The sequence below is a fragment of the Kiloniellales bacterium genome, from assembly GCA_030066685.1.
Lineage (GTDB): Bacteria > Pseudomonadota > Alphaproteobacteria > Kiloniellales > JAKSBE01 > JAKSBE01.
In genome coordinates, this window is sequence record JASJBF010000036.1 from 1 (window position 1) to 56,500 (window position 56,500).

54 protein-coding genes and 1 pseudogene are annotated in these 56,500 nt (G+C 65.6%); 21 read left to right on the forward strand and 34 right to left on the reverse strand.

The features are described from left to right. Positions 1-47: 47 nt before the first annotated feature. From QNJ30_20590 to QNJ30_20625, 8 genes and pseudogenes are all read right to left on the reverse strand, one after another. Positions 48-296, reverse strand: a pseudogene (locus tag QNJ30_20590) (IS5/IS1182 family transposase). 133 nt (positions 297-429) lie between these two features. Next, positions 430-942, reverse strand: a complete 513-nt coding sequence (locus QNJ30_20595; GenBank protein MDJ0945873.1) for an integrase — start codon at positions 940-942, stop codon at positions 430-432. A 358-nt stretch (positions 943-1,300) separates the two neighbouring features. After that, the gene (locus QNJ30_20600; protein MDJ0945874.1) at positions 1,301-1,960 is read right to left on the reverse strand and encodes a DUF2459 domain-containing protein; all 660 of its coding nucleotides are present in this window, start codon (positions 1,958-1,960) and stop codon (positions 1,301-1,303) included. Between the two features lie 617 nt (positions 1,961-2,577). Then, entirely contained in the window at positions 2,578-3,300 is a 723-nt protein-coding gene (locus QNJ30_20605) for a hypothetical protein (GenBank protein MDJ0945875.1), read from the reverse strand. 159 nt (positions 3,301-3,459) lie between these two features. After that, a complete protein-coding gene (locus tag QNJ30_20610; GenBank protein ID MDJ0945876.1) occupies positions 3,460-3,810 on the reverse strand; it encodes a DJ-1/PfpI family protein in 351 nt (116 codons plus the stop codon). A 208-nt stretch (positions 3,811-4,018) separates the two neighbouring features. Further along, positions 4,019-4,657, reverse strand: a complete 639-nt coding sequence (locus tag QNJ30_20615; protein MDJ0945877.1) for a hypothetical protein — start codon at positions 4,655-4,657, stop codon at positions 4,019-4,021. 444 nt (positions 4,658-5,101) lie between these two features. Further along, complete coding sequence (locus QNJ30_20620; GenBank protein MDJ0945878.1) at positions 5,102-8,593, reverse strand: BadF/BadG/BcrA/BcrD ATPase family protein; 3,492 nt, start codon at positions 8,591-8,593, stop codon at positions 5,102-5,104. Between the two features lie 73 nt (positions 8,594-8,666). After that, positions 8,667-10,373 (reverse strand): hypothetical protein, encoded by a 1,707-nt coding sequence (locus QNJ30_20625; GenBank protein ID MDJ0945879.1) that lies wholly within the window; start codon positions 10,371-10,373, stop codon positions 8,667-8,669. An 895-nt stretch (positions 10,374-11,268) separates the two neighbouring features. On the opposite strand from QNJ30_20625, the gene QNJ30_20630 reads away from it, so the two are divergent. After that, positions 11,269-11,799 (forward strand): hypothetical protein, encoded by a 531-nt coding sequence (locus tag QNJ30_20630; GenBank protein MDJ0945880.1) that lies wholly within the window; start codon positions 11,269-11,271, stop codon positions 11,797-11,799. Positions 11,800-12,131: 332 nt separating this feature from the next. Here the strand turns inward: QNJ30_20630 and QNJ30_20635 are convergent, their stop codons facing one another. Further along, complete coding sequence (locus QNJ30_20635) at positions 12,132-12,335, reverse strand: hypothetical protein (GenBank protein ID MDJ0945881.1); 204 nt, start codon at positions 12,333-12,335, stop codon at positions 12,132-12,134. A gap of 3 nt (positions 12,336-12,338) precedes the next feature. Continuing rightward, on the reverse strand, positions 12,339-12,539 hold the full coding sequence (locus QNJ30_20640) for a hypothetical protein (GenBank protein MDJ0945882.1): 201 nt from the start codon (positions 12,537-12,539) through the stop codon (positions 12,339-12,341). Positions 12,540-12,736: 197 nt separating this feature from the next. Here QNJ30_20640 and QNJ30_20645 point away from each other — a divergent pair, with 197 nt between their 5' ends. The 3 genes from QNJ30_20645 to QNJ30_20655 all read left to right on the forward strand — a co-directional run bounded on the left by QNJ30_20645 (position 12,737) and on the right by QNJ30_20655 (position 16,418). Beyond that, positions 12,737-14,281 carry a long-chain-fatty-acid--CoA ligase gene (locus QNJ30_20645; GenBank protein ID MDJ0945883.1) on the forward strand — a complete coding sequence of 515 codons (1,545 nt, stop codon included), beginning with the start codon at positions 12,737-12,739 and terminating at the stop codon, positions 14,279-14,281. Positions 14,282-14,291: 10 nt separating this feature from the next. Continuing rightward, complete coding sequence (locus QNJ30_20650) at positions 14,292-15,983, forward strand: hypothetical protein (GenBank protein ID MDJ0945884.1); 1,692 nt, start codon at positions 14,292-14,294, stop codon at positions 15,981-15,983. Between the two features lie 105 nt (positions 15,984-16,088). Beyond that, positions 16,089-16,418: a hypothetical protein gene (locus tag QNJ30_20655; GenBank protein MDJ0945885.1), complete on the forward strand. Its 330-nt coding sequence runs from the start codon at positions 16,089-16,091 to the stop codon at positions 16,416-16,418. A gap of 681 nt (positions 16,419-17,099) precedes the next feature. On the opposite strand, the gene QNJ30_20660 is transcribed toward QNJ30_20655, so the two are convergent. The 6 genes from QNJ30_20660 to QNJ30_20685 form a co-directional block, all read right to left on the reverse strand. Continuing rightward, on the reverse strand, positions 17,100-17,483 hold the full coding sequence (locus tag QNJ30_20660) for a hypothetical protein (protein ID MDJ0945886.1): 384 nt from the start codon (positions 17,481-17,483) through the stop codon (positions 17,100-17,102). A gap of 22 nt (positions 17,484-17,505) precedes the next feature. Then, positions 17,506-17,946 (reverse strand): hypothetical protein, encoded by a 441-nt coding sequence (locus QNJ30_20665; GenBank protein ID MDJ0945887.1) that lies wholly within the window; start codon positions 17,944-17,946, stop codon positions 17,506-17,508. Between the two features lie 8 nt (positions 17,947-17,954). Then, complete coding sequence (locus tag QNJ30_20670) at positions 17,955-18,407, reverse strand: hypothetical protein (protein ID MDJ0945888.1); 453 nt, start codon at positions 18,405-18,407, stop codon at positions 17,955-17,957. Positions 18,408-18,426: 19 nt separating this feature from the next. Further along, the gene (locus tag QNJ30_20675; protein ID MDJ0945889.1) at positions 18,427-18,618 is read right to left on the reverse strand and encodes an AlpA family phage regulatory protein; all 192 of its coding nucleotides are present in this window, start codon (positions 18,616-18,618) and stop codon (positions 18,427-18,429) included. Positions 18,619-18,800: 182 nt separating this feature from the next. Continuing rightward, positions 18,801-19,187, reverse strand: a complete 387-nt coding sequence (locus QNJ30_20680) for a hypothetical protein (GenBank protein ID MDJ0945890.1) — start codon at positions 19,185-19,187, stop codon at positions 18,801-18,803. Continuing rightward, positions 19,171-19,617 carry an Arm DNA-binding domain-containing protein gene (locus QNJ30_20685; protein ID MDJ0945891.1) on the reverse strand — a complete coding sequence of 149 codons (447 nt, stop codon included), beginning with the start codon at positions 19,615-19,617 and terminating at the stop codon, positions 19,171-19,173. The genes QNJ30_20680 and QNJ30_20685 overlap by 17 nt, the downstream gene beginning before the upstream one ends. A gap of 485 nt (positions 19,618-20,102) precedes the next feature. Here QNJ30_20685 and QNJ30_20690 point away from each other — a divergent pair, with 485 nt between their 5' ends. Continuing rightward, on the forward strand, positions 20,103-20,633 hold the full coding sequence (locus QNJ30_20690; GenBank protein MDJ0945892.1) for a hypothetical protein: 531 nt from the start codon (positions 20,103-20,105) through the stop codon (positions 20,631-20,633). A 266-nt stretch (positions 20,634-20,899) separates the two neighbouring features. Here the strand turns inward: QNJ30_20690 and QNJ30_20695 are convergent, their stop codons facing one another. Then, entirely contained in the window at positions 20,900-21,997 is a 1,098-nt protein-coding gene (locus QNJ30_20695; protein MDJ0945893.1) for an Ldh family oxidoreductase, read from the reverse strand. 495 nt (positions 21,998-22,492) lie between these two features. Between QNJ30_20695 and QNJ30_20700 the strand changes: the two genes are divergently transcribed. From QNJ30_20700 to QNJ30_20710, 3 genes are all read left to right on the forward strand, one after another. Next, on the forward strand, positions 22,493-22,726 hold the full coding sequence (locus tag QNJ30_20700) for a hypothetical protein (GenBank protein MDJ0945894.1): 234 nt from the start codon (positions 22,493-22,495) through the stop codon (positions 22,724-22,726). 282 nt (positions 22,727-23,008) lie between these two features. After that, positions 23,009-23,470 carry a hypothetical protein gene (locus tag QNJ30_20705; GenBank protein MDJ0945895.1) on the forward strand — a complete coding sequence of 154 codons (462 nt, stop codon included), beginning with the start codon at positions 23,009-23,011 and terminating at the stop codon, positions 23,468-23,470. Positions 23,471-23,502: 32 nt separating this feature from the next. Beyond that, positions 23,503-24,072, forward strand: coding sequence for an SCO family protein (locus QNJ30_20710; protein ID MDJ0945896.1), 570 nt, complete (start codon positions 23,503-23,505; stop codon positions 24,070-24,072). Here QNJ30_20710 and QNJ30_20715 read toward each other — a convergent pair. Together QNJ30_20715 and QNJ30_20720 are read right to left on the reverse strand one after the other, a co-directional pair. Beyond that, positions 24,069-24,230 (reverse strand): hypothetical protein, encoded by a 162-nt coding sequence (locus QNJ30_20715; protein ID MDJ0945897.1) that lies wholly within the window; start codon positions 24,228-24,230, stop codon positions 24,069-24,071. The genes QNJ30_20710 and QNJ30_20715 overlap by 4 nt on opposite strands. 80 nt (positions 24,231-24,310) lie before the next feature. Further along, a complete protein-coding gene (locus QNJ30_20720; protein ID MDJ0945898.1) occupies positions 24,311-25,321 on the reverse strand; it encodes a 2-dehydropantoate 2-reductase in 1,011 nt (336 codons plus the stop codon). 173 nt (positions 25,322-25,494) lie between these two features. On the opposite strand from QNJ30_20720, the gene QNJ30_20725 reads away from it, so the two are divergent. Beyond that, positions 25,495-27,105, forward strand: a complete 1,611-nt coding sequence (locus QNJ30_20725; protein ID MDJ0945899.1) for a 5-guanidino-2-oxopentanoate decarboxylase — start codon at positions 25,495-25,497, stop codon at positions 27,103-27,105. 16 nt (positions 27,106-27,121) lie between these two features. On the opposite strand, the gene QNJ30_20730 is transcribed toward QNJ30_20725, so the two are convergent. The 4 genes from QNJ30_20730 to QNJ30_20745 form a co-directional block, all read right to left on the reverse strand. Continuing rightward, positions 27,122-28,696, reverse strand: a complete 1,575-nt coding sequence (locus tag QNJ30_20730; protein ID MDJ0945900.1) for a phosphate ABC transporter substrate-binding/OmpA family protein — start codon at positions 28,694-28,696, stop codon at positions 27,122-27,124. A gap of 79 nt (positions 28,697-28,775) precedes the next feature. Beyond that, entirely contained in the window at positions 28,776-29,600 is an 825-nt protein-coding gene (locus QNJ30_20735; protein MDJ0945901.1) for a hypothetical protein, read from the reverse strand. 540 nt (positions 29,601-30,140) lie between these two features. Then, a complete protein-coding gene (locus tag QNJ30_20740) occupies positions 30,141-30,536 on the reverse strand; it encodes a cupin domain-containing protein (GenBank protein ID MDJ0945902.1) in 396 nt (131 codons plus the stop codon). Continuing rightward, positions 30,529-31,710, reverse strand: coding sequence for an aminotransferase class V-fold PLP-dependent enzyme (locus tag QNJ30_20745; protein MDJ0945903.1), 1,182 nt, complete (start codon positions 31,708-31,710; stop codon positions 30,529-30,531). The genes QNJ30_20740 and QNJ30_20745 overlap by 8 nt, the downstream gene beginning before the upstream one ends. 288 nt (positions 31,711-31,998) lie before the next feature. Here QNJ30_20745 and QNJ30_20750 point away from each other — a divergent pair, with 288 nt between their 5' ends. Genes QNJ30_20750 through QNJ30_20760 form a run of 3 tightly spaced genes read left to right on the forward strand, consistent with a single transcriptional unit; the run spans position 31,999 to position 35,034 of the window. Continuing rightward, positions 31,999-33,009 (forward strand): cytochrome-c peroxidase, encoded by a 1,011-nt coding sequence (locus tag QNJ30_20750; protein MDJ0945904.1) that lies wholly within the window; start codon positions 31,999-32,001, stop codon positions 33,007-33,009. After that, positions 33,002-33,913, forward strand: coding sequence for a hypothetical protein (locus QNJ30_20755; GenBank protein ID MDJ0945905.1), 912 nt, complete (start codon positions 33,002-33,004; stop codon positions 33,911-33,913). Before QNJ30_20750 ends, QNJ30_20755 begins: the two co-directional genes overlap by 8 nt. 38 nt (positions 33,914-33,951) lie before the next feature. Next, on the forward strand, positions 33,952-35,034 hold the full coding sequence (locus QNJ30_20760; protein MDJ0945906.1) for an SUMF1/EgtB/PvdO family nonheme iron enzyme: 1,083 nt from the start codon (positions 33,952-33,954) through the stop codon (positions 35,032-35,034). 3 nt (positions 35,035-35,037) lie between these two features. Here QNJ30_20760 and QNJ30_20765 read toward each other — a convergent pair whose 3' ends face one another. The 3 genes from QNJ30_20765 to QNJ30_20775 form a co-directional block, all read right to left on the reverse strand. Further along, the gene (locus tag QNJ30_20765; protein MDJ0945907.1) at positions 35,038-35,691 is read right to left on the reverse strand and encodes an aspartate/glutamate racemase family protein; all 654 of its coding nucleotides are present in this window, start codon (positions 35,689-35,691) and stop codon (positions 35,038-35,040) included. Beyond that, positions 35,688-36,638, reverse strand: coding sequence for a dihydrodipicolinate synthase family protein (locus QNJ30_20770; GenBank protein MDJ0945908.1), 951 nt, complete (start codon positions 36,636-36,638; stop codon positions 35,688-35,690). The genes QNJ30_20765 and QNJ30_20770 overlap by 4 nt, the downstream gene beginning before the upstream one ends. A 93-nt stretch (positions 36,639-36,731) precedes the next feature. Next, entirely contained in the window at positions 36,732-37,799 is a 1,068-nt protein-coding gene (locus QNJ30_20775; protein ID MDJ0945909.1) for a cell wall hydrolase, read from the reverse strand. A gap of 206 nt (positions 37,800-38,005) precedes the next feature. On the opposite strand from QNJ30_20775, the gene QNJ30_20780 reads away from it, so the two are divergent. Beyond that, a complete protein-coding gene (locus QNJ30_20780; protein ID MDJ0945910.1) occupies positions 38,006-38,602 on the forward strand; it encodes a hypothetical protein in 597 nt (198 codons plus the stop codon). A gap of 109 nt (positions 38,603-38,711) precedes the next feature. Next, on the forward strand, positions 38,712-39,200 hold the full coding sequence (locus tag QNJ30_20785; protein ID MDJ0945911.1) for an LEA type 2 family protein: 489 nt from the start codon (positions 38,712-38,714) through the stop codon (positions 39,198-39,200). A gap of 42 nt (positions 39,201-39,242) precedes the next feature. On the opposite strand, the gene QNJ30_20790 is transcribed toward QNJ30_20785, so the two are convergent. Then, entirely contained in the window at positions 39,243-39,809 is a 567-nt protein-coding gene (locus QNJ30_20790) for a peptidoglycan-binding domain-containing protein (GenBank protein ID MDJ0945912.1), read from the reverse strand. Positions 39,810-40,240: 431 nt separating this feature from the next. Here QNJ30_20790 and QNJ30_20795 point away from each other — a divergent pair, with 431 nt between their 5' ends. Continuing rightward, on the forward strand, positions 40,241-40,582 hold the full coding sequence (locus QNJ30_20795; protein MDJ0945913.1) for a PilZ domain-containing protein: 342 nt from the start codon (positions 40,241-40,243) through the stop codon (positions 40,580-40,582). Between the two features lie 33 nt (positions 40,583-40,615). Here the strand turns inward: QNJ30_20795 and QNJ30_20800 are convergent, their stop codons facing one another. The 5 genes from QNJ30_20800 to QNJ30_20820 all read right to left on the reverse strand — a co-directional run bounded on the left by QNJ30_20800 (position 40,616) and on the right by QNJ30_20820 (position 48,139). Beyond that, complete coding sequence (locus QNJ30_20800) at positions 40,616-42,754, reverse strand: ABC transporter ATP-binding protein (protein ID MDJ0945914.1); 2,139 nt, start codon at positions 42,752-42,754, stop codon at positions 40,616-40,618. 10 nt (positions 42,755-42,764) lie between these two features. Then, the gene (locus QNJ30_20805) at positions 42,765-43,733 is read right to left on the reverse strand and encodes an ABC transporter permease (GenBank protein ID MDJ0945915.1); all 969 of its coding nucleotides are present in this window, start codon (positions 43,731-43,733) and stop codon (positions 42,765-42,767) included. An 11-nt stretch (positions 43,734-43,744) separates the two neighbouring features. Continuing rightward, entirely contained in the window at positions 43,745-44,677 is a 933-nt protein-coding gene (locus QNJ30_20810) for an ABC transporter permease (protein ID MDJ0945916.1), read from the reverse strand. 120 nt (positions 44,678-44,797) lie between these two features. After that, positions 44,798-46,507 (reverse strand): ABC transporter substrate-binding protein, encoded by a 1,710-nt coding sequence (locus tag QNJ30_20815; GenBank protein MDJ0945917.1) that lies wholly within the window; start codon positions 46,505-46,507, stop codon positions 44,798-44,800. A 384-nt stretch (positions 46,508-46,891) separates the two neighbouring features. Further along, on the reverse strand, positions 46,892-48,139 hold the full coding sequence (locus QNJ30_20820) for a bifunctional alpha/beta hydrolase/OsmC family protein (GenBank protein ID MDJ0945918.1): 1,248 nt from the start codon (positions 48,137-48,139) through the stop codon (positions 46,892-46,894). Positions 48,140-48,311: 172 nt separating this feature from the next. Between QNJ30_20820 and QNJ30_20825 the strand changes: the two genes are divergently transcribed. The 6 genes from QNJ30_20825 (at position 48,312) to QNJ30_20850 (ending at position 53,862) form a co-directional block, all read left to right on the forward strand. Then, entirely contained in the window at positions 48,312-48,914 is a 603-nt protein-coding gene (locus QNJ30_20825) for an NUDIX domain-containing protein (protein ID MDJ0945919.1), read from the forward strand. Positions 48,915-48,989: 75 nt separating this feature from the next. Further along, positions 48,990-49,910 carry a tetratricopeptide repeat protein gene (locus QNJ30_20830; GenBank protein MDJ0945920.1) on the forward strand — a complete coding sequence of 307 codons (921 nt, stop codon included), beginning with the start codon at positions 48,990-48,992 and terminating at the stop codon, positions 49,908-49,910. A gap of 85 nt (positions 49,911-49,995) precedes the next feature. Continuing rightward, positions 49,996-51,009: a cysteine synthase A gene (locus QNJ30_20835; protein MDJ0945921.1), complete on the forward strand. Its 1,014-nt coding sequence runs from the start codon at positions 49,996-49,998 to the stop codon at positions 51,007-51,009. A gap of 38 nt (positions 51,010-51,047) precedes the next feature. Beyond that, positions 51,048-51,755: an alanyl-tRNA editing protein gene (locus QNJ30_20840; GenBank protein ID MDJ0945922.1), complete on the forward strand. Its 708-nt coding sequence runs from the start codon at positions 51,048-51,050 to the stop codon at positions 51,753-51,755. A 183-nt stretch (positions 51,756-51,938) separates the two neighbouring features. After that, complete coding sequence (gene sseA, locus QNJ30_20845; GenBank protein ID MDJ0945923.1) at positions 51,939-52,808, forward strand: 3-mercaptopyruvate sulfurtransferase; 870 nt, start codon at positions 51,939-51,941, stop codon at positions 52,806-52,808. A gap of 31 nt (positions 52,809-52,839) precedes the next feature. Next, a complete protein-coding gene (locus QNJ30_20850) occupies positions 52,840-53,862 on the forward strand; it encodes a GNAT family N-acetyltransferase (protein MDJ0945924.1) in 1,023 nt (340 codons plus the stop codon). Here the strand turns inward: QNJ30_20850 and QNJ30_20855 are convergent. Together QNJ30_20855 and QNJ30_20860 are read right to left on the reverse strand one after the other, a co-directional pair. Continuing rightward, the gene (locus QNJ30_20855) at positions 53,859-55,139 is read right to left on the reverse strand and encodes a hypothetical protein (protein MDJ0945925.1); all 1,281 of its coding nucleotides are present in this window, start codon (positions 55,137-55,139) and stop codon (positions 53,859-53,861) included. The two genes, QNJ30_20850 and QNJ30_20855, sit on opposite strands and share 4 nt — an antisense overlap. Positions 55,140-55,262: 123 nt before the next feature. Then, positions 55,263-56,204 carry a transporter gene (locus QNJ30_20860; protein ID MDJ0945926.1) on the reverse strand — a complete coding sequence of 314 codons (942 nt, stop codon included), beginning with the start codon at positions 56,202-56,204 and terminating at the stop codon, positions 55,263-55,265. Positions 56,205-56,500: the final 296 nt, after the last annotated feature.

Sequence of the window (56,500 nt, forward strand, 5' to 3'; positions counted from 1 at the left end):
GAAGTACTGGAAATACGGGTCGGCGCATACGCGCGGGGCTACGCCCCCCAGCGCTCGCACACCGCCTCGTCGGACAGGTGGTAGATGTGCTTGAGCAGCAACAGGCCGACTATGAAGCGAGTCTCGGTCCCCGGCCGGCCGGTGTCGCTGAAGCGATCGGCCACCTGCTCGTCGATCCAGTCCCAGTCGATCCAATCGGCCAGCTGCACCAGCTCGTGGGCCATGTCGATGATCTGGTCGAGCCGGGCCCGGAACAGATCGCCGGTCTCCTCGGTCTCAGGCCGTCTGGGTCGCATCGATGCCCTCCTCGATGCGCCCAGGGAATCATGGATCGACCCCGGACGGAATCCCCAAACCGCGGAAAAATCGCAAGGTTTCGAAGGACAAATCCTCGAAATCCTGCAAAATTGATTACTTCAACCGCCTCGATTATCCAAAGACGTCAACAGCTTGGGCTTTGTTCACAGGGAACGAATGCGTGCCGAAGCGTGACGGATCCAGGCCAACACTGGCGGTCCATTGCGATACCAAGCGCGCATATTGACGGGTGGTGAGGCTCCCTCTACGGGCGGTGAAGAGGAACTGGCCGGGCTTCTTGCAGGCGGCCTCTAGGTACGCATCGATCGCATGGCGCGTTTGCTCCGTGATTTCGAACTTCACGGGACGGCCTGTCTTCTTTTGCCGGACCGTGGCCCGATCGAGCGCACAGCCGTGGGGCGCGACATCGTCGACCCTCAAGCGCACAAGATCACACCCGCGCAGCTTGCTGTCGATCGCCAGATTGAAGAGAGCCAAGTCCCGAGTTCGCCTGTCTAGCTGTAAGCGGGTCCGAATCGCCCAGACATGCTTTGGCTGAAGCGGTGGCTTCGGGCCGATCAGCTTTGTCTTGTACGAGGCGCTCCGATGGCCTGCGAAGACGCCAACATCTCGATGGCTTTGCATAGTTGTTCTCCTCGATATCTCTTGGATCAAAGGAGATCGATCGTCATGCAAATCAGCTCACCGGCTCATATCAAGCCGCAGCTGGACAGAGACGTCCGGTTTCAGGGCTATTGCTGAGGTCGCCAAAGCCCTGTCGGTACAGGGAACAATAGCCAGGAGGCGACATATGTCGCCTCCGCACGACCGTCCCCGATGTGTTGTCGCCCCGCTCGCTGGGTGGCCGGCGTCGCGACACCTAGCGGCTCAGCCGGCCACGCTCGACCCTGCGCCAAGGCGGACCATGAATTAGCATTCCACCCGGGCCATTCGGTGGCAGCCCGTTAGTGAAGTGGCTGCGTCGGAAGGCGTCAACCGACGGTTAGCCGCCTGACAGCCGACCCACGCCAACTGCCGCGCGCAGACGCGTCATCAGATCATCGGCGGTGATGACGCCGGAAGGCGATAGGTTCACGCCGCCCGCTCGCAACATGCGTGCGGTCCACGTGTTGCAGGTGTTGAACAGGTGGAACGTGCCATGCGCGTCGTAGAAGTGGCTGCCCAAGAAAAGGCCGCGTGAGACGGGTTCCGCGCGACCGCTTTCAGGGCGGACGAATTCGCCGGCGATGGCGCCGACCATCCGCCGCAAGCCGCCTTGCGTCATTGCCAGCACCTCGACATCTGCGTATGTCGGCTCCGGCGCGCTCGCGCGACCAGCCACGTGCATGACCGCAGGCGTCGCCCAGAACGCGGCATCGACCGTCATGCCAAGTGTTGGCTCCTTGGCAGGATAATATTCGCGGTCGCCCCAGCCGAATTCGAGAAACGCCGCATCGGGGAAGTCGTCGGCTTCCGGCAACAACCCGGTCGCGATCACCTCGGCGCGGGGGATGACAATCGCGGTGTGCCAGCCGTTGCTGACGACTTGGACGGCGTGGATGCGCGGACCGGCATCCGCCGGGGGCAAGGGGGGTACCGCGGCACAGGTTGCGAGGCAGCCGGCACAGACAAGCCAAACCAAAGCGCCCATCATCCGTCCCATGGGGCAGGCTAGCACCGGTTCACACGTAAGATGAAGCAACCGGTAGGCGACGGTCCGCGTATCTCGAAGTCGTGCCGCAGGCAGATTGGGGGGCTGCGTGGAGGCTTTGCGGAAGTTGCCCAAGAGGCGGATCGAACCGGAGCGACGAAAGTGGCGCACCTTGAGCGCGCATTCCAGGGATCCCCAATGAGTTTGAGAGCCGACCAGCTAACCCCGAATGACTTGAACGTGAAAAATTCTTGCAAGTATTCCGCGGTTCTAATCGCCCGGATCGAGGGGCACGAAGGTCGGCTCCGGGTCAGAGTCGGTCTTGGCGGGCCTTGCCGGGCGGCTTCAGCTGTCCGAGGCAGAGCGGACCTCAAGACCAAGAAAGCGGACCTTGCTGCCGAAGGTCCGACCCCGCGGTCTGACTGGACGTCGAACTGTCGTGACCAGGACGCGCAAGAGTAGCCACAACCGGGCTCTAGACAGTTCGTCCAGGAGTGCCGTGGCCTCGATTAGGTCAGGTGGTTCAAATCTCTCTGCAAACCAGCCATAGATCGGGGCAAGTTAATCATGAGCCTGCCCGCACGGACCGGCCCACTGCGGGCCCAGGCCCCGATTATTGTCGGTGGTAGTCACTCGGTTCGTAATGCCTGCGCCTTTAGAACGCTATACTGTCCGCGCAGATTGGTGTACAGCACCTGGCAGACAACCTCCTGGCGAACACCGGTAGCGGATTTTTCGAGCACGGTTAGATCTTGCTCACCGGGGCCCATCACGGGAGCAATAAGCCTCCCGCCAATGCCAAGCTGCTCAAGTGGCGGCGGGGGTACCTCGGTACAAGCAGCCGTGATGGCGATCCGGTCGTAGGGCTGTCGCTCGGGATAGCCTAAGCTGCCGTCGGCCAGTACCAGCACGACATCCCTGTAGCCGGTATTTTCGAGGTTTGCCTTGGCGTATTTGAAGGTCAAAGGATCGATTTCCATTGCGACCACTAGGCCCTGGTCACCCACCACCTCGCGCGCGACCGCCGTACCATAGCCAGAGCCCAGACCCACCTCGAGAAACCTGTGACCCTGACCCAGACCCAGCGGTTCATAAAGGAGTGGATAGCTATGCGGACAGGAAATGGTCGCCGTGACGCCCGGCAGCGGCAAGGGGACCTCTAGGTAGGCATAGTCCCGGTAGGGCTCCGGAATAAAATCCTCTCTCGGCACCTTCAACAGGGCCTGTCTGATGCGTTCGGATTTGAGCAGGCCTTCTGCGATCAGCGAGGCGACCTTCTTCCGGCGCTCTCGGGCAAAGGCTTCCTTGCTTTTGCTCGGCTTCTTAGATGGAGGGATGCGCCAGCCGTACATGGTTTTCCCTGGATCTCAACGAACAGGCCGATCATCCTGATGATTGCCTTCATGAGAACGGGGATATCGGCCGGCCGGCACGAACTGATGAGGTTGCCGATCAGCACCACCACGCGGGCGTGGTAGATCACTCCCGCCACCTCCAAGTCCTGACTCATGTCACGGTGGCAGGTGGCGCTCTGTCCCGCCAAGTAGGCCGGTGGCTATCAACACCTCAAGCCCATGGCAGATCGCCGCCACGGGCTTGTCGGTCTGAAGAAAATACCGGGCGATGGCCACCGCTTTGGGGTTCTTCCCCAGGCTGGCCGGCGCCTTGCCAGCGGGCAAAAGCAGCAGGTCATAGTCCTCCGGACGAACGCCGTCGAGGGTCAGCCCGGCGTCGACCTCGTGGCCGTGCTTGCCGCTGATCAGTCCCTTCTGCGGCGTGCCTAAGTCAACCTCCACTCCCTTTGTCCACAACTGGTGCAGCGGCTCGGCGAGTTCGCTGTCTTCAAGATAATCGGCGCTGATACTCAGCGCTCACGTATCCCGCTTCCGGTATCGCTCTCTTGGATCCTCCAGGTTCAAGAAATGCAGGCGACGAGCGTTGATGCAAGAGCGATAGCAGTCGAGACACTAGGATTTGCTGAGAGGGTCATCACCTGACATTTGGCGCCATGGCCGCCCAGCGGCACGTCACCATGACGCTGGAATGGTAGAGTCGTGCCGGTCAACCCATCTAGCGACCGCGGACGACCCAGCGCAGGAAAAGGTGGGCGGGCAGGCAAATTACGATCGGCACCAGAATCATTTCCAGCGCGAGATAGAGCAATGGATGTAGGAACGTCTGCGGCGCCTTCCCCGGCCCGAAGACGAAATTGATATTGTCCGGGGGCTCGGTGGCCAGGTAGGTGATTGGCAGAACCACCCACACAAGAAGAGTTTGCGCCAACAAGGCCCGCGAATCGTAGCCAAGACGGCGAAGCAAGAAGATGACGACGATGGGCAGCATCACGTGAAACAGCGAGAGTCCGCGCAGGTAGAGAGGCAATTCGGCGTCAAACATATAGCTCGTCGTCCCGAGCAGTCGGAAGCCGGCGAGGTTGACGAAAAAGTCTAGGCTCCAAGCCAGTTCGAATGGCAAGACTCCGATAGCCATCATGCTGTTCAGCAAGCGGTTCTCGAAACAGACGGCCAGGAAAACAATGAAGAGGGCGATATCGGAGGCCCAAAGGAAATTGCTTGGGCCATAGTGTTGCCAGTAGACCGGAACGAGGATGCACAGAAACAGACCATAAGTGATCTTGATCCAGAGCGGGATCCGACCGCGCCTAATCGGCATCCCTCCAGGTTCATGGTGTCCCGACACAGCCGCCATAGATTTGCATCGCCATGGGAAGTTGCAACCACATCATGGAGTGTCCCTTCTTCGCTTCGATCTCCTCTGGCCGAGCCCGCGGCAAAGCGCCCAATTCAACGACAGCGGGGTCCGGTCTCATTTCTGGAGCCAATCCGTTCTTTAGGATACCTGATCGGGCAGGACGAAATGAACCCAGGATGCCCGTGACGCATCCATCTTCTCCGCCGCAGTTGCGGCAACAGATGGACGGGCCGGTCGATGTGAGGGAATGCCTTGACGATCAAGATCTCCCTGTTCGGCAATCCGTTTTGGAGCGACAGGCTTTCGGCGCCTTCAAAGCGTCATGGATGAGGACCGGCTTGAGAGCAAGGAGCCGGCTGTCTTTGCCCTGATGAAACTGGGGACGAGGGCGTATGGGTCCCCGACCGCCAACCGGCTGAGCTGGTGAGACCGGCTCATGATCTAGGCGGGTGCTAGCACGCAGCCCCACACCGACTCGATCTTTTCTCCAAACACTTGTTCACGATAGCGGTCCAAGAAGTAGGCAATGGTTTCAACGCGGATCTTGATCGAACCGACCGGTTTGTTCTCGTCGATGTCCTTGAAGCAGAAATAGGGCGTGCCGGAACGCTCGATGATTTCCTCGATGACGGTATAGGCAGGGGCATCGTGTCCACACTTGAAGCTCGACAGTTCCAAAGCCACGAGGTTGGGGTGGCGAGCGGTGAACTTGGCTGCCCAGAGTTTCCGCGAGGTGTGCTCCGAGTAGCTGTTCTTCCATACGTCGTCGATCGACAGTGGCGATGACATGAACCCGGCGCGGACCTCCTCACCAAACAGCCGATCGAGAATGTCTGGGTCGCGTGGCAAGGCATCCTGCCAAAAGACCGGATAGCCTCGCTTCTGAAATTCCCCCAGGATTTCGTGATTGACGCCGGGGTCGTTGTGGTACGGCCGGCCCAACACCACGATACCGATACGGTTTTCCCGTTCGAGTGCGTCCAGGGCGTCGCGCGACCGCCGCCGCAATGCGGCTTCGTGGTCTTCCAACGCCCTTAACCCTTCACGTACGGCATGGAGCGATTCCTCGAAGGACAGTCCCAGCTCAGCCTTCCAGTCCTCGTACATTTGCCGCGCGCACAGCTGCGGCTCATCCAGATTGAGGAACGTCTTCTTGAAGACGATGCCGTTCCGTTCGAACAGGTCGCCTTCCTTGATGAAGGCGGCGTGGGTCGCTTCGGCGGTTGCAACCGCTGTCGGACAGGCCTTCGCGGCCTGGACATCGTCGAGAAAGGTGGGAAACGAATCTACCATTGGGAAGAAGACATGGGTCAGCGGCTTCTTCTTGTGTTGACGGTGAAGCAGGTCGTGGACATGCGGGATGCCCAGCTTGCTTGGGAAACAGGGGTCGATACTGCCGCGCTTTGCGCCGCTTTTGTAGAGCGCCTGATCGGTGTAGTCGGAGAAGACAATGTTCCGGGGCGGGACGCCGAGGGCGGCGAAGTAAGCCATAAAGAACGGCGCTTGAGCGTAGAGATTGAGAACACGCGGGAACCCAATGCGCAGCGTCTTGCGCCGCGCTACCAACGCGCCGCGCCGGGAGATCGCGGCTCGACGGAACGCCTGGAGCGGGCCGATCACGGGCGGCGGACCGGCGACCTTGTGGACTTCGGGCTGCCAGAACGCCGATCTGGCGCCCAGGGCCACGAAATTCGGGTTCTGCTCTGCCACCTCGTCGAGCGCCGCCTTGATGCGTCGCATGGCATCGAGGTCCTCGACCATGCCCTTCTCGCAGCTAGCTACAATCAGGCGCCGGTGACCGGGATGTAACGGGACCTTGGACTCGAAACTCGCCTCCGACACTCCGCCATCGGTGCCTATGTGCACATCGATGAAGCTGCGGAGGCAGTTGTTCTTGCAGAAATTGCAGCGGGTGGCCTCGCTCTGGGTGGTTCTGTAGACAATCTGCGCAACACGGTCGATCCCGATGAAGCGTGTCTTTCGACCGTGTTCGCTCCACACGCGATGGGCCTCCAACGCGCAGCCGATGGCGCCAGATTCACCGCAGTGCCGATGTACGACGATCTCTGGCTCGGTGCCGGTGCCGTGGAAGCGCGAGCGGACGAAGTCCACTTGCGCCTTGACCGCCGCCAGATTGTGCTGGGTACCGCCCTGAAGCACGAAGCGGCGGCCTAGGCGTGCAAGGTTCGGCAGCTGGGCAACGTAGAGCCAGATGTTCTTCGGCAGGACCGCTGCCAGCCCGGCCATGATCTCGTTAGGCTGCCAGCCCCGCCGCTGGAAGTCGACGATGTCGGACTGCATGAACACGGCGCAGCCATAGCCGAACTCTGGCATCGCGTCGGCGGAAAAGGCGATGTCCGCGTACTCGCGGACGTCGAACCCGAAAGCTTCGGCCGTGGCCTGCAGGAAGTACCCGTTGCCGGCGGAGCACTGGGTATTGAGCTTGAAATCCTTCACTCGCCCATCTTTGAGGACGATCAGTTTGATATCCTGCCCGCCGACATCCACGATGACGTCGGTGCCCGGATAAGAGTGCAAACAGGCCTCGGTGTGGGCGACCGTTTCCACCAGCGCCACGTCCGCCTTGAGCACGTCCTTGAGCACGTCCTTGGCATAGCCGGTCGTGCCGACGCCCAACACCTCTAGGTGCGCCCCCCGCTCTCGCACTTGGCGGGCGAGATCAGCGATGATCTCCATCGTGTCTTCTATCGGATTGCCCTTCGAAAGCCGGTAGGCCTTGGCAAGCACGCGCCGGGCGGGATCGAGCAAGACACCCTTTGTGGATGTGGAGCCGCCGTCAATGCCGAGAAACGCCTTGACCGTGACCCCCGACTGGAAGCGTACCGGCCGCCACGGCTCCGGCCGATATTGCTCCTTGAACGCGGCCAGCTCCCTCGCGCTGCTTACAAGCCTGTCCGATCCGGCGCAGCGCAAGTCCGTGACCGAACTGCTCTCGAGATGCGCGCGCAAACCCGCGTGCCCCAGATAGAGTCCCGCGAGCGGATCATCCTCCAATTCCGCCCTGCCGAACTCGACAGCGCCGATGGCGGCAAAGTACAGGGCATTGCTCGGCGTTATGATGTAGGCCTCCGCGGGTCGGGAGGGGTCGGGCAGCGCGATACCTCGCTCCTCCCAGATGCGCGGCAGATTGTGCAGCCAGCACTCCCGCAATCCGCGGATGAACGTGTTCGGCCCGCCGAGCAGCAGGACTGTCGGGCGCAGCGTGTGCCCACGCGCCAAGACCGAGAGATTCTGTTGAACGATTGATTCGAACAGCGACGCCATGAGCTCTTCGGCTGGAACCCCAACCTTCTGCAAGGAATTGATGTCGGTCTCCGCGAAGACGCCGCACTTCCCAGCGACCGGATGAAGCGCAAGCCCCCCATAACCCATATTGCGAAGCCTGGCGGGCGAGATCTTGAGCTTGGCGCTGATCTTGTCGATGACGGCACCGGTACCGCCCGCGCACTTGTCGTTCATCGAGGGGATCTTCTTTTTGGCGCCGCTCTTGAGCTCCTTGTAGACCATGATCTTGGCATCCTGTCCGCCAAGCTCCACGACGCTCTGCACCTCAGGATGGAGCTTCTCGACGGCGAGGGACACCGCGTTGACTTCTTGAACGAACTTGCCGCCGATATGTTCAACGAGGGCAGCACCGCCGGAGCCCGTAACAAAGAGCCGGACCGCCTCGCGCGGGGCATCGGGAAACGCCGCCGCGATGGCATCCAGGAACTCAAGCGACTTCTCGGCCTGGCGGCTGCCATGCCGCCGATAGTCCTGCCATAGAATTCGCTGGCTGACCGGTTCCACGACCACCGCCTTGACCGTGGTGGAGCCAACATCGAGGCCAATCAACAGGGCGACGCCAGGCGTATCGGCGGCCGCGGCTGGCCTGACCGCCGGCTCCGCAGGCCTCTTGAGCGGCGGAGCCACGGCCGTCTTCCCAGTCTGCCTGCCGACCATTCCAGGGCAGGCCTGGCAAGTCGCGCAGCCGCCAAATTCTCGATCAGACTTCGGCCGGCCGTTCCGCGGGCAGCTCATGGCGGCCTCCTTTGACGGCGTGCCCGCAGGGCGCCCAAGTTGGATCGCGATCCATGCGCCGGCTTACATGTAGGACGAAGTTGGCAGCGCGCCCGACAAAGCCCAGTGTGTGCGCGACAGGGCACAGCGGGCGGCGCAGGTCGTGGTGCGCCGCAACAAACGCGCGGATTTGCCCTAGGGTGTATCCGCTGCGCACCACGGCCGCGCGAAACTCCTCCTTGCTCCTCGACTTGGCCTCGCCCAGTGCCATCTGCACGCGGGAATAGGCGTTGATGTCGCCTTCGCCCGAGGTCTCAACCGGCAAGAAAATCATCTCGGGATAGTGGGCGAGCACGGCCGCCTGGGCACCGTCGGACTGCGTGGAGGGCATGCAGCCAAAGGGCTTGAGCGAAAGCACCAGATGCGCCAGGTCGCGATTGCCATAGTAAATGTTCTTGGCCACTTCGAGATGTCCCTCGCCGCCGCCGCAGCGGCTGTTGTAATAGGGGTGACCGACGCGTTGCAGCTCGAATTGGTTGGCCAGCCGATGTGCGGTGGCGCCGAGCGCCCGGCGCCGGCTCTCATAGGCTCGCACCAACAACTTCTCGACCAACGCGACGAGGCTCATGTCCCGGAGGTGGCGCGCCCGCAACACAAGACCTTGCCACGCGCCCGGCTGGATCTCTTCCTTGCCGAGGGCCCGGCGGTCGGCCATAGCCAGACGGGCGTAGTGCACCGAATAGTGAATCCAAGTCGTCACCGGCTCGACCAGCGCCTCTGCGCCCTCGTGCTCGAGGAAGCGAAACATGTGGAAGTTGCCGTCGCCCTCCGTGGTCTGAGCCCAGAATTCGCCGGTGATCTTGGCGATCGGCTTCGCCCGCGTGTAGTCGACCTCTATCTCGGCATCGATCAGTTCGCGGCAGCACTGCAATGTCTCCAGATAGCGCTGGCCGCGCCACTCTTCGAAGAGCTTGGCAAAATCCTGGGGGGCGCCCAAGCCGGTGACCCTCGCCAGCAGTTTGTGCAACAAGCCAGCGCGCCCAGTTCCGTCCGCCCCAGAACGCAATGCCGCGCAACAGATGCGCAGGCATTCTTCGAGTACGCGATCCGTGATCCCCTTCCGCAACTCGTAGGGACGGATGTGATAGGCGACTTCGTTAAGCAAATCGCCAATGAATATCGCATTGGCGAGCGTCGCGAAGAAGGTCAGGTTCATCTGCAGACCCGCCTCGGCATTCGACTGCGGGAACCCGCCTTCCTGATTGAAGATCAAGACCCGGAAGCCGTCGAAGCCCGCGTTGCGCAGGGCTAAGCGATACTCGGCTTCGTACATCCCAAAGCGGCAAGGTCCGCAAGAGCCGGCAGTCGCAAAGACGTAATCTGAAAGGATGCTCTCCGTCGGAACGTTGGCCTCGTCGCGAAGTCGTTTGAGGTGGTTGATCAGAGCCCCGACGTTGAAATAGGTCGGGTTGCACTGGCCATTGTTCCCGTACTCCTTGCCCGTCTGGAAGTCGGCCTTAGTAGGCGTCGGCAGCGCCGCCGCCCGGTGACCCAGGCCCTCGAGCGCTGCCGCAACAAGCCTGTCGTGCCCAGTCGTGAGACCACCGACAAGCACAGTGACGCGCTCTCGCTCCTCAAGCGTGAAAGCTGGCTCCGCTGGGCGCCGAAAATGATGGCTGGGCGCCGCCGTCACCGCCGCCGCTCCTGACGCGGCTCTGTGCCGATCCACTCTCGGCGAATCGACGGTTCGTAGCCCGGAGGCGTCCCTCCCTTTGCCCCCACGAAAAAGATCTCCGACCATGATCTCGACGAAAGCTATGGCAAATGACCTCAACCATTTGCTCGTCTTCCGTGCGGCCGCATTGATTCAACGCAACAAAATGTTGGAACCCGCCAGCGTTCTGTGAGCGCCGGATTGCATCGCGGGCTCGCTGGAGTTTCGACTTCGCTCGTGTCGCAGAAAGCCACTCGAACGCGCGGTGGGGATCATGAACGATGGGAAGCGGCGGTGTCAGCGCCGGGAAGTCCAAAGAAAAGGAGCTTCCACGGCCGGCGACGGCTTACGACGTTATGTACCGGTGTCGATTTTGGCCGGTCCCATGGGATCAATGCACCCGCGAAGGCGACGGTTGGAGCTATTGATTGCAGTGGGCCTTGGTCGGCCGACCAGAGGCACCGAAATCGATCCTTTCGATACACCTTTGGGACCGTCTAGAATCGAGCACCTATTTGTCCCAAGAGAGATTTCTCTAAAAAGGCATGTACATATCAGCTAGGCCCGCGCCTGCCCGACACTTCGTTGGTTGGATGAACCGTCGCGACAATGGCGCGCCCGCTCGGTTACGTGCCGCTTCGGTGTCTGCGCCGGCAACCTGGTACCCGCATCTGCCTGGCTGTCTCCAGGTCATCCCGGATTGCTGCCGACAGTCTCTCGGGCAAGCGGGTGGGGCCACCGGGAAATGTCAGCTCAAATGAGATCTGCCCTGTCTCGCAAGTCACATTCCCAGCGGTGTCGCGGCCGATGCGTGTCTCGCCACTAGCAGTGAGCCCTTCTGGCCCTGGATAGCAGGGCGTAGTATTCTTGGATAATGGAGGCACCGAAGCAGTATCACCGGCACGAGCATTCGGGAAACCTGCAGCTTGTCATGGACGCTGCGGGGCTTCTGCAGATACGCGAATTCGACCTGTTTCGTCTTGCCTGGTGTCGCTGGTGGGGCGACGAGCCCGACGAGAAGGCGCTGGAAGAATGTTTTGTCGCCTATATGTTCCAGCAGACCCTGCCAATTTGGGTGCGCCACTATTGCCGCGAGGTCTTGGAGCGTGAGTGGGATGGTCGCCTCGACCCGGCGGAATTCGGGGTCAATCCGGTAGCGCGTCGCGAGCCGCCGGTGGGCCTCGGTAAGGCCTTTGTCGGGGTGACGGTCGCCGTATCGATCGTCCTCTATCCTCTGTTGCTCGAGGCCACCTACGACCCGCAAACTTCGGCACCGCTCGCGTGTGAGACGGGCATCGGGATGCAGTTCTTCGCCGGCCTTGCCCATGCTCTTGCTGGCCGGGAACCGCCTGGTTGCCTGCGCCCAGAGCTGGAACCCAAATGGATTGAGCCAGGGATGAACTAGATTGGGACGGACCTCTTGAGCAAGAAGGGTCGGGAGTTCGTGCGTAAGTATGGTCTGGCGGTATTCCTGGGGGTGCTCGCCATCGTCCTTTTCCTCCTCTTCAGCGGCTACCTCACCGGAGAATGACTGACGACAGCTCTGGCCGATGCTACCGATGAAGAAGACAAGCCCCACCAGTGCGGGGTGTCGACGGGGCTCGCGGCAAGATCAAGCAGTATTTGCTTTCCAGCGGAGCAGACCATCGAAGAGGCCTTTGATCGGATAGGAACCTATTACGGTTGTTGAGAGGCCATGATCGTTCACGATCTCGATCTCTGTGCCTTGCGTTGCTGCTACAGCTGCCGGCTGTCCAGGTGGTTCGCCCTTTTCAGGCCGAGCGTCGAATTCCGAGGCCGCACCTGGAAGATCACCCGGTAGGTGCCCCAGATTTCGGGCGCCGCACTCAGGGCGTTGGGCGGGATGCGGTGCAGCCCAGACGGGCGCCAGCTCCCATCGATCACGCTGGTCACGTGCGGATTGTCGACCTCCAGGGTCACGGACTATTTGCGCTCCAACACAACATCGGCGAGCCGGTCCGCCAGCGCCACGCCCGCCACCTCCGGGACGAGTGAACAGCCCTGAAGGCCCAAGAGCGCGCGGCTCCCTTCTGCCAGAAGGCGGCCATTCATGGTGATGACGGCAGCGCTGGCGGCCCGGCGCCCGCTCACCGCGCCATCGGCACCGATGAGCACCTTCCACACTTGTCCGTCGTTGCCGTTCCGTTTGCTTGCCTCTCAAGGTTCGGAGACGTGATATCCCTGGTCAGGAATGCTTTGCCATCCTGAGCCATTCACGCCCAATCGAGAAGCATGGTTCCGTCGCCTTGCTCGAAATCAATGCGGCTCTTGCAGGCGCCTGATCCAATCGCGGACTTGGCCCGCGCCGGAAGGAAGGAGCGATGCTGACCCTTGCCTCGGCCCTAACCAGGACGGTTCGCCTTCACGGCCAACGCCCCGCGATTCTGCACGCCGAGGGGAACCTCACGTGGGAGGCGTTCGCTGGGCGCGTCGCCCGTGCGGCAGACGTGCTCAGGTCCCTCGGCGTCGAACGCGGGCAGCGCTTCGGTATCCTTAGCCGCAACAGCTCTCGCTGTGCAGAGCTGATGCATGCCGGCTACCGGATGGGGGCAATCCCGGTTCCCGTTAATTACCGACTTGCCCCTCCGGAGATTGCCTACGTTCTCGACAACGCTGAGTGCGCGGTTCTGGCGCTCGATAGTGCCTTCGCGGGCCTTATGAATTCGGAAGACCTCGCCCCCTGGTCCCGGAATGTCATCGTCCTCGGGCCATCGCGGGCCGCCGAGCCTTGGCCGCAATATGATGTGCTGATGGAGCAGGCGCAGGACGTGGAGCCTGGCGAATGCACCGAAGAGGACGATGCCCTTCTGCTCTATACCGGTGGCACGACCGGACGCCCAAAGGGTGTCCCTCTGAGCCATCTGAACATCGTCTCGAATGCCCTTCAGATCGGGTTCGAGCTTGGCCCACACAGCGAAGATGTCTTTCTGCACGTCGCTCCCATGTTCCACTCGGCGGATCTGCTCGCGACACCTTTCGCGATGGCCGGAGCCGCCCATCTGTTCTTACCCGAGTTTTCGGGACCGGCCGTGCTGGAAGCGATCCAGACCTACCGGGTCACGGCTACCTTGATGACCCCCACCATGCTCATCTTGGCAATGCAGGAACCCGACATCGGCAGGTACGATCTGTCCAGCCTCCGGCAGGTAATCTACGGTTCCTCGCCGATGCCGGTGGAATGGATCAGGAAGATGGTCGAACGGTTCAGGGGTGTCGAGCTCGTTCAGGCCTATGGACTTACTGAAACGTCCCCTATTTTGACTTTGCTGCACGCGGCCGAACATGAGACAGCGGTGCAGACCGGCCGGTATGAGGTCCTGAAGAGCGCCGGCCGGCAGGTCCCCGGCGTCGATATGAGGGTCGTTGACGCCGAGGACCAAGAGGTTCCGGCCGGACAACCCGGCGAGGTGATCGTGCGCGGTCCCAATGTCTGCAAGGCATACCTCAAACGACCAAAGGCGACCGAGGAATCGTTCCGCCACGGTTGGTTCTACACCGGCGACATCGGTCGTATCGACGAGCGCGGTTACCTCTATCTGCTCGACCGCAAGAAAGACATGATCATAACGGGCGGGGAGATGGTTTTCTCGTCCGAGGTCGAGGCCGCGCTGTACCAGAATCCCAAGGTTCACGAGTGTGCCGTGATTGGCGTGCCGGACGAGACATACGGCGAGGCGCTGGTCGCAGCCATCGTCCCGGCACCCGGCCAAAGGTTGACCGAGGAGGAGCTGATCGCGCACTGCCGGGGCAGAATTGGCGGCTACAAGATCCCTCGCCGCTACGTTTTCCTGGACCAGCTTCCGAAGAGCGCGATGGACAAGATCCTCAAGACCGAGCTGCGCCGGATCTACGGCGAGAAAGAGTGAACAGGCACCCATGGACATCGAGGGCAAGAACGCGCTTGTGCTGGGCGGTGCTGGGTTGGTCGGGCTCGCCGTGTGCCGGGCGTTGCTCGCAAAGAGTCCGGCGTCTCTGGTCGTGGCTTCACGGCAACGGCCGAGAGCGCAGCAGGCGACCGAGAGGCTAAGGGCTGAATTCCCTCAGACCTCCACGCGGATAACACCCATGTGGGGCGATGTCTTCATCCGCAGCGACTGGCAGATCGATGACGGCCACCCCCGCGCTGCCGCTCTTGCGGACCCCGAAAAACGTCGCCGTCTTGTCGCCGACATTCTCGATCTGCTCGACGAGGACATCGTCTCGTCTTCCATGCTCAGCCGCGTGATTGAAGGGCGAGCTGCCGGCTTCGACACGCCGGCAGCTCAGATTGTCGTGGACTGCATGAACACGGCGACGGCCGTGAGCTACCAGAACGTCTATGCCTCGGCCCAACGTCTGGCGAGCATGGCGCAGGCAGATCCCGATGCAAGCGATTTGGTTGGAGAGCTGGAGCTCTTGTTGGCATCCCTCTATGTCCCCCAGCTGATCCGCCATGTGCAATTGCTTTACGAGGCTATGCGGCGCGCTGGCACTGTAGCCTATGTGAAGGTCGGCACGACCGGGACCGGAGGCATGGGGCTCAACATTCCGTACACCCACGGTGAGGAGAAACCCTCGCGCTTGTTGCTGTCGAAGGCTGCCCTCGCGGGCGCGCAGAGCCTGCTGACATTTCTTCTGGCGCGGACGCCGGGCGCTCCGCAGATCGTCAAGGAGATAAAGCCGGCGGCTGTAATCGGTTGGCGCGAGATTTCACACGGCCGAATTCGCGCTGGCGGACGCGACATCGCAGTTCACGATTGTCCGCCCGATCAGGCTGTCTCCATTCGGGATCGGGCAAATCTCTCCGAGCAGGGCGCCTTTGGTCGAAGTACAGGCGAATACCTGGAGGGTGTCTACATACAGACCGGCGAAAACGGCCAGTTCTCGGCCGCCGAATTCACGGCGATCACCGCTATCGGCCAAATGCAGCTGGTTACGCCCGAGGAGATTGCTGAAAGCGTCGTCCGGGAGCTTTCTGGAGGAAACACCGGACGCGATGTCATTGCTGCTCTCGACGCGGCCATCACGGGCTCATCTTATCGGGGCGGGGTTTTGCGCCAGGCCGCCATCAACCGTTTGCACGCATTGGAAAGCGAACTCGGGGAGTCGGTCGCCTTCGAGATTCTGGGGCCGCCCCGACTCTCCAAGCTGCTGTTCGAAGCCCATCTGCTGAGGCGGGTCTGCAAGACCCTGCCAGGTGTACTGGCTCGGGAACCCGACACGCTCGCGGCCGACTTGGAACGTCATGTTTGCGATAGCGCGGAGCTGCGCAAAGCCATGATCTCCATAGGCATTCCGATCCTGCTGTCGGATGGAGAAAGATTGCTGCGCGGCCCGGCGATCAAGTCCAAGAACCCTTATCATGGCTGGGTGGACCTCACAGTTTCAAATGTGCGGGCTTGGCAAGAGCGTCTGAGGTCCGTTCGCGACACGCTGCGCCGGGAAGCCGATGGGGACACGTCGTCCCTGCACGATCGCGCTTTCGCCTCCAGCCGCACCTGGTGCGCCGAAGACGGGGATTTCGACATCGGAGAAGTTGTCGCGTGGATCTTTAATACGGAAGAGCAGGGGCAGCGCGGGAAAGGTTAGTGACCGGGCTCTTAAGGCTTGCTCTTGCGGCCTTCCAGGTCAACGCGAGAAGCTTAGAAAGGATCCGGTCTGCAGAAAGCAAGGGATGTCATGCTCGACCTCCCCATGACCGACGACGAAGCGCTGCGGACGGGATTTACGCTCGATGTTTCCGAATACTACAACTTCGGCTTCGACGTTATCGAGAGATGCGCCTTGGCGGCCGACAAGACAGCCTTCATTTATGTCGGCCGCTCGGGGCAGACGGCTGAGGCTCAACTGTGGTTGAATCTTGCTGAAGGACGCGATGGGCAGTTCGCCAAGTCCCAGATGCATTGTCGCGCGAGCAAGCTAACCGAAGCCGAGCTTCAAGAAGCCACTGCCTTGGCTGAGTCCTGGCAACCGGGCGACTGCGAAGCTGATCTGGGTGGAGCAGCAGCCAGCGCGACCAACTAGCGCTCTTGATGTCACCTTCGGGTCAAAATGCGTCTTCCTGGAGCACCCCGAGGGATGTCCGAACTTGGGGGAAAATCGGTCGCGGTCGGCTGAGACTTCAGATTTCTGGCCCCTCACGGATGCGCGGTAAAGCGGGCGAACACCGTAGGGTGGTCTCGAGAGACGATACTTTCGATTTCGATTTCAAGGCGCCACAGCCGATGCTGAAGGAAATGCCCTCCTTGGCCCAGTCGAGGGGACCTCTGGCAGGTCTTTGGGCTCCAACCTGAGTTCTTTGGTGATCTTTCACAGCATGTCCCCGCAGGCCTCGACCAAAAAAAGTTTCTCGGATTTCGCGGCAATATGCGGTGGGTTAGTCACCCGGTCGTGCGGTCAGCGCTGTAGGGATTTGAGCCCCCCATACCCTGCAATCGCTTACCCGGCAGCGCCTGATACCCCCCTCACCTAATTCCGGCTGAGCAAAAATCCGATTAGGCCGCCGGTCGCAGAGCCAAAAGTTCTAGGTTCTTGGCCGCCCCCCTTTCGCTAATGACCAGGCGAGGGGCCAGCTGAAGTCGAATATGCCCTTGCCCAAACCGCGACGACGCTCACCAGCAACTATTTCGCCGCCAGCAATCAGCGACCTTAGGCGCAAACAGGCTACGCGCTGACAAAAACACGCCGACTACTTCCGCCGACGCATCATCCGCCACCCAAGCTGCAGCGGGCCAGAAGCCGGCGCAGCGCGTCGCGCAATAACAGGCGTCGCTTCCCGTGCAGAGCGAGCTGCTCCTCGAGCTCTTGCCAAGCCGGCCACCACTTCGAGGCCGACGGCTGCGTTCTGAGCACGTACTCGACCACGTCGGCAGGCCACTTGCGGAGCTCTCGCGCGTAGAACTTGGACTGCGCGACAAGATCCTGGGCGTCAGTCAGCCGACCCTGCGTCATCACCCTGACTCTGCCGAGAAGAAGCATGATCTTGTGTTCGGCCATTGGTGCGCAGGCTTGTTCGACCAAGCGCAGATGTTCGCCAACGACGGCCGCAAGACCGTCAGGTGGATCGCCCGCCAGCTCGTAACCGATCAACTCGACGTCCCAGCCGCCCCATTCAGTCGTGCGGTCCCTTTCGACGGGCTTCAGCAGCGAGTCGACCGTAGATGGCAAGGACGCCAGAAGGGCCCGCGTTCGCTCCGATGGCTTTGGCCCTTGATCGGCGCTCGTCGGCAAACCTGCGCTCGTTGCGGACCCAGGTCTGCCAGGCGCGGTTCCAGTCGTGCTTGAGGCCGGCTTTGCCGGTTTTGTTGTGCCAGTATTCGGCGAAGTTGGGGGCGATATGGCTTCGGAGATATGCTTCATCGAATCCGTGCTCCAAACCATAGGCGATATCGCGCACGTCCGGCTGCCAGCCGTTAGGCAGCCTGGTGCCGACGTGCTCGACTTTGCGGCCCTGCTGTTTGGCTGGCGGGCCCACAGCAGGGAGATGTTCAGTGTTTGACGATTTCAAGCCAGACTGTTGGGCGAGGAACTCAACTCCGTTGCCGGGCGCCAACGGGGGGACTATAGGGGGGCCTCTTCTGAGCGTTTAACAAGATCTCTTATAGGGCTGGCTTCTGCTGACAAATCAGAAACTTGGCCGGTCGGCTTGATTACTGTCTCGGCGTTTTTGTCATCTGTATTGATGACTTTCTCCTCCGGACGGTCATCAAGATTGACGACTTCTTTCTCGAGATCGTCGTGATTTATCACGCGGACAATCTTCTCCCTCTTATCCTTCGGGTTCGGACCGACCTGGATGTAGCCGCAAGCAACAAGTTCCCGGTCGTACCGATTCAAGTTGCGGTAGTGGATTCCGGTTTCGCGCGCGATGGTCGACCGCCGCGCGTAGCAATAGCGGCCGTTCCTGCCGTTGCGATCGTGATAGCCGTAGCAGGCGAGCAAACGCAGCGCCCCGGCCGAAAGCCTGCGGTCGCTGAACGCTCGCATCGGAATCTGGCCGAATGCGCTCGCCATCACGATCCCCCGGACTTGGTCAGGACGCCGGCGAGTTGGCTTCCTCCACCCTCTCTTCGATCCAGGCCTGCACGATCTCCTCCGGCCAGCCGATCCGGCGCGTTCCGATCTTGATCGGCTTGGGGAACCTGCCCTCGCGAGTCATGCGCCACAGCGTGACGTCGGAGACGCCGAGCAGCTTCATAATCTCGGGCCTGCTGAGGATCTTCATGATGTCACCCTCGATGAGCTTGCGTTGGGTGACGTTTCAATAATCACGCCTGCGGCCCGAAAGCAAAGCCGAATCCGTCCGAGCAAAAGCGTTAGTGTTCGGACAATCGCCGGCACCTGAAGTAAGCCAGCGCGCCGCGTAGGTCGCATCTCTGGAGCGAGGGGACGTGAAGAGTCAAAAACTTAAGGATGATCAGCAATTGGCCGACCATCATAAGGCAACGGCAGAGCCGCAGGCCCTTCAAGTGGGGTTTTGGCGGGCGGCAATCCGCTGGCAGCCCACCATCGGGAGGATGCGTTTGCGGCGTCGCTTTCCTTGGCGTCTTTGATCTGCTTGTACAGCTTTAGGACGTCAAGGCCGGCCTCGGCGGCGACCTCGGCAATGATGCTCTCTTCCTCGCGTTCGGGCTGGCGCTGTCGCCGGACATACACGCCCGCCTCCGCCTGCGCGTAACGGCAGCTCTCCATCCAGCCGGAGAGCAGCGAAACCTCGAGGCCGGACTTACGCGCAACCTCCGCGATCACGCTCTTTTCGGACCGCTCCGGTTCGGCCTCACAGACACGGCTCACCCAAGCGCCGGCCGTCCCGCTCTGCCGCGGGATCGGCGCCCTTGGCGATGGCCGCGACATGGTCCCGAGCGGCCGTGCGGGCTTCCGCCAAACTGACCGCCGGGAAGGGTCCAATACTGAGGCGTTGCTGCCGGCACTGGCGGCCACCGCCGGGCCGGTACTTGAGCGTCCACGTCTTGGCGCCGCGAGGCGTGACGCGCAGACAGAGGCCCGGCGTCGCCGCATCCCAATACTCGATAAGGCGATTCTCCGGCCGCACGCTTTCACAAAACCTTGCATTCAGGTTCATCTTAGGCATATCCGTCCCGCCTTGCGCTTCTTGCTCGTTGGTTCGCTGTGGTCCCACTGTGGTCCCACCAAATCGAAGCTTGATGAAAGAAAGAGCAACTTTCAGAAAGGAGGATAAAGAGAAAAAAACAAGCGTCGTCAAATGCTAACGACTTCATACGACTTCATGCCCTTTCCGGATAATTCGCCTGAAACAGGCTGTTAACCACTGGGTCGCTGGTTCGAGTCCGGCCCGGGGAGCCAATCTTCGAAATGGCCGTTGGAGACCCCTCCAACGGCCATTTTTGATCTCCAAAGCTTCATGACTCTCATTGATTTCAGATGTTTGTTAGCTTCCCTTCCTGCGACTTTCCGTTCTTCCGGGAACAGTCCGAAAGTCGCAAGCTGAGCATCCTCGACTTGGCCCCTGGGATCACGACACTGGAGAGTGATCCGCCAGAACGAGACCCAATTGCCGCGATCGAAGCAGCCAAGGGGAAAACCCGCTGCGGCAGTTCCAAGCAGAGGAGTCGGTGAATTGCTCGTTTCGGTTGGAAAGTGTTTGTTGACCTAATGGATGTTACGCCGCCAAAGCAGGCGGACCAGCCTTCGACGGCTGCGGATCGCGGGCGTCAGAAGGAGCAACACATGAGCAACATCGGAAGAGCATTGGTGATCTCGGCGATCCTGGCAGCTCCTGCCACGGGGGCTTGGGCCGAAATGCCAAAGGAGCTCAAGGGATCCTGGGTCCTTGACGTCGCAGCGACAGAAAGGCACGTGACGACCTCCCCCCAGTGGAAGGCAGAGGATGCGAAATACCTTCCAATTTTCGTGAAGCAAATGTCCCAGTTTGTCTTTGAGTTTGAAGAGAACGCTATCGTCTCGTCCATGAGAGGCAGGCGGCAAATCCTTCCGGTGGTGCTGAAGGAGAACAGCGGTAAGACATACGTCTTCGAGGGAACGATCCGCGACAAGAGCGTTACGGTGACGGTCTCCTTCGTCGATGATCGAACCATCAACATTCAGTCCTCTGCGACTGATGACATGGATTACTACTTGTGGAAGCGGGGTCAGCCGACCGACAAGGCCGGTGCTGACGACAAGTCACTCGCGATAGAGATAATGAAGAAGGCTTTAGAGACGCCCTCTAACGAGGCCGGTGAAGGCAACAGCGAGTAGCCGCGTCCGATCCGCAGCGATTGGATCGCCAACAAGAACAATGGGGGCGGGCCTCTACGGCCCGGCACTTTGTGCGTGGGGCCCTTCTGAAGGTCGGTTTGGGGCCGTCGGCAGCGTCTCCACCGCAGGGTTCGCCGTTGGCGGCTTCGATCCTTGCCATCGGCAAGCCGAGCAACCCCGATGCCCCCGCCTTGCCGCAGGCTTCGGGGACCCTGACGAGCCGCAATGTGCGTCGTTGCGATGGACCGGTGGCGCGCGCTTGCCTTTCAGGCCCCGCCCTCGCTCAGCGCCCTGTCGATCTGCGCCTGGCTGAGCCCGGCCGCCTCGGCGGCGCGAAGGATCGCCCACCAGGCCTCCTCAGGCAACGGAATCCCCTCGGCCAGGCGGGTCTCGCGGGTGCGCCGCTCCGGTTCGCCCGGCACTAGGACCTCGCCGTCGGGCGCCGCGGGTTTCGCGCTCTTGAAGAAGTCGACGTACTGCCGCACCTCGGTCGCGAAGTGATCGTCGGAATCGAAGAATCCGAGATCCATGTAGATCGACAACATGCCGTTGGTCAGGGGGCGCTCGCCGGGACCGCAGCAGCCGGAGCCCGTCAGAGCGCCCGCCAGCAACTCGATCATGAAGGACAGCCCGGAGCCCTTGTGTTCACCCATGGCGCGAATCGCGGCCGAGCCCCGCCTGGGATCGGGTACGCCGGTCGCCCGGTCCTGGCCATAGAACAAGGCGGGGTCGGCGGCGAGGCTGCCGTCGCGATCAATCAGGCTGCCTTCGGGAATCGGCGTGCCGCCATTCAAGGCGACCATGACCTTGCCCTCGGCGACCACCGAGGTGGCGAAGTCCAGGATCAAGGGCGGCTCCTCCGGCAGGGGCACGCCGATCGCGACCGGGTTGGTGGCCATGCGCCGCTCGGCACCGCCGAAGGGCGCGACCAGGACGCTTCCCGAGACGTTGACGAGATGGATCGAGACCTGTCCCGCCTCGGCCGCCATCTCCGCCCAGTCGCCGATGCGGCCGAGGTGGCCGGACCGGCGCAGCGCGATGATCGACACCCCGGCCTGCCGCGCCTTGTCGATCCCGAGCTGCACAGCCAGGGGTCCGATGGTCTGGCCGAAGCCGAAGTTGCCGTCGGCGACGGCCATGACCGGGCTTTCGGTCACGATGCCCAGCTGCCGGTCGGGCTTCAGGCCGCCCTGCTCCATCCAGTGGCAATAGCGCGGCACGCGGATGACCCCGTGGCTGTCGTGCCCGCTCAGGTTGGCGCGCACCAGATAGCGTCCGATGCGGGCGCTCTCCTGGGGCGAGCATCCCCGCGCCTGAAAGATCTCGCCGACAAACCGGCTGAGCGGTTCCGCTTGGATCAGCACCTGCGAACCCTCCCCGAGTCTCATGATCGATACCCCATTTGCCGTCGCCATCGGCCACCGGACGGAAGGGCGCCGATCGGAGGACGATACGCGCCGCATCCCGGGTTTGCATAGCGCGAGGCGGCACCGCCGCCTTGGACCGCCGCGGCTCACGAAACGACCCTGGATCGTCGCCGGCCCGCTCGGCCCGAGGGTTCTTGTCGCGGGGCGACGGCCCGGATCGTGGCGCGCCGCGCCCAAGAGGCAAGAGGCAGGGCCGTCGAGCAATGAGTGGCACGCGCGAGCCATCTGCGGAGCGCCAGTACACGCCGGTGTGCTAGGCCTAGGACTGCGGACCGCACGCCCTACGCTGCGAAGACTGTTTTCCGGTGGAACTCGCGCCGTGGCTGCGAATAGAGTCCGGTCATGCTTCCGAGACCGATCCCGGCCGGCCCGGCCGTCCGGGCCGGTGTCGACGGCCTGGCCAGGCGGCCCCCTGCCCGGAAAGGAGAAGCGATGGACGAAGATCTGACCGCCCGGGTGCGCGCCATCGAGTTCCTGATGACACGCCTTGTCGCCCACATCGCGCTGCAAAGAGACGATCCCAAGTCTGCGCCGGCGGTGATCGACGCGCAGCTCGACAGCCTGCTGCAGTCGGCCGAGCTTGGCAGCCGGGCCAAGTCGGCGCTCCAGGATATCTTCGAGGACGCCAAGCGCCTAGCCGAGGCGACGGCCAAGACCGGACGCTAGAACGGCCTGCATTCACTTGAACGCGGATAAGCTGCTCTACCTATGTGAAATAGATCAAATTATCCCCGCTCAATTGAGTCCAATTGAACGGGGTTTGATCCAGGCCCTGGACCTGCGCTCCCGGAAGGGCAGCCATTCGCGCTTGTCTGCTGCGCCGGTCGCCGCCATCTGCCAGCATATCGAACCATGGGCACTCGGAAACACCGACATCCCCGGCGTCACCGCCGGCCCCTGCTGGCGGCGTCGGGGCTGATTTTCGCCTGCCTCCCCACCACGGGGGGGATGGCGGCCGAGTGGGGCCAGTGGAGCCCCTACCCCAGCCGTCCGGGCCTGTTCCACGAGCGCTGCGGCCGCTGCCATGACGAGGCGGGCAGCTTTGCGGCGGCACACTTGAGGTTCGATGCGGGCGTGCTGCGCACCCGGCGCAGCGGCAAGGCGCTGCAGACCTTCCTGCGCGGGCATCCGGGCCGGCTGGACGCGGCCGAGCTCGAGGCTTTGCTCGCCGCGCTGGCGGCCATCGTCACGACCGGCGGCCAGTTCCGCCAGCGCTGCGCCATCTGCCACGGCGAGGCCACGCACTTCGCAAGGGGCCGGCTGGTCGTCCGGGACGGGCGTCTGCTCGGCCGCTATTCTGGCCGCGACGTCGAGGCCTTCCTGCCCGGTCACGGCCGGCTCGACGCCGAGGGTGCGGCCTTCTTCGGCGACCTGTTGCGCCGCGTTGCAGAGAGGGAGGCGCAACCCTGACCCGCCACCGTATCCGCAACCTGGCTCTGGCGTTGGTCTCGCTCGTCTGCCTGGTCTTCACCGGCGGGGTCGTCGCGACCCTGATCCTCAAGCCGGAGGCCTTCGACAGCGCCATCGGCGGGCCCTTCGTCCTGGAGAACGCCGAGGGCGCGCGCGTCACCGAGGCGAGCTACCGCGGCCGCTACATGATGCTCTACTTCGGCTACACCTACTGCCCCGACGTCTGCCCGACCCGGCTGCAGGAGATGACCCTGGCCCTTGAGGCGCTGGAGGCCGAGGCGCCCGGGCTGGCCGCGCGGATCACCCCGGTCTTTATCACGGTCGACCCGCGGCGCGACACGCCCGAAGCCCTGCGCGCCTACGCCGCCCACTTCCACCCGCGCCTGGAGGCCCTGCGCGGCAGCGAGGCCGAGATCGCCGAGGTGATCCGGTCTTTCCAGGGCTACGTCAACTACGTGCCTCAGGCCGAGGGCGCCGACTATCTCGTCGACCACACCGCCTACGTCTATCTGATGGGCCCCGACGGCGCCTACGTCACCCACTTCACGGCCTTCGACGACGAGACCGAGATGACCGCCCGCCTGGCGCGCCTGGTCGATTAGAAGCAGTACTTCCAGAGGTCGTTGGCCATTGCGACCGCCAGTCCCCACTTCGCCCAGAGCAGGAAGCAGAGCGCAGCGCCCGCCGAGGCCAGGCTGCTCCAGAACAGCCAGAGCAGCCACCTGGGAACCGGCGGCGCTGCGGCTTGGCTTTCGGTCATCTGCGGACCTCCGGGGGACAGCACGACAGCCATGCTAGCACAGGCCCGCCGAGACGTCGCCCTTGACCCGGCGGTCGGGCCTAGGCCGCCGCGCCGACGCGGACGCCGGCGCCCTGCAGCAGCATCGTCTTGTTCAACAGCTTGACGCAGGCGTAGACCGCCTCGATCGCCGGCGCCGGGGTTCCGGTCATGCGGCCGATCTCCAGCACCGCGCCCATCAGGGCCTCGACCTCCAGCGAGCGGCCGGCTTCGACGTCCTGCAACATCGAGGTCTTGTGGGCACCGACATCCTCCGCGCCCTCGATACGCTTCTCGATCGTGTGCCGGAACGCGACGCCCAAAGGCTCGGCGATGGCCTGGGCCTCGGCCATCATGGCCGCGGCCAGGCGCCGGGTGTCGGGGAACCTGCAGATATCGACCAGGGTCGCGTGGGTCAGCGCCGAGATCGGGTTGAAGGACAGATTGCCCCAGGCCTTGAGCCAGATCTCCGAGCGGATGTCGTCCAGGACCCGGGACCGGAAGCCGGCCTTCACCAGGGCGTCGTGGAGCCGCCAGACCCGCGGGGTCTCGCGGCCGTCGAGCTCGCCGACCGGAAGGCGATCGCCCTCGACGTGCCGGATGACGCCGGGCTCGGTGACCGCCGCCGCCGGGTAGACGACGCAGCCGAGGATCCGCTCGGGATCGATGTTGTCGGTCAGCGCGCCGGTCGGATCCAGGGTCTCCAGGCGGCGCCCGTCGTAGGGCCCACCGTGCTTGCGGAAGTACCACCAGGGAATGCCGTTCTGGACCGTCATGACCATGGTCTCGGGGCCCAGCAGGGAGGAGAGCTTGCGCGCCACCTGCTCCAGGTAGTGCGCCTTGGTGGCCAGGATCACCAGGTCCTGCGGCGGCAGCTTGTGGACCTGGTCGCTCGCCGTCAGCTCGCCGACCAGGATCTGCCGGCCGTCCTCCCAGATCAGCTTCAGGCCCCGTTCCTGGATCGCCGCCAGGTGACGGCCCTGGTCGACGACGGTGACCGCCTCGCCCGCCTCGGCGAACCTGGCCGCCAGGAGGCCGCCGATGGCGCCGGCGCCGATCACGCAGATCTTCATGACAAGCCTCCTGCTCCTCGCCTCTGACCGGCTATTTTGCGCCGGGTCCCGCGTAGCGACAACGCGGCCGCCTGCAGGCAGCGCCTGCGGAGCTGCCCGCAGGCAAGGCTTGCCCGCGCTTCGGCGGCGGGCTTCACTGGAGGGCGCCTGCACTTCCTGCCGGAGCCCGAAGCATGAGCGAAGACGACAGCGACCGGATCACCTGCGCGCAGGCGGCCTTGAACGGGCTGGTCGATCACGGCGTCGACACGGTCTTCGGCATCCCGGGGATCCACACTCTCGATCTCTACCGCGGCCTGGGCCAGACGCCCCTGCGCCACGTCGCGGTGCGTCACGAGCAGGGCGCGGCCTTCATGGCCGACGGCTTCGCCCGGATCGCCGGACGGCCGGCGGGCTGCCTCCTGATCACGGGGCCCGGGCTGCTCAACGCCGCGACCGCGATCGGTCAGGCCTATTCCGACAGCGTGCCGATGATCGTCCTCGCGACGGTCAACGACCGGCGCGACCTCGGCCTCGGCCGCGGCGAGATCCACGAGCTGAAGGACCAGCGCCGCGCCCTCGAGGGCGTGGTCGACTCGGTGATCACGGTCCACGACCCGGGCGAGGTCGGCACCGCGCTCGACCTCAGCTTCGCCCGCATGGGGGCGAAGCGCCCGCGCCCGGCGGTCGTCGAGCTGCCCCTGGATGTGGCCGCCGCCGAGGTCGCGCCGCGCCGGGCCGCCGGCGGCACCATCGCGGCACAGGGACTGGCGCCGGATGCCGTGCAGGCCCTGGTCGCGCGGCTGCGCCTGGCCGAGCGGCCCTTCTTCATCCTCGGCGGCGGCGCGCGCGGCGCCGAGGCCGAGTTGCGCGCTCTAGTCGAGAAGCTCGGCGCCCCCGTGGTCACGACCGTGGCCGGCAAGGGCATCGTCTCCGAGGCGGGGCCGCTGGCGCTCGGCTCTTCGCTCGGCTCCGACGTAGCCAATCCGGTGATGAACGCGGCCGACCTGGTCCTCGCCCTGGGCACGGAGCTGGCCTACCTCGACCACTTCAACCGGCCGCTGGAGATCCGTCCCGACCTGGTCCGCATCGACCTGGATCCTGACGTGCTGGTCCGCGACCATTCGGCCGTCCTGGCCCTGCTCGCCGATGCGCGCACCGCCGTCGCCCAGGTCCTGGACGCCATGGCAAAGGATCCGGTCCGGCCGCCCTGGCGCGGCGACATCGCCGCCTTGCGCGAGGGCCTGCGCGACGAGATGCGGGAACGGCGGCCGGCCTTCTGCGCCTACCTCGACGCCCTGCGCGCCGCCCTGAGCGAAGAGGCCGCGGTCTTCAGCGACATGACCCAGCTCGCCTATACCGGCAACCGCTACTTCGAGTGCCGGCGCGGCGGTACCTGGCTGCACCCGGTCGGTTTCGGCACCTTGGGCTACGCCCTGCCCGCGGCGATCGGCGGCAAGCTGGCGGCTCCGGAGCGCCAGGTGATCGCGCTGACCGGCGACTACGGCCTCGGCTTCACCTTGCAGGAGCTGGGCACCGCGGTGGAGCAGCGGCTCGCCCTGCCGGTGGTGATCTGGAACAACCGCCTGCTCGGCGCCATCGACTTCCACATGCGCCGCCAGGAGATCCCGCCCCAGGCGGTGACTTTGCAGCCGCCGGATTTCCGCGATCTCGCCAAGGCCTTCGGCTGCGACTACGAATACCTGGATTCGCCGGACCCGCTGGGCGCCGCCCTGGACGCCGCCTTCAAAGCCGGCGCCCCGACCCTGATCGAAATCGAGGTCGACGGCAGCTACGAGAGCTGAGCCGCTCCAGCCCGCCTCAGCGCAGCCAGACCTCGACGCGCCGGTTGAGCGCCCGGCCGCGCTCGGAATTGTTGCAGGCGACCGGCATGATCTCGCTGAAGCCCAGAACCTGGAGCTGGCGCCGTGACAGGTCCTGTCCGCTGACCGCCTGCAGGGCGGATCGGACGGTGCGCGCCCGGGCCAGCGACAGCCGCTGGTTCTCATCGAAGGGACCGGCCGAATCGGCGAATCCGACCAGGAGGACTTGGCGGCCGCGCGCGGTCTCGCGGTCCATTAGGCGGGCCAGGCGGCCGATGTCCTGAAGGGCCTTGTTGTCCAGCTCGCTGGAGCCCGAGCGGAAGCGGAAGGTCGTCGACAGCCTCTCGGCGGTGCTCAGGGACGAGGTTGCGTTCCGCATCATCTCCATGTTGAAGCTGTCCGAAGTCGCGCCCAGCGCCGCGGCCAGGCGATCGCCCTGCTGGCTGAACGGGAGCCGGTCCGCCGTCTGGTCGATGAAGCCGACGTCGACGATGATGTCCTGCGCGTCTTCGGAAAGGGCGTACTCCAAAAGCTGCTTGCCGTACGGCGCGGCCAGGTTCGGCGTGGTGTACAGGAAGAGGCGCCGGGACAGCGGATATTCCTCGGTCTTGACGGCGAAGGTCGAGGGCTTTTGAACGATGCCGCAGCCGCTGGCGATGGCCAGCGACTTCGCGTTGCGCTGATAGGCGATGCCGGTAAAGCCGATGCCCAGGGGATCGCCGGCGACGGCGTCGGAGAGCTCGGCGTTGGATTCGAAGCGGCGCGCCTCCCCGGAGATCTTGCGCCTGGCCGGCTTAAGGACCAGCGAATTGAAGGTGTCGTAGGTGCCCGACTTGTCGTCCCGGGCATAGAGGTTGATCCGGCCCGGCGCCAGGCCGAGCTCGGCCCAGTCGGTGATCTCGCCGGCGAAGACCCGGGCGAGGTCGGCGCTCGCGATGCTGGTCAAGGGGTTCGCCGGGGCGACGATCACCAGCAGCCCGTCGAGCGCCAGGATGTGCTCGCGGCCGGGCGCCGACATGCCAAGGAAGCCGGCGAGGTCCATGAAGGTCAGCTCCTTCTCCTTGATCGGGCGCGACGACATGCCGATCTGCGCCTCGCCCCTGGCCAGGGCCGGGAAGGAGGTGCCGGAGCCGTGCGAGCGCAGGTCGACGACGGAGAGCTTCTTGCCATCGCTCGCGAACAGCTCCATCCGGATCTCTTCCGGATTGTCGCCGACCCGCTTCACGACCTTGGCGCCGATGGTCTCGGCGTAGCCTTCGATCAGCGCCGGCATCAGCCGGGCGCCGATCGTGTTGGAGCCGTGGATTCCGAAGTCCGGCCCGGCGCTCAGGGCCGCCACCTGGGCCGGCGCCGCGCCCGGGCAGGCGCCGCCGACGCAATCGAACTTGTTGCGCGCGAGGCGCAGGGTGCCGAGGTTCTCCAAGGCGACGGTGTAGCTGTTCTCGTCGAAGCCGAGCAGTTCGCCGGTGAACACGACCTGCGAACCGGTCATCTGCAGGGTGACCTCATCGGCGGCGGCGCGCGCTTGCAGGAGGAGCGCGGCGCCCAGGACCAGAGCCGTTCCGAGGATCATGCCGGACCGCGAGAGCGGCCGCCCAATTGCCCGAGCCATCATTTCCAGGGTCGTCCTTTTCAGTTGTCTTGAGTTGCCTTCAGTTGTCGATGAACAAATCCGGGATCGCCTTGGTGCTGTAGCGCGCCTCTTCGCTGAGGGGCGCCCCGCAGGCCGCCGGCTGGAAGACGCCTTCCGTGCGGCTGAACTCGCCGCCGCGGGATAGCTTCAGAACAAGGAATTCGACTTCCGCCATGCGACCGCCGCCGCAGGTCTCGCCCTGCGGCATCGAGCCGCGGCTGGCATAGTCAAGCGCCAGGCGGATGACGCCGCCGTTCTGACGCCGGTGGTGCCAGAAGGTATAGACCTCCAGGTGGCTGCCGAGGTTGCCGCCGTCGCTGACATGGCTGATGAAGCCCCGGCCCTGGCCTTCCTCGCGGGACAGGCGTCGCGAGTCCTCGGGCGACGATGGCGCCGCCGCCCAGACATGGCCCGGCTTGCCGAAGCCGGCCGCGTACTCGAAGGCATGGATGTCGAGGTTGACGTTGGCCGACCACAGGACGGAGACCTTGGACACCCGCGCCATGTCGCGGGCCACGGCGTTGCGGGAGAAGGTCGAGCCGTCCTCGAAACCGATCTGGACCGGACTGCCGTCCCCGGCGAAGCAGTCCAGGATGAAGTCGAGCCGCCCGCCGCTGTCGACCTTGCGCTGGAAGGGGACGCCGACGTAGGTGAAGGTCACGGTCTGGCCGGCGCGGCAGGGATCGGCGATCGAGAAGCGGGTGCGGCCGCCGGCCATCGGCTGGGTCGTGATCGAGGGCTCGGCGCAGTCCGCAACCCGCGCCTGGGAGAGCTGCGCTCCATCGATCCCGGCGGAAGACGGAGCCACGAAGGAGCCCAGCGAAGCGGCGACGGCGACCGTCACCGAAAAAGATCTGGCCAGCTTCGCCGGCAAGGAAACCCAAATTGGATTACGGCTTTTCATTCAACCTTCAGTCGCGCCGGCCCCAAGTCTCCCGCGCGCAAACACGTGCTCGTTCCGGCACAACCTGACAGAGAGGAATTCAGCAAAACCCTGCGCTTCGGCGCGACCGAGCGCGTTCCTGCGATCCTCACGGCCCTTCGGACCTCCCTACTCGATAGTCTGTCCATCGGCGGGCCCGCCCCTCCAGCAGGCTGCCGGAGCTAGAACCAACTTCCCGGACTCGGCTTTGGCGAAAGTAGAGTAGGCACAACCGCAGAAACTCAGGTTCCTTGCTCATGAAATGGCGCTTTTCCAGCCAGGCGCGAAGGCTCGCGACCTGACGAGGACTTACAAGCTACCACCTGCACTTGTACTGCAGTTCGATGACACTTTTATGACAGGATGGGAGCGAAACGCTCGTTGAACCGCGCCGCGACGGGCCTTTCGGGCGGGAGCCCGTAGCATCGGTCGCCGCGCCGGCTGCCGCCTCGGGCCTTCGCGCTAGAGGGGCCGGTGGCGGGTGCCGTCGCCCCAGGTCACGAAGATCATTCGCCCCGGCTCACGGACCCGGAGCCGATGCCAGGCGCCGCGCGGTACCACCAGGGCCTGGCCGGCGCCGAGCGAGACGGCCGATCGGCCTTCGGCCTGCTCCAGCAGGACCTCGAAGCGGCCGGAGTGACAGAACAGCAGCTCTTCGCCGGCCGAGTGCATCTCCCAGTGCGCCATGTCCTCGGTCAGGTCGAAGGCCGTGACCAGGCGGCCCTCGTAGCGGCTCTCGCCGGCCAGGAGCCGGCGCCAGAATTCCGCGCCGCCCTCGACGGCGACCGCGGCGCCGCCCTCCCGCAGGTGGAGGTAGCGATCGCGCAGGTCGAGGGCCTGCGGCTTCGGATCAGGCATCGGCGGCCGCCAGATGCTCGACCGCAGCGCGCAGGCCGCCGTCGCCGTGGGGAATGGACCGCCGGATCAGGGCGGTCTCCACCGCCGCCAGGCAGCCCAGGACCATCGGCGCGTTGAGGCAGCCCAGGTGGCCGATCCGGAAGGCCCGGCCCTCCATCGTGCCGAGGCCGCCGCCCAGGGCGGCGTCGTGAGCGTCGCGGACATAATCGCGGAAGTCCTGGCCGTCCACCCCCTCCGGCGTGAGGACCGTGGTCACCGAGACCGAGCGCTCGGCCGGCTCGACGGCGTTGAAGGCCAACGCGCCGGCGCTCTCCCAGGCCGCGACCGCGGCCTGCACCACCCCGGCCAGGCGGGCATGGCGCGCGATCACCGCCTCCAGGCCTTCCTCGGCCAGGATGTCCAGGGCCTCGCGGAGGCCAAAGAGCGCGTGCTCGGGCGCGGTCCCGCAGAAGCGCCGGTACATCTCGCGCTCCGAGCGGATCCGCCAGTCCCAGTAGTAGCGGTGCCCGGACCGGGCCGCGGCCAGCTCGACGGCCCGCCGGTTCACCGCGACGGCGGCCAGGCCCGGCGGCCCCATCAGGGCCTTCTGGGAGGCGCCGATCGCGACGTCGACCCCCCAGTCGTCCATGGCGAAGGGCGCCGCGGCCAGAGAGGCGATGACGTCGACCACGAGCAACGCCGGATGGCCGGCCGCGTCGATCGCGGCGCGCAGCGCCTGGATGTCCGAGGTGATGCCCGTCGCAGTGTCGGTCTGGACCGCCAACACCGCCTTGATCCGCCCGGCCTCGTCCCGGCGCAGGGCATCTTCCACCACCTGGGGGTCGAGGGCGCGGCGCCGGTCGCCGGAGGGACTCAGCACCTCCAGGCCGAAGGCCCGGGCATGGCCGCCCCAGCTCTGCGAAAAGTGGCCCACGTCCGGCAGCAGTACGCAGTCGCCGGGCTCGAAGAGGTTGCTGAGGGCGGCCTCCCAGCCGCCGTGTCCGTTGCTCGCATAAAGGAAGACCTCGCCGCCCGTGCGGAACACCCCCTTCAGGTCGCGGAAGCAGGAGTCCGCCAGATCGAGGAAGCGGGGATCCGAGAGGTCGTAGGGCTGGCGGTGCATGGCGTTGAGCACCCGGTCCGGGATGTGGGTCGGGCCGGGCGTATGCAGGAATTCACGTGCCGAAGCGCTCAAAGTCTCTCCTGACCTTTGTCGTCCTTGTCCGGCCCCCTGTTTAGCAGGCGGGCCGAAGCCTGGCATCCCTCTCCTACCGCTCCGGCGCGGGGCCCTGATGGCACGGCTCCATGCTGTAGCCCATGACCTGCAAAAGGGAATAAATTCAATGTATTGGTTGGGGTTATGTGAAATTCATTACATATTAATTCGTGTTTCCTACAAGAGAGCCTGTTTTTGACTTTGGAATTCCAACGAAGCCCTCCCGATTAGTACGCGCGGGCCAGTCAACAACGGGAAGTCGAAATGATGAACAGGAAGACTCTGAGTCTTGTCCTGCCGGTGGCGGCCGGATTGGCGCTCGGCGGACTCACCCTGACGCCGCTTCCCGGCGTCGCCCAGACGGCCAACCAGCAGGCCCTAGCGGTCAGAAGCTCGCCGATCCAGCCCCTGAGCCAGCAGCTGCAGCTGAACCGGGAAAAGGTGGTCCTGGGCGAGAAGCTGTTCTTCGACCCCCGCCTGTCCCGGGACAATACGATCTCCTGCGCCAGCTGCCACGACATCGCGGCCGGCGGCGCGGATGCGATCGACTTCTCGGTGGGCATCGGGGGGGCGCGGACCACGGTCAACTCGCCGACCGTGCTCAACAGCGGCCTGAACTTCGCCCAGTTCTGGGACGGCCGCGCCGAGACGCTGGAAGAGCAGATCGACGGCCCGGTGCACCATCCGGGCGAGATGGGCTCGAACTGGCAAGAGGTCCTGAGCAAGCTGCGGACCGTGCCCGAGTACGTCGCTGCCTTCGACCGCATCTATCCCGGCGGCATGCAGATCCAGAACGTCAAGGACGCGATCGCGACCTACGAGCGCTCGCTGATCACGCCGAATGCCCGCTTCGACCGCTACCTCAACGGCGACAACGCGGCGATCAACGAGGAGGAGCGGGCCGGCTACGAGCTCTTCTCCTCGCTGGGCTGCGTCTCCTGCCACCAGGGCCGTGGCGTCGGCGGTAACATGTTCCAGCGCTTCGGCGTGGTCGGGAACTACTTCAAGGACCGGGGCAACATCACCCAGGCCGATTACGGCCGCTACAACGTCACCGGCGACGACGACGACCTGCACGTCTTCAAGGTGCCGTCCCTGCGCAACGTCGAGCTGACCGCCCCCTATCTGCACGACGGTTCCGCCGAGACCCTGGAGGCCGTGGTCCAGATCATGGCCCGCTACCAGATCGGCCAGGAGCTCCAGGATCGGGAGGTCAGTCAGATCGTGGCCTTCCTGAAGACTCTCACCGGCGAATTGGAGGCCCAAGGCAATGAGTAAGCTCCGTCTCTTCCACGGCGTCGCCATCTTGGCGGCGGCCGGCGCAGCCGGCTTCTTCCTTTCCCAGAGCCAGTGGCTCGGCGCCAGCGCCGAATCCGAGACCCTGACGCAGCTGCAGCAGCTCAAGCAGTACGACGCCGCGCTCAACCAGGAGGCCCTCAAGGTCCGCTCCGGCCTGGTGCAGCACTACGATCCCCTGGTCCAGGCCACCTACCGGGTCGCCGACGTGGTGATCGCGCTGCAGAACACCGAGACCGGAATCGTCGGCAAGGGCAACCGCGACATCGACCAGCTGGTCAAGCAGTACGCGCAGCTCTACGAGAAGCGGGTGACCATCACCGAGCGCTTCAAGGCCCGCAACTCGACCCTGCGGAACTCGCTGTTCTACTTCCCGACCGCGGCCACCTTGTTCATCAAGCGCGCCCAGGAGAACAAGGCCCCGCAGGCCATGATCGTCACCACCGAGCAGATGCTGCGCGACCTTCTGAGCTTCTACGTCAACGGCAACCCCGACATGCACGACCGGGTCCAGAAGGGCCTCCACGAGCTGAGCCGTCTGTCGGACGAGGCGCCCGAGGCGATGGAGCGGGAGATCACCGGCCTGATGAAGCACGCCAGCATCGTCCTGCGCCACAAGAAGCAGGTCGACGACATGCTGGTCCAGATCACCTCGCCGGAGAGCCTCTCGGTCCTGGACTCGCTCGTTCACGTCTACCAGGAGCAGCTCAATTCCGGCCAGAGCAGCCTGGAGCTGTATCGCGGCGGCTTCTATGTCAGCGTGACCGCCCTGATCTGCTACCTGATCTTCCTGATCGCCGGGATCCTGCGCCGCGATTCCGGTGACCGGGGCGACGCCGCGCGGATCGCCGGCCGGCCGGTCCTTGCATCCGACCGGGCGGCTTGACCCGGTCCCGACGGGAACTATCCGGGAGGAGCCTTGCAATGTCGAAGTCGTGCCGCATCCTCGCGCTGGGCCTCAGCCTTCTGATCGGGCTCGGCATCCTGCCCGCCGGCGCCGGCATGTTGTCAGTCGAGCAGCTCCAGGCCGACGTCGAGCTGCTGGTCGACGCCGAGATCCATCAGCGCCCCATGGCGGACTCGCCGCAGATCGGGATCCTGCTCAGCGGTTCCCAGGTCCGGGTCACCGGCCGCATCACCGGCACCGAGTGGTTCCGGATCTCGACCCAGGAGACGCCGATCGGCTACGTCAGGCAGGATGTCCTGAACCCCAAGGACAGCGAGGCGCTGGGCCTGGTACGAAGCCCCCGCGAGGTGCAGGTCGCTGCGGTCCAGACGACGGTGGTGCCGGGCGAAGCCTTCACCGACTGCGACGGCTGCCCGCGGATGATCACCCTGCCCCCGGGGAGCTTCATCATGGGCTCCAACGAGGGCGACATCGCGGAGCGGCCGGAGCGCCACGTGACCCTGGCCAAGGTCTTCGCCATCGGCAAGTACGAGGTCAGCGTCGCCGAGTGGATGCTCTGCGTGAACGACGGCGGCTGCAGCTTCTCGCCCAAGGCGGTCGCCCGGCCTGAGATGACGCCGGTCCGCAACATCTCTTGGCAGGACGCCCAGCAGTACGTGCAGTGGCTGAGCACCAAGACCGGCAAGCCCTATCGACTGCCCAGCGAGGCGGAATGGGAATACGCCGCCCGTGCCGGCAGCCAGAGCGGCTACTGGTGGGGCGGACAGCCCGAGCCCGGCAAGGCCGACTGCAAGGACTGCGGCAGCGAGTGGAGCCGGAAGCGCCCGGCCGGCATGGGCCGCTTCGAGGCCAATCCCTTCGGTCTGCACGACATGAACGGCGGGGTCGCCGAATGGACCGCAGACTGCTGGTTCCGGACCTACAAGAACGCGCCCAAGGACGGCACGCCCCGGATCGAGGACGGCTGCGAGGAGCGGGTCCTGCGCGGCGGCTCCTGGCGCGACACGGCCGACGCCATCAAGGCCACCTCGCGCCAGGGCTCCGAGGAGAACCTGCCCTACGTGGTCAACGGCTTCCGGATCGCCCGCAGCCCCGAGTGACCCCTACCAACCCAGCCGGACCGCGCCGACCGCCGCGGCGGCCGCGGCCTGGCAAGGCTCGACCACCGGCAGGCCCAGCTCGGCCTCGACCTCGGCACGGTAGCCGGCCATCCCGGCACAGCCCAGAATGAGAACGTCGGCACCCCTGTCGTCGCGCAGCTGGCGGCCGGTCTCGACGAGGGCGGCCAAGGTCGCGCCGGGCTCGGCCAGCTGGGCGACCCCGCGGCCGATCGGCAGGCTGTCGGCGAAGCGCGCCTCCAGGCCAAGGCTGCGGACGTAACGTCGGTGCCGGCCGACCGAGGCCGGCAGGATCGCCAGGATGCCGAAACGCTCGCCAAGGCTCAGCGCCCGGGCCATGGCGGATTCCGAGATGCCGAAGACCGGCGCCGCCGCGACCTCCCGTGCGGCCCTGAGGCCCGGATCGCTGAAGCAGGCGATGACGTAGGCCGCTGCCGTCTCCCGCCCGATCAGCGCCAGCAGGGGCGTGACCACGCCGTCGACCTGGGCCTGGGTCTCGATGCCCGGCGGTCCTTCGGCCAGGGTGACGCAGTCGATCCCGGGGCCCTCGGCGCAGCGCAGCGGCGCCAGGGCGGCGTCGATGCCGGCGGTCACGGCCTCGCTGGAGTTGGGGTTGATGACCAGGACCCGCGCGCTCACGCCCCAAGCTCCGCGAGGCGCCGCTCCAGGCGCGCGGTCAGCCGGCTCAGCTCGTCCCGGTCGGCCGCGGTCAGGGAAGGTCCGGGCGCCCGGGTCCGGGCCGAGGCGATGATGCCGCGGCGGCGCAGGATCTCCTTGCGCAGCGCAAGACCGAAGCCTGGCTGCTGCTCGTGCCGGACCAGCGGCAGGTAGCAGTCGTAGAGGTCCTCGGCGCCCTCGGCATCGCCGGCGAAGAAGCGGGCGCAGACCGCGACCAGCATCTCCGGATAGGCAAAGCCGGTCATCGCCCCGTCGGCGCCGCGGGCCAGCTCCTGCGGCAGGTAAAGCCCGCCGTTGCCGACCAGCACCGAGACCCGGCGGAGGCCGTCGCGCGCGGCGGACTCGCGCAGCGCGCTCAGCTTGCCGAGGCCCGGGCAGTCCTCGTGCTTCAGCATGACGATCTGCGGATGCGCGGCGACCAGGGCGTTGAAGGTCGGCACAGAGATCTGGACCCCGGTGCTCTGCGGATAGTCCTGGTAGCAGAGCGGCACCTCGGGGCCCAGCGCCCGGCAGACCGAGTCGAAGTAGCGTTGCAGCCGCTCCTCGGTAGCCAGGCCCGGGATCGGCGCCACCATCACGCCGGCCGCGCCGCGCGCCATCGCCTCTGCGGCCAGGCGCGCCAGGTTGTCGAGCCCTGGGTTGCTGACGCCGACGACGACCGGGACGCGGCCGGAGACCCGCTCGAGCACCCGGGCCATGAAGCCGCAGGCCTCCTCGAAGGAGAGCTTCGGCGCCTCGCCCATCATGCCGAGGATGGTAATCCCCTGTACGCCGGCCTCGAGGTAGAACTCGACCAGGCGGTCGGCGCTCGCCAGGTCGAGGGCGCCGTCCTCGGCGAAGGGCGTGGCCGAAATGATGAATACGCCCTTGGCGGTCTCGTTCAAGAGAGCCGTCTTGTCCGACGTCATGCCTGGCTCCGCCTTCCGCTACGAATCGCCTGAGAGCTTGCGGGCCGGCGCGCACCGATGCAAGCGGCCGCCGCGCCCGGAGGCTTCCGGCGCTCAGGAGCGGCGGTCGGCCAGCTTCGGGCTGGGCTTGTTACGCTGGTAGAAGATGTGCCGGCCGATCTGCGAGGTCCGGTTGAAGGCCTGGGCCCAGGTCGGCGCAACGTAGTCCGCGTGGTACCACAGCGCGCCGCCGGTTGGGTCGTCGTTTCCACCCCAAAAGACGGTCCGGGCGAGCGACTTGCTCTTTTCCCACATACGCAGGTTCTTCGGCCGATCGCTCAGGCCGTCGCACCACCAAGTGAACTGGCAGCGGTGGCGGACCTGCTCCCCGCCCTGCTGGACGACCCGGCAGATCGTGTCCGGGAAGCGGCTGTCCTTCATGCGGTTCATCACGACGTGGGCCACGGCCAACTTGCCAGCCTCGGGCTCGCCCCGCGCCTCGAAGTAGATCGTCAGCGCCAGGCAGTGGATCTCCTCGTGGACCGGGTGGAACAGCGCCCCGGTCTCGGCCTGGTCGGACAAGGAGGCGAGCGCCGCCTCGCCGGTCCGGTCCGAGAGATAGCCATGGATCGCACCGAACTCGAAAGCGGTGCCCTCGACGCCCGCCGGAACGCCGTCTTCTGCGGAAATCGTTGCCGACATCATCGCAAGCTGGGTCGGGGCCTCGGCCGGCCATTGAAAGTCGACGATGCGGCCCTCGGCCGTGCTCGGCCCGTCCGTGCTCCCGAATAGGGACAAATGACCCAGCCGCAGGTCGAGCAGACCCGCTTCGCCGGACCCGGCAAGGCAAGCGCAGAAAAGTGCGAGGAGCCCGACTCGGCGCAAAAACAGCCCTCCGGAGCTGCGTTCCGCCCCCCCGGCGACATCGTCACGTCCGCCACACAGCCCGGCCAGCCGGGCCGTCAAGTCGGACGCGGCACGCGCCTCCTGACCTGATCGTTCCAATGTACCCTCCCGGTCCGCCGTTTTCGGCGTGACCGCTCCCTTAAACCCTTGTTTACCCAAACTCTGCAACGCAGTCAAAGACAATACGTCGGCCCGCGAGTCTTGGATTAACAGTTTCTGCATTTGTTTTTCGAGAAAATCAATAAAAATGAGGAGATATTTTACAAAATAATTCATCGATTATTGCGGAATATGGTTAAAAGTCCGGAAATTTTCATTCCGAATTCTTGACCGCACAAAGACCAGAGCGGCCGTCACGGCCGTGAATACGCCGGCGTGCAGAGGGCATTGGTTATTAACCTCGGCCTGCTAGCCTGCCTGGGCTTCGGAGGCGCGCGCAGCGCGCAACCGGACGACCGCCGGGACCTTGGAGACGCAGGCAGATGACGACGGCAGACGCGCAGACCCGAACCGTCGATGGCGGGGCCGGCGCCCGCCCCGGCCCGGCACTCAGCCCCGAACAGGTGGCCCTGCGGGCCGAACTGGCCGGCAGCAACATCAACGCAACCACCTTCCTGGCCACCGACTACCTCAACCACCTCAACGAAGCGGTGATGATGATCGAGCTGGTGCCCAGCGCGCCGGACATCCTGGAAGAGGCGCTGGCCTGGCGTCCCAAGACCTATCAGGAGCATTTCCTGAGCAGCGACCTGGCGCTTGCCGAGCTGGCCTGTCGCGCCTACGAGATCGCGCCCGAGCGCTTCCGCCTGCCCTTCGACCTGACCGTGAAGGCGATCCAAAGGCGGATCGCCACCACCTTGACCAAGCTGCAGCCCTTGGTCGAGGCCGGCGACCACGGCCAGATCGGTCTGGTCGTCCTGTCCTCCTGCAAGGCGATCCAGGACCTGATCGGCGTCGCCGCGGCCATCGTCAACGGCAGCGAGCGGATGGCCGACTGTGCGACGAGCCCCGGACCCGCGCCGGCCCAGGACGACGAGACCACCATGTCCCAGGCGCAGATCGACGCCCTTTTCGGCTGACGGGCGGCACGGCACGAGGCGAGGCGCCGGGGATAGACCTCGACGCTGCTGCGTAGGGCTCTATGATGACGTGGCAGTCCCACCCCGCCCCCGAGGTCGAGCGCCCGCGATGAAACGCCTAGCGATGTTGGTTCTTCTGGTGTTCGGCCCTGCGGCTTGCGCGACGGTCCCGGAGGAGGAGGTCCTGCCGCCCAGGATCAGCCTTTCGGACCTCCGGGTTCTCGACAGCACCGGCTTCGAGCACCAGCTCGAGCTCGATCTCAGGGTGAGCAACCCGAACAACTTCGACATCGACCTGGAAGGCCTGTCCCTGACCCTCGAGGTCAACGACTCGCATTTCGCCGACGGGCAATCCAGCGCCGAGGTCACCCTGCCCCGGCTCGGCGACGCCAAGGTTCCGGTCACCGCCACCACCACCATCGTCGACGTGGTGCGTCAGGTGCTCCTGCTCGGCCGGGCCAAGGCGATCGACTTCAGGATCGAAGGCTTCGCCTACGTCACCAACGGTCTGGGCAGCCGCCGTGTCCCCTTCAAGTCCGAGGGCAGCCTGAAGCTGCTCCCCGACGCCGTGGACGACCGCATCTACGTGCCGATCTGACCGGCCGCGCGCGGCAAGCGCCGCCGCGCCCGAACAGCCGAGCTACTGATCCCGGATGAAGGAGCTTTTCGGCTCTTTCTTCTCGGGCTTCGGCGCCTCGGCGACGCTCGGCGCCGGCGGACGCACGCCCTGCAGATGCAGCAGGAGGTGATCGGTCACCGCCCCGGTGACGCGCAGCTGGTTGTCCTTCTGGTAGGCGCGGATGGCGCTGCGGGTGTTCCGCCCGACGATGCCGTCGGCGGTCCCGGCCTTGTAGCCCTTGGCGTTCAGCAGCGCCTGGGTCTCCTTGATCCCGGCCTTGTCGGTCAGAGGCTTGGGCGGCGCAGCGAAGGGATCGTCGTCAGATCCGGAGACCTGGGACTCGTCGTCGCCGGTGAAGGCGGCCGGTACGTCCTCGGTAAAGAACTCGGGCACGTCGTCCGCGAAGAAATCGCCGACATCGGAGAAGAAGTTGCCGGCGTCCTCCGCCATGCCGTCGAGGAAGCCGTCGTCCTGTTTGGCTTCCTGCTTGGAGCCCAGGTCCTCGGCCCAGGCCGAGGTCCAGGCTGCGCCGACCAGCAGCAATGCACAGGCCGAAACCGCCAAGAGCTTGAGATTCGCGTGTCTCATCGTCGTACCCTCGTTCATAAATGCTCGGGACCGCACGCCCCCGAGGGCGGCAGGCCGGAGCAGCCTCCGTTCGATCAAACCATGCAGAAGATGGCAGGACTCGCGTTAACGAAAGGTTGACCGACCCGCCGCGCTGCGGTCTCGGCGTCGCCGTCACCGCCGCCTCCGACCGGCCGCCCGGCCGCTTCAGGCTTCAGGCGGGCGCCCGCGGAAGGCTTCAAGGGGACTGGGATTTGTGGCCTCGGACGGCGGAGCCCGAGCCGAGGCTCCTCGGGCGGATCGCGGTCTCGAAGGCCAATGCCCGGGTTGTGACTTCGTTGTGACCTCTCCACAGGCACGGCGTGTTCTGTGTTAGGGCTTTGTTCATAAAGTTTACCAAGAGTCGAGTCGTCCCCCCGAACAGCAGGCTCGAGGATATGACAATCCAGGGAATGAAGCTTGTCCAGGTCGCCGAACGGCGGCACTGCCTTCGTTTCGATCTCGAATGTGCGACCTGCGTGACCGCCCTGGCCGGTGGTCGCGCTTACGAATGCCAGGTTGCCGAAATCTCGCTTGAGGGCCTGAGGCTTCGCTTTGCCGGCGAGCCGCCCGACGCGGAGCGCATCGTCATTCGCCACCCGACAGCCGGCGAGCTCTGCGCGCTTCGGGTCTGGCGGGCCGGAAACGATCTCGGCCTTGCCTTCGAAAGCTCCGAGCGCGAGTTGGAGCACCTGCTGCAGTGCATCAGCCTGATCCTGAATCCGGAGGATCGGCGCTTCGCCTGGAGCGCCTGACGCCCCGATCGTCCGGTCAGGGCGCTTCCCGGATCATTCGGCAGCCGGGCTGTTTTCCGGCGCCGCAGAGGCGTCGGCCCTGTCGTCGCCCGCCAGCACGATGACCGGCTCCATCTTCTCCAGTTCCTCGCGCGGAATGTGGCAGGCGATCCGGTGCCCCTCGCCCAGGTCCACCACAGGCGGATCCTGGGTCTCGCAGATCGAGCCGATCTTGCGGTGGCAGCGGGTGTGGAAAGGACAGCCCGAGGGCGGATCGAGCACGCTGGGCAGGGCGCCTTCCAGTATGATCCGCTTGCGCTGGATCGAGGTGTCGGCGATCGGCACCGCCGACAGCAGGGCCTCGGTGTAGGGATGATAGGGCGGCGAGAAGACCTCGTCGGTCCTGCCCTGCTCGACAATGTGGCCGAGGTACATGACCACAACGCGATCAGATAGATAGCGGACCAAGCTCAAGTCATGGCTGATGAACAGCAGGGTGGTGCGGTAGCTGCGCTGGATGTCCATCAGCAGGCCGGTCACGGCCGCCTGCACCGAGACGTCCAGGGCTGAGACCGGCTCGTCCGCCACCACCATGGCGGGGTTGCCGGCGAAGGCCCGGGCGATCCCGACGCGCTGCTTCTGGCCGCCCGAGAGCTGGCGCGGCCGGCGCTTGGCGAAATCGCGCGGCAGCTTGACTAGGTCGAGCAGTTCCAGCACCCGCTGCTTGATCCTTGACGGCTCCGTCTCGGCGCCGAACTTCTTGATCACCCGGGCGAGTTGGCTGCCCACCGAGTGGCTGGGGTTCAGGGTGTCGAAGGGGTTCTGGAAGACCATCTGGACGTCGCCGATCTGCTCCGGCGTACGGTTCTGGACCGGCTCCTGTGCGACGTCGTGGTTGCGGTAGATCACTTCGCCTTCGGTCGCGGTCTCCAGGCCCATCAGGACTTTGGCGAAGGTCGACTTGCCGCAGCCGGACTCGCCGACGATGGCCACGGTCTCGCACTCCCGGGCGTCGAAGGATATGTCTTCGTTCGCCTTGACGTACTTGACCCGCTCGCCCCTGATGATCGCCGCGATCGAGTTGTCGGTGATCTCGTAGTACTTCTTCATGTTCTCGATCTTGAGGACCGGCTGGCCCGGCGCCATCTCCTCGCCGCTCAGGCCCTCGGGGCGATAGGCCGCCCAGTCGATCTCCTGCCAGCGCAGGCAGCGCACCCGGTGGCCCTCCGCGCCGGAGACGCCCTCCATTTGGATCAGGCCCTGGTCGCAGCGGCGCTCGGCGAAGAAATCGCAGCGCGGGCCGAAGTAGCAGCCGCTCGGCCGTTCGTGCGGCAGCGGCAGCTGGCCGCGGATCGGCACCAAGGGCCGCGCGGTCTTGTCGGCCCCGGGCAGAGGGATCGCGCTGAACAGACCCTTGGTGTAGGGGTGGCGCATCTCATCGAAGACTTCGCCGACCGTGCCCTCTTCCACCACCTGGCCGGAGTACATCACGTTGACCCGGTCGCAGGTCTCCAGGATCAGGCCCAGGTTGTGGGAGATGTAGATCATCGAGGTGTGGAAGCGCTCGGCGATCTCGCCGATCAGCTCGATGATGCCGGCCTCGACGGTGACGTCCAGCGCCGTGGTCGGCTCGTCCAGCAGCAGCAGGGTCGGGTTGGAGAGCAGCGCCATGGCGATCACCACGCGCTGCTGCTGGCCGCCCGAGATCTGGTGCGGATAGGCGGCCATGACCCGCTGCGGGTCGGGCAGCTTGACGTCGGCCAGCATCTTGGCGGCGCGGTCGTAGGCCTCCTTCTCGGTCACCTGCTCGTGGCAGAGCGGCACTTCCATCAGCTGCCTGCCCAGGGTCAGGCTGGGGTTCAGCGAGGCCATGGGCTCCTGGTAGACCATGGAGATCTCGTTGCCGCGCAGTTGGCGCAACTCCTCCTCGCTGAAGTCGGCCATGTTGCGGCCCTTGTAGAGCACCTCGCCGCCGACGATGCCGCCGTTCTTGCCCAGGTAGCGCATGATCGCCATGGCGACCGTCGACTTGCCGCAGCCGGACTCGCCGACCAGGCCGACGCTGCCGCCCTTCTCGAGGGTCAGGTCGAAGTCGATGACCGCCGGGATCTCCCCCGCCCGCGTGAAATAGGAGATGCAGAGGCCGCGGCACTCTAGGATCGGGCCGTCGTAGTCCACGCCATTGCCGGTCATGCCGCCCTCCTCAATCCCTGAGCGAGATTTCACGCAGGCCGTCGGCCAGCAGGTTGAAGCCCAGCACGAGCGACGAGATCGCGACGCAGGGGAAGACCGCCATATGCGGCGCGACCATCGCCATCTGGCGGGTCTCGTTGATCATGCCGCCCCAGTCCGGGTTTGGCGGCGGCAGGCCCAGGCCGAGGAAGCCGAGCACGCCGATAGTGATGATCGTGTAGCCCAGCCGGAGGCAGGAATCGACGATCAAGGGGCCGCGGGCGTTGGGCAGGATCTCGACGAACATGATCCGCCACACGCTCTCGCCCCGGGTCTGGGCGGCGAAGACGTATTCGCGGTTGCGCAGGTCCAGGACCAGCCCGCGCACGATGCGCATAATCCCGGGCGCGGAGGCGAAGGTAACCGCGATCACGATGTTGGTGCCCGAGGCGCCGATCGTCGCGATGATGATGACATAGAGCACCAGGACCGGGAAGGACAGGATCACGTTGGAGATGAAGGACAGGATCGAGTCGGTCTTGCCGCGCAGGTAGCCGGCGGCCAGCCCCATGGGAATGCCCACGGCGTAGGCGCAGATGGTTGCCAAGGGCGCGAAGAGCAGAACCCGCTGCGTGCCGAAGATGATGCGGCTCAGGATGTCGCGGCCGACCTGGTCGGTGCCGAGCAAGAAGGTGGCGCAGCCGTACTTGCCCTGGTTCTTGCCCTCCTCGATCAGGGTGCAGATCTCCTCGACTGCCTGGCCGTTGAACAGCTTGCCGGGGGCGAGCGCATAGGGGTCGCCCGGCTTGGCGAAGGGCTGCAAGGTCGCCAGGGGATCGAAGGGTGCCAGCAAGGGCGCGAAGACTGCGACCAGCACCCAGAACAGCACCAGGCCGGCGCCGATCATCCCGACGTAGCTCTCCCGTAGCAGGGCGACGGCCTTCAGCATCCGGAGAAGAATGGGCTCGCCTCGCAGGGCGTCGATGGTTTGATCCGCCACGATCGCCTCCCTCAGCTGAACCGGATTCGGGGGTTGAGATAGGTGTAGCCGATGTCGGCGATGGCCTGGGTCGCGACCGCGACGAAGACGGCGACCATGGCGCAGGCCTCGATCAGGAAGATGTCCTTGTTGAGCGAGGCATCCAGGATCAGGAACCCGAAGCCTTTGTAGGCGAAGAAGAACTCCACCACGATCACACCGGACAGCAGCCAGTTGATCTGCAGCATGATCACCGTGAAGGGCGCGATCAGCGCGTTGCGAAGGGCATGCTTCACGATCACCATCTTGTAGGGCAGGCCCTTGAGAACCGCGGTGCGGATGTAGTGGGTGGTCATGACCTCAGCCATCGAGGCCCGGGTCATGCGGGTCACGTAGCCGAAGTCGTAGAGCACCAGGACCATGACCGGGAGGATCAGCTCGACCGGATTGAAGCCGCCGATCATCGAGCTCGTACCCGGAAGCCAGGCCAGATAGAAGACGAAGAGCGCCTGGAGCATCGGCGCGCTGGCGAACTCGGGCACCGAGGTCGTTATGATCGAGAGGACCGATATGTTCCGGTCCGTCCTCGATCCCTCCCGCATCCCGGCCAGCACGCCCAATACCAGGGCCAAGGGGATCACCACCGCCATGGTCGCGGCGCCGAGGATCGCGGTGTTGCCCAGCCGCGGCCAGAGCACCTCGCTGACCTCGGTCTTGTACTTGATCGACTCACCGAAGTTGCCGACCACCGCATTGCCCAGCCAGCGGAAATAACGCTCGTAAAGGGGATCGTTGTAGCCGTTCTTCTCCAGCCAGATCTCGCGTTGCTCTTGCGAGGAATAAGGCCCCAGGACCTTGGTCGCCACGTTCCCCGGCTGAAGCTCGAGCAAAAGAAAAAGCAGGATGGAGACGACCACCATGGTCAGCACCATCGAGCCTATTCGGCGCATGATGAAGATGAGCATGAACCACGGTCTCCCCTGTGTCGCCTCACCCCTGAAGGTGCGCCCGCCGCGATCCCCCCGGAGCGGGCGACCCTGTGCGGGGGCGGTGCTTCGCCGCCCCCGCTTGTCGTTGTCGCGACCCTAGGCCAGCCAGACCTTGTTGAACTGGTGGTAGAGGGTCGGGTGGGTCTGATAGCCCCGGACGTTCTCGGTCACCGCCGAGAACACGCCGCGCCACAGCGGCTGGATGATCACGGCGTCGTCCTGCAGGATCTGCTGGACCTTGACCATGACCTTACGGCGCTCGTTGACGTCCAAGGTCGCGCTGGCCTCGTCGAGGGCCTTGTCGAACTCGGGGTTGTTGTAGTGCGCCTCGTTCCAGGGCACGCCCGAGCGGTAGCCCAGGTTCAGGACCATCACGCCCAGCGGGCGATGGGTCCAGGAGGTGAAGCCGAAGGGCGTCTTGTCCCAGATGTCCCAGTACTGGGAACTGGGCATGACGTTCAGCTCGATGTTGATGCCGGCCGGTGCGCATTGCTGCTTGAAGGCCTGCATGGCGTCGAGTTCCCAGTTGCCGCTGGTGTTGCCGACGTCGATCGGCAGGGTGATGCCGCCCTCGTGGCCGGCCTCCTTCAGGAGCTGCTTGGCCTTGTCGTAGTCCTGCTTGAGCCGCGGCAACTCCGCGTACTCCGGATGGATCGGCGCGACGTGGTGATCCTCGCCGGGCGCGCCCTTGCCGCGATAGGCGATCTGCAGGATCGCGTCGTGATCGACGCAGGCCTGGATCGCCTGGCGCAGCTTCTTGTTGTCGAAGGGCGTCTTGTCCATCTGCATGCGCGCCACCGCCGTCTGCGCAGTCACCGCCGTGGAGACGACCACGCCCGGGATCTGCTCCGCGACGTCGAGCTGGTTGACGTCGAACTGGTAGATGCCGTTGACCTGCCTGGAGGCCAGGGCCGCCAGCCAGGCCGAGCGATCCTCACCGAGGTCGACGTACTGGATCTCGTCCAGATAGGGCGCGTCGCCCCAGTAGCCCTCGCGCCGCTTGAGCACGGCCTGCTGACCGACCGCGTGCGAGGCCAGCTCGAAGGCGCCGGTGCCGACCGGATTCTTGGAGAGGTCGCCGCCTTCCTCGGAGAAGCGCCGGTGCAGGATCGCGGTCGGATAGTTGTAGAAATTCTCGGGGATCGAAAGCTCCGGCTTGCGCATCCGGAAGGCGACGGTGTGGTCGTCGACCTTCTCGACGGCCCCGTCCATCATCTTCTTGGTCATGACCGGGTTGCCCTGATCGTCCTTCTTGCCGGAGTCGATGTCCTCGACCATCGAGGCGAAGAGGCCGATGTTGGAGGAGCCAGTCTCCGGGTCGAGCCAGCGCTGGACGTTGAAGACCACGTCATCGGCAGTGAAGTCGTCGCCGTTCGACCACTTGACGTCCTGGCGCAGCTTGAAGGTCCAGGTCTTGAGGTCGTCCGAAGCCTCCCAGCTCTCCGCCAGGTAGGGGCGCGTGATGTTGTCCGGCCCGGTGATGGTCAGGTATTCAACGATGTGCCGGGCGATGTCCGACTTCTCGACCCAGTCGAAGGTCGCGGTGTCGGTCATCTCCTGGACCTGCATGCCGAACTTCAGGGTCCCGCCCTGCTTCGGCTGCTCGGCCAGAGCGCTGCGGACGGGGCTGCCCTCGCCCAGGATCTGGCCGGCCATGCCGTAGGCGGCGCCGGCCGAGACGCCGAGCAGGCAGACCGTGCGCAGGAACTCGCGGCGGTCGACTTCGCCCTTGCGAAGCTGTTCGCAGAGCTCGGGGACGTAGGGATGAATTCGCTTCCCGGTCTCGTCCTTCAGGTCTTTCGTCATTGATCACTCCCCATTCGGTGGAAGGTGTTGGGCGCTTCGAGCCGGGGCCACGGGCCCGGACGGCCGGGCCGTCGCTGGGCCCGAGCCGATGCTCGAGCGGGTCTCGCCAAGTCCTTGAATTAGACCGGAGGGCGGCCCGGCCAAAGCTCCGGCCGCCGCATGGTGACAGACGCTCACAACGACAGGACCAAAGAAGGTCGTTTCCCGTGCGCCGCCGGCTTGCACTCGTCTCCCTGTCCCCGGCCGATCACTTGCCGGCCGCGTTTTTTTATTAAGCCGTTGTCCTATAACAAGACCCTAACAAACCTTAGGGCGGGCCGTCACCCTCAAGTTTCCTACCGCCGACATCGGCTTTAGCACCAGCGACCCTCGCGGGGGGCGCGGCTAGGCCGGGGGCTCGGCCGCCAGGGCGGTGACGACCTTGACCTCGCTTTCCAGGGTCCGGTGGACCGGGCACCTGTCGGCGATCTCCAGCAGGCGCTGGCGCTGCTCGGCATCGAGCGGCCCGGTGATGGCGATTTCGCGCTCGATCCGGTCGACCCGGCCCTCCTTCGTCTCGCAGTCGGCGCAATCCTGGGCGTGGATCTTTTCGTGGCGAAGGGCGACCGAGACCTTCTCCAGCGGCCATTTCTTGCGCCCGGCGTACATGCGCAGGGTCATCGAGGTGCAGGCCCCGAGCGCGGCCAGCAGCAGGTCGTAGGGGGTCGGGCCGCTGTTCCTGCCGCCGACTGCGGGCGGCTCGTCGGCGCGCAGGACGTGCCGGCCGGCGGCGATTCGCTGGGCGAAAGGCCCCTCCCCGGTCTCGCTCACCACCACCGCGCCCTCGGCGGCCGGGGGCTCCGGCGCCAGGGACGCCGCGGGGGCCGCGCCGTCAAGGTAGCGGCCGGCCCAGGCCGAGAGCACCTCGGCGACGTAGACCGCGTCCGCCTTGCGGCTCAGCAGATGGTCGGCATCGTCCAGCGAGATGAAGCTCTTGGGATGCTTGGCGGCGGCGAAGATCTCGCCAGCGTTCTCGATGCCGACGGTCTGGTCGCGCGGCGCGTGGAACACCAGCAAGGCCTTCTTCAGCCTGCCCAGCGCCTCGGAGAGCCGCTGCTGCGAGATGTCCTCCAGGAACTGCCGCTTGACGCGGAAGGGCCGGCCGGCGATCTCGACCTCGGCCTCGCCTTCGGCCTCGATCTGCTCGAGGGCGCCGTGAAAGAGGTGCTGGACGTGGGCCGGGGCCGAGGGCGCGCCGATGGTCACCACGGCCACCGCCTCGGGGATCCGCGGCGCGGCGGCCAGGACCGCGGCCCCGCCCAGGCTGTGGCCGACGATGATCTTCGGCGCCTGGCGGGTCTCCCTCAAAAAGTCCGCCGCCTCGATCAGGTCGGCGACGTTGGAGGAGAAGTTGGTGTTGGCGAACTCGCCCTCGCTGTGGCCGAGCCCGGTGAAGTCGAAGCGCAGGACGCCGATGCCTTGTGCGGCCAGGGCCGCGGCGATCCGTGAAGCCGCGAAGATGTCCTTGGTGCAGGTGAAGCAGTGGGCAAAGAGCGCGTAGGCCTTGGGTTCGCCCTCCGGCAGGTCCAGCCGCGCCGCGAGCTGGTCGCCCTGAGCGCCGGCAAAGGTCACCTTCTCGCTGCCTCCGGCCATCCTCGCCTCCTTTTCCTGCGTCGCGGAACCCGGGAGCGTTGCCGACTCGGCCGCCGGCGGGGTATCCCGGGCCCAAGCTTTACACCAGCGTGCGGTCGGGCGACAGGGGCCCGAAAAGGGTCGTTGCGCGCCCCGAAGCGGCCCCAAGCGGCCCCAAGCGGAAGGAGATCCGATGAACGCCGACGACGTGCGGGTCCTGGCCTGCGAGACCGTCTACCAGGGCTATTTCCGGGTCGACCGCTACCGCCTGCGGCACCGGCGCCACGACGGCGGCTGGACCCAGGAGCTGACCCGCGAGGTCTTCGAGCGCGGCCATGCAGTCGGTGTCCTGCCCTACGACCCGGACCGCGACGAAGTGGTGCTGATCGAGCAGTTCCGGGTCGGCGCCCACGCCGCCGGCTGGGCGCCCTGGCAGCTCGAGGTCGTCGCCGGAATCATCGACGAAGGCGAGACGGCCGAGGAGGTCGCCCGGCGCGAGAGCCGGGAGGAGGCCGGGCTGACCCTGCTCGACCTGGCACCGATGACCGACTTCCTGGTCAGCCAGGGCGCGGTGTCGGAAACCGTGCGGCTGTTCTGCGGCCGGGTCGACGCGACCGGCGCCGGCGGCATCCACGGCCTGGAGCACGAGGGCGAGGACATCAAGGTCCTGGTCGTTCCCTTCGCCGAGCTGCCCGCCCTGCTGGCGGCCAACAAGGTGACCAACGCCACCGGCCTGATCGCCCTGCAGTGGCTGCTGCTGAACCGCGACGCGCTGCGCGCCCGCTGGTCCGTGTGAGCCGACCCCCCTGGCCAGGGGCCGAGCCCGATCCTACATTCCGTCCAGCACGCCGCCAGGGAGGCCCGCAGAGCCATGTCCACAGCCGCAGGACTCGACGGGAACCGGCGTGCCGCCCTGGCCGTCGCCGCCGCCCTGCTCTTCCTGCCGCCGGCCGCAGCAGCGGAGATCACCGACTGCGACCGCCTGGCCGCCGATCCCTGGGATACCCGCCGCCTGATCGTGCCCCAGGCGCTGACCGAGGCCAACGCCGCCGAGGCGGTCGCGGCCTGCCGGCGCGCGCTGGCGGCGCAGCCCGAGGCGCCCCGGCTCAAGCTCCAGCTCGGCCGCGCCCTGCTGTTCCAGGGCTTTCCCGTCAAGGCGCTGGAGCCGCTGTCGGAGGCGGCGGAGTCCGACTACGCCGCCGCCGAGTTCTACCTCGGCCTCGCCTACGAGCGGCAGGGCTGGGACGGCCACGACCCGGCCGCCGCCCGCACCCACTACGAGAAGGCGGCCGCGCTCGGCCACGCCCAGGGACAGCATAAGCTGGCCCTCGCCCTGCTCAGCGAGGAGCGCGGCGACGGCGCGCGGCTGCGCGCGGCCCTGCCCTGGCTGGAGCGCGCCGCGGCCCAGAGCCTGGCCGAGGCCCTCTACCTGCAGGGCGTGCTCTACTCCAACGGCGGCTACGGGCTCTGGCCGGACCTCGAGCGTGCCGCGGCCCTGTTCGGCGAAGCGGTCGCGCTAGGCCACGACGCCTCCAGGCTGGCCCTGGGCAACGCCTTCGTCATGGGCCGGGGGGTCGAGAAGGATCCGCAGCACGGCCTCGAGCTGATCACCCGGGCGGCAGAGAACGGCTTTCCCAGCGCCCAGATCGAGCTCGGCCGCATGTACCTCTCGGGGCGCGTCGTGGAGAGGGACGAGGAGCGCGGTTACCAATGGTTCTGCAAGGCCGAGGGCCCTGGCCAGGCGCTCTTCTTCACGGAGTACGGCAAGCCCCTGCCCTGCAACGACTTGTGAAGCGGGGCCGATTGTCTTCGCCGGGTGCCGGGGCTAGCATCGCTGCCAGGGCAGAGACGCAAAAGGAATTGATGGAGGGGCATCCTTGGACATCCGCGACGGCTTCGTCGGGGCGGTCGGCAACACGCCGCTGATCCGCCTGCGTCATCTCTCGGAGGAAACCGGCTGCGAGATCCTGGGCAAGGCCGAGTTCCTCAATCCCGGCGGCTCGGTCAAGGACCGGGCGGCGAAGTACATCGTCCTGGACGCCGAGGCGCGCGGCGCGCTGAAGCCGGGCGGGGTGATCGTCGAAGGCACCGCGGGCAATACCGGGATCGGCCTGGCCCTGGTCGCCCGGGCGCGGGGCTACCGCACGATGATCGTGATCCCGGAGACCCAGTCCCAGGAAAAGAAGGACATGCTGCGGCTCTGCGGCGCCGAGCTGATCGAGGTCCCGGCCGTGCCCTTCCGCGACCCCAACAACTACGTCCACCAGGCCGCCCGACTGGCCGAAGAGCTGGCCGCCGAGGAGCCCAAAGGCGTGCTCTACGCCAACCAGTGGGACAACACGGCCAACCGGCGCGCCCACTACGAGGGCACTGGCCCGGAGATCTGGGACCAGACCGACGGTAGGGTCGACGCCTTCGTCTGCGCCATCGGCACCGGCGGCACCCTGGCCGGAACCAGCCGGGCGCTCAGGGAGCGCAAGAAGGACATCGTCATCGGCCTCGCCGACCCGCCGGGCGCCGCCATGTACAGCTACTACACCACCGGCGAGCTGAAGGCCGAGGGCAGCTCGATCAGCGAGGGCATTGGCCAGGGCCGGATCACCGGCAACCTCCAGGACCTGGAGGTCGACGCGCCCTTCCAGATCTCCGACGCGGAGGCGGTCGCGCTGGTTTTCGACATGATGGAGCGCGAGGGCCTGATCCTGGGCAGCTCCAGCGGCTTCAACGTCGCCGGCGCCCTTCGCCTGGCCAAGCAGCTGGGCCCGGGCCACACCATCGTGACCATCCTCTGCGACTACGGCACGCGCTACCAGAGCAAGCTCCTGAACCCGGCCTTCCTGCGGGAGAAGGGCCTGCCGGTACCGGCCTGGCTGGAGCGGGGCGCGGCCTGACCCGGGACGCGGGCGAACGACGAGTGGGAGAGAGCGCGATGGAGCCGATTTTCCGCGAGGACGCCTACCAGCGGTCCTGCGAAGCGAAGGTCGTCTCGGCGGACGAGGCCGGGATCCGGCTCGACCGGACCGTCTTCTATCCGCTGGGCGGCGGCCAGCCGGGCGACAGCGGCGTCCTGCGCCTGGCCGACGGCAACACCCTGCGGATCGTCGACGCGCGCAAGGGCGAGAGCCTGGACGACGTCCTGCACATCCCCGAGGAAGGCGCCGCTCTGCCCGCGCCCGGCACCGCAGTCACCGCCGAGATCGACTGGGCGCGCCGCCACCGGCTCATGAGGATGCACACCTGCATGCACATCCTCTGCTCCCTGATCGAAGGCGACGTGACCGGCGGCCAGGTCGGCGAGGCCAAGAGCCGGCTCGACTTCAACCTGCCGGACACCCAGCTCGACAAGGAGGCCCTGACCGCGGCCCTCAACCGGATCATCGCCGAGGACCATCCGGTGCAGCCGCGCTGGATCACCGACGCGGAGCTGCAGGCCAACCCGCAGCTCGTGCGCACCATGTCGGTCAAGCCGCCCAGCGGCCACGGCAAGGTCCGGCTGCTCGAGATCGAGGGCGTCGACCTGCAGCCCTGCGGCGGCACCCACGTCCGCCGCACCGGCGAGATCGGCCCGGTCGCGATCGGCAAGATCGAGAACAAGGGCCGCCAGAACCGCCGCGTCAACATCCTCTTCGCGGAGTAGCCGCAGAGGATGAGCACGGTATCGGAAATCCCCTCGCTGTCATGGCCGGACTTCATCCCGCCATCCATGGAGCGGGCGTCCCGATGGATGCCCGGATCAAGTCCGGGCATGACAGCCGAGTGGGCGGCGCGCCAACCGTGCCTCCGGACAACCCAACCAAATCACGAGAGATAGAGCCGAAGCATGACCCAAGCGATCCAGGACTCCCTGGTTTCCACCGACTGGCTGGCCGACCACCTGCGCGCGCCCGACGTCCGGGTGGTCGACGCCACCCTCGCCCTGCCCAACGAAGACTGGGACCCGCGCGCCCGCTTCGAGGGGTCCCACATCCCCGGCGCGGTCTTTTTCGACATCGACGAGATCGCCGATTCCGCCTCCGACCTGCCACACATGCTGCCGGCGCCGGAGAAGTTCTCCTCCCGGGTCCGCAAGCTCGGCCTCGGCGACGGCACCCGCATCGTGGTCTACGACCAGCAGGGCCTGCGCAGCGCGGCGCGGGTCTGGTGGATGTTCCGGCTCTTCGGCCACGACGACGTCGCGGTGCTGGACGGCGGCCTGCCCAAGTGGCTCGACGAGGGCCGGCCCAGCGAGGACGGCCCGGCGCGCCCCGGCGAGCGCCACTTCAGCGCTCGCATGAACACCCTGATGGTGCGCGACCGGGACCAGGTCCTGGACAACATCGAAAGCAAGCGCGAGCAACTCCTCGACGCCCGCTCCCGCGGCCGCTTCCAGGGCACCGAGCCGGAGATCTGGCCGGGCCGGCGCGGCGGCCACATCCCGGGCAGCCTGAGCCTGCCCTTCAACGAGCTCCTGGCCGAGGACGGCCGGACCCTGCTGAAGCCGGCCCAGCTCCGCGAGCGCTTCGAGGCGGCCGGCATCGACATGGCCCGGCCGGTGATCACCACCTGCGGCTCCGGCATCACCGCCGCGGTCCTGGCACTGGGCCTGCACCTGGCAGGCCACAAGGAGGTCGCGGTCTACGACGGCTCCTGGGCCGAATGGGGCCGGCCCGGCGACACCCCGGTCGAGGTCGGCCCCGGCAGCAGCCGCTAGCCCCGGCGAGCTCCGGCATGGCCGACCCGAAATGACCACCGAGGACGACGAGCTGCCCGACCTGAAGATCCGCCCGGCCGAGCCGGCGGACGACCGGGCCTTGCTCGCGCTCTGGCAGGCCGGCGGCGTTCTCGCCGAGGGCGACGATCCACTGGCCGACCTCAGGAACTTCCGCGCCGCCGCGGACGCCGAGGTCCTGGTCGGTCAGCATCGCGGCAAGGTCGTCGCCGGGCTCTGCGTCGCCTTCGACGGCGGCCGCGGCTCGATCTACAACCTGGCGGTCGATGCCGAGCTGCGCGGCGACGGCTACGGCCGGCGCATGCTGCGCTTCGCCGAGCGCTGGCTGAAGAAACGCGGCGCCGAGAGCGCCCAGGTCCTGATCCCGGCCGGCCGGCTGGAGGCCCGGCGCTTCTGCGAGCACCTGGACTACACGACCGAGCCCCGCCACATCATGCGCCGGCGCCTGGTCGCGGGCGCCGCCGCGCCCGAAGGACTCGCCTCCGAGAACCCCGGCGAGGGCAAGCTCGCGGTCACGGTCACTTACCTGGAGATGACCGAGCGGCCCAGTCTGCCGCAGGTCCTGCACCCGGCCGAGACCACCATCGCCCTGCTCCGCGCCCACAACCCGCCGGTGCCCTTCTACCGCTTCCTCTACGACACCGTGGGCGGACCCTGGCTGTGGTATGAGCGGCGGGTCATGGCCGAGGCCGACCTGGCGCGGATCCTGGAGGACGAGCGGGTCGAGGTCTACGTGCTCTACGCCGAGGGCGCGCCGGCCGGCTTCGCCGAACTGGACCGCCGCCAAGGCACTGAAATCGAGCTCTCCTATTTCGGCATGATGCCCTTCTTCATCGGCCGCGGCCTGGGCCGCTACCTCCTGGCCTGGGCCATCGAGCGGGCCTGGAGCTACGAGCCAAGGCGGCTCTTGGTCAACACCTGCGACCTCGACCACCCCAAGGCCCTGCCCCTCTACCAGCAGCTCGGCTTCAAGCCCTACAAGCAAGAAGAGAAGGTCATCGACGACCCCCGCGTGACCGGGGTGATCCCGGTCTAGATAGGGGCGTCTTCGGAGGGCTTACCCTCATCGAGCAGGCGCGCCGTGCAATACTCCCCTGCAGGCCAGATACCGCCGAGATAGTTGTAGCGGAGCGTCACCGATGCCGTCTTCCTGAGGGCGAGCCGCCGGGACCATTGCGGCGCCCGGAAGTCGGAGCCCTTCCAAGACAGCCAGGCGCTGCTCAGCTCCGTGCTCAGCCGCCGCCAGAGATCGTAGGTCGGCGCGTGGTTGCCCCAGGTCCATTGTGACGGTGGGGCAGAGGGAAAATGGCGGATCCGATACCTGAAGCGGTCCTCCTCGCGACGTGCACAGCCCCTCATCTGCATTAGGTCGACCGTCCAGGCCGCCTGCGGCTCCAGGCTCTCGTTCCGGGCCCTCATAAGCGTGACCATCACGTCGTCGTCGACGTACTCGAACGTGAAGCTCTCGATGCCGAACTGCTGATCATCACGGGTCGCGCTCCTCGGATAAAGGATCCGGGCACCATCCGCGCTGCGCAGGTAAGGCGCGCGCCCCTCGATGCTAGGAAGCGCTTGGCCGGCTGGAGCGATCCGGTGAGTGTAAAGAAACCCCGGGTTGTCTCTGGGCCCGAGAACTCGATAGCCCGCCTCGTCGGGCAGATCGAACACTCTGATGAGTTCGGGAAGAGGAAAACAACAGTTCTCCCCGGGCGGCGGCGCATCAGCTGGATAGGGATGGAAGCGCCAGGGTGATGGTGGCGCCTCGTCCAAGGGGGCCATGGCGGGCGTCTCCGCTGTCAGGGTGTGAAGCCCCCTTTCGACGCCCTGCCTGATATCGGGAGTCAGGGGCGCAAAGGTCCGGAACAGACGGTCCTGCCAGCCGCCATTCAGCCAGCCGCCGCGAAGGCCGACCTGCTGCCAGGCCGGTTCGCCGGACCCCTTCCCTGGCCAGCAGGGAAAGGCATCGGTGATGCAGTCGTCAACCCGGCGCCAGAGGCCATAGGGCGGCACCTCCGTCTCACTGCCCCTTTCCCGCCGCCACAAGGAGGCCGAGCGATTGTGATCGACCTGAAGGATCTGGCCCGAGAACTTGTCGCACGGCTTGAGGGGGTTGATGTAGCGGCTCTCGGTCAGCCGGCAGATGAGCGGGTAGCCGACCTCGTCATCCCGATACTCGAAACGAAACCAGCCTTCCGCCGCCGGATCGTCCTCAACCCGGCCCGGCCCAATACGACGGAGCCTCTGGCCGCTGGCCCGATTGACCAGCATGTCTACTTTCGGTAGAGCCAGCCACCAGCCGAAGCCCTCGACCATGGAATTCCCCGGAACTACTAGAACGCCGCCGCTGCGCGGATCACCCTATCAACCGAAGGTTCTGGAGGTCTTAAGGTCCACTTTTGGCTTTGCTGCGATGATGGGCCGATTGGTGGAGCGGGCTCAAAACGATAGCACCGCATCGAAGTAGAGGCGGTATTCCATGATCGTGTTGTCGTCCTCGGTGACGGGTGTTTCCGCGCCTGCGCCGATCTGGATATTGTCGTTGAACTGATAGCGCAGCCCGCCGCCGACCACCACCGTCGTATCCCGATCCTCGCTGCCGAAGTTCAGGGCATCCAAACCGTCCAATTGGCCGATCGCGCCCTTGGACCGGTTGCCGTTGTCGACGGCCGTGTAGCCGTTGACCTCGAAGATCGGGAAAAGACCCGGCAACACCTCATAGTCGGCATGCAGGGAATAGTGGAGAATGGAGGTGTCTTCGGAGGGACGCAGCGCCAGGTTGGCGCCGATGCTCGCTTGCAGCCCGAAATCGCCGAAGCTTCGCGTTCCGCTGACAAAGGGATTGAGAAAGCCGTCACCGTTGCCCTGCAACTCGATGCCGCCGGTCTCGAGGTTCTGAATCGGGATCTCGTAGCGCAGTCCTGCCGTCAAGAGGCTCTCCGTCTCGGGCTCTGAATAGAGCGCGTACTTGAAGCCCAAGGCGATGTTGGCGAAACCGTCCTCGTCCTCCAGCACCTCGTCGAAGTAGGCGTCGACGTAGCCGTCCTTGGTTGCGATGAAGCCGAGCCGCTCCGTGAGCGCGAGGCGGAGCTGTAGAGCGACGAGGTTGATATGGCCGCCCTCGGTCACGAAGTCGTTCGGGATCTCGTTGTAGAAATAGAAGGCCCGCGCCTCAGTCGTGATGTAGGGCGTCTCGTTGAGGATCGGGTTGGTCACCGGCGGCACATAGCGGCTGTGCCGCCCCTCGCCCAAGGACCCCTTCAGGTCGAGGCCGAGGAAACCGGGCTGCCCCTCTTCAGCCCTCACCTCGCCCACTGCGGCCGTCACCGCCAAGACAATCAGGACCCCGGCCGCCATGGCCGCACGATGGCGGTTTCCCATCAGATTGCTCCTCCCCCAACCCCTGTTCCCGGAGGTAAATCCCCCGGCCATTTGCCTTGGATGCTATTTCACTGGCCGGAATGGAGCTATCCGATTCACGCAATTGTCGAAGGGCTTGCCTTGAACTCGGCCCCTGCCTCGTGAACTTAGTCCAAGTCCTGGCGCTGCACTTATGCTGGAAAGAGCAGGCGGTGGATTGGGGAATATGATCGTCGGAACAGAAAGACGTGTTGAATATAAAACACCGCCTCTAGAGGATACCGGTCAATAGGGTTCTCCGGTTAGCATGTCGACGT

Bases quoted from the DNA above. Each gene is read 5' to 3' on its own strand.
- QNJ30_20630 (MDJ0945880.1), top strand. From the start codon at position 11,269: ATGGAGGCACCGAAGCAGTATCACCGGCACGAGCATTCGGGAAACCTG.
- QNJ30_20850 (MDJ0945924.1), top strand. From the start codon at position 52,840: ATGACCACCGAGGACGACGAGCTGCCCGACCTGAAGATCCGCCCGGCC.
- QNJ30_20795 (MDJ0945913.1), top strand. From the start codon at position 40,241: ATGAAGCTTGTCCAGGTCGCCGAACGGCGGCACTGCCTTCGTTTCGAT.
- QNJ30_20855 (MDJ0945925.1), bottom strand. From the start codon at position 55,139: ATGGTCGAGGGCTTCGGCTGGTGGCTGGCTCTACCGAAAGTAGACATG.
- QNJ30_20860 (MDJ0945926.1), bottom strand. From the start codon at position 56,204: ATGGGAAACCGCCATCGTGCGGCCATGGCGGCCGGGGTCCTGATTGTC.
- QNJ30_20670 (MDJ0945888.1), bottom strand. From the start codon at position 18,407: ATGGCGAGCGCATTCGGCCAGATTCCGATGCGAGCGTTCAGCGACCGC.
- QNJ30_20820 (MDJ0945918.1), bottom strand. From the start codon at position 48,139: ATGGCCGGAGGCAGCGAGAAGGTGACCTTTGCCGGCGCTCAGGGCGAC.
- QNJ30_20675 (MDJ0945889.1), bottom strand. From the start codon at position 18,618: ATGAAGATCCTCAGCAGGCCCGAGATTATGAAGCTGCTCGGCGTCTCC.
- QNJ30_20605 (MDJ0945875.1), bottom strand. From the start codon at position 3,300: ATGTACGGCTGGCGCATCCCTCCATCTAAGAAGCCGAGCAAAAGCAAG.
- QNJ30_20690 (MDJ0945892.1), top strand. From the start codon at position 20,103: ATGAGCAACATCGGAAGAGCATTGGTGATCTCGGCGATCCTGGCAGCT.
- QNJ30_20785 (MDJ0945911.1), top strand. From the start codon at position 38,712: ATGAAACGCCTAGCGATGTTGGTTCTTCTGGTGTTCGGCCCTGCGGCT.
- QNJ30_20800 (MDJ0945914.1), bottom strand. From the start codon at position 42,754: ATGACCGGCAATGGCGTGGACTACGACGGCCCGATCCTAGAGTGCCGC.
- QNJ30_20720 (MDJ0945898.1), bottom strand. From the start codon at position 25,321: ATGAAGATCTGCGTGATCGGCGCCGGCGCCATCGGCGGCCTCCTGGCG.
- QNJ30_20650 (MDJ0945884.1), top strand. From the start codon at position 14,292: ATGGACATCGAGGGCAAGAACGCGCTTGTGCTGGGCGGTGCTGGGTTG.
- sseA (MDJ0945923.1), top strand. From the start codon at position 51,939: ATGACCCAAGCGATCCAGGACTCCCTGGTTTCCACCGACTGGCTGGCC.
- QNJ30_20615 (MDJ0945877.1), bottom strand. From the start codon at position 4,657: ATGGCGGCTGTGTCGGGACACCATGAACCTGGAGGGATGCCGATTAGG.
- QNJ30_20705 (MDJ0945895.1), top strand. From the start codon at position 23,009: ATGGCGGCCGAGTGGGGCCAGTGGAGCCCCTACCCCAGCCGTCCGGGC.
- QNJ30_20595 (MDJ0945873.1), bottom strand. From the start codon at position 942: ATGCAAAGCCATCGAGATGTTGGCGTCTTCGCAGGCCATCGGAGCGCC.
- QNJ30_20600 (MDJ0945874.1), bottom strand. From the start codon at position 1,960: ATGGGACGGATGATGGGCGCTTTGGTTTGGCTTGTCTGTGCCGGCTGC.
- QNJ30_20815 (MDJ0945917.1), bottom strand. From the start codon at position 46,507: ATGACGAAAGACCTGAAGGACGAGACCGGGAAGCGAATTCATCCCTAC.
- QNJ30_20760 (MDJ0945906.1), top strand. From the start codon at position 33,952: ATGTCGAAGTCGTGCCGCATCCTCGCGCTGGGCCTCAGCCTTCTGATC.
- QNJ30_20740 (MDJ0945902.1), bottom strand. From the start codon at position 30,536: ATGCCTGATCCGAAGCCGCAGGCCCTCGACCTGCGCGATCGCTACCTC.
- QNJ30_20730 (MDJ0945900.1), bottom strand. From the start codon at position 28,696: ATGATCCTCGGAACGGCTCTGGTCCTGGGCGCCGCGCTCCTCCTGCAA.
- QNJ30_20770 (MDJ0945908.1), bottom strand. From the start codon at position 36,638: ATGACGTCGGACAAGACGGCTCTCTTGAACGAGACCGCCAAGGGCGTA.
- QNJ30_20655 (MDJ0945885.1), top strand. From the start codon at position 16,089: ATGACCGACGACGAAGCGCTGCGGACGGGATTTACGCTCGATGTTTCC.
- QNJ30_20780 (MDJ0945910.1), top strand. From the start codon at position 38,006: ATGACGACGGCAGACGCGCAGACCCGAACCGTCGATGGCGGGGCCGGC.
- QNJ30_20715 (MDJ0945897.1), bottom strand. From the start codon at position 24,230: ATGACCGAAAGCCAAGCCGCAGCGCCGCCGGTTCCCAGGTGGCTGCTC.
- QNJ30_20700 (MDJ0945894.1), top strand. From the start codon at position 22,493: ATGGACGAAGATCTGACCGCCCGGGTGCGCGCCATCGAGTTCCTGATG.
- QNJ30_20825 (MDJ0945919.1), top strand. From the start codon at position 48,312: ATGAACGCCGACGACGTGCGGGTCCTGGCCTGCGAGACCGTCTACCAG.
- QNJ30_20830 (MDJ0945920.1), top strand. From the start codon at position 48,990: ATGTCCACAGCCGCAGGACTCGACGGGAACCGGCGTGCCGCCCTGGCC.
- QNJ30_20810 (MDJ0945916.1), bottom strand. From the start codon at position 44,677: ATGCTCATCTTCATCATGCGCCGAATAGGCTCGATGGTGCTGACCATG.
- QNJ30_20790 (MDJ0945912.1), bottom strand. From the start codon at position 39,809: ATGAGACACGCGAATCTCAAGCTCTTGGCGGTTTCGGCCTGTGCATTG.
- QNJ30_20750 (MDJ0945904.1), top strand. From the start codon at position 31,999: ATGAACAGGAAGACTCTGAGTCTTGTCCTGCCGGTGGCGGCCGGATTG.
- QNJ30_20645 (MDJ0945883.1), top strand. From the start codon at position 12,737: ATGCTGACCCTTGCCTCGGCCCTAACCAGGACGGTTCGCCTTCACGGC.
- QNJ30_20725 (MDJ0945899.1), top strand. From the start codon at position 25,495: ATGAGCGAAGACGACAGCGACCGGATCACCTGCGCGCAGGCGGCCTTG.
- QNJ30_20755 (MDJ0945905.1), top strand. From the start codon at position 33,002: ATGAGTAAGCTCCGTCTCTTCCACGGCGTCGCCATCTTGGCGGCGGCC.
- QNJ30_20775 (MDJ0945909.1), bottom strand. From the start codon at position 37,799: ATGAATTATTTTGTAAAATATCTCCTCATTTTTATTGATTTTCTCGAA.
- QNJ30_20840 (MDJ0945922.1), top strand. From the start codon at position 51,048: ATGGAGCCGATTTTCCGCGAGGACGCCTACCAGCGGTCCTGCGAAGCG.